The 53,109-nt window shown below is 58.4% G+C and carries 43 protein-coding genes and 1 tRNA gene; 16 read left to right on the forward strand and 28 right to left on the reverse strand.

The features are described from left to right. The first annotated feature begins 527 nt into the window (after positions 1 to 527). Positions 528 to 950, forward strand: coding sequence for an NUDIX domain-containing protein (locus KP699_RS10390; RefSeq protein ID WP_215762556.1), 423 nt, complete (start codon positions 528 to 530; stop codon positions 948 to 950). Between the two features lie 71 nt (positions 951 to 1,021). On the opposite strand, the gene KP699_RS10395 is transcribed toward KP699_RS10390, so the two are convergent. Next, positions 1,022 to 3,499 (reverse strand): excinuclease ABC subunit UvrA, encoded by a 2,478-nt coding sequence (locus KP699_RS10395; RefSeq protein WP_252346956.1) that lies wholly within the window; start codon positions 3,497 to 3,499, stop codon positions 1,022 to 1,024. A 212-nt stretch (positions 3,500 to 3,711) separates the two neighbouring features. Between KP699_RS10395 and mobB the strand changes: the two genes are divergently transcribed. Continuing rightward, complete coding sequence (mobB, locus tag KP699_RS10400) at positions 3,712 to 4,239, forward strand: molybdopterin-guanine dinucleotide biosynthesis protein B (RefSeq protein WP_212362966.1); 528 nt, start codon at positions 3,712 to 3,714, stop codon at positions 4,237 to 4,239. Here mobB and KP699_RS10405 read toward each other — a convergent pair. From KP699_RS10405 to fdnG, 5 genes are all read right to left on the reverse strand, one after another. Then, positions 4,221 to 5,441 (reverse strand): molybdopterin molybdotransferase MoeA, encoded by a 1,221-nt coding sequence (locus KP699_RS10405; RefSeq protein ID WP_215762558.1) that lies wholly within the window; start codon positions 5,439 to 5,441, stop codon positions 4,221 to 4,223. The two genes, mobB and KP699_RS10405, sit on opposite strands and share 19 nt — an antisense overlap. Positions 5,442 to 5,505: 64 nt before the next feature. Beyond that, positions 5,506 to 6,486: a formate dehydrogenase accessory protein FdhE gene (gene fdhE / locus KP699_RS10410; protein WP_252346957.1), complete on the reverse strand. Its 981-nt coding sequence runs from the start codon at positions 6,484 to 6,486 to the stop codon at positions 5,506 to 5,508. Then, complete coding sequence (locus tag KP699_RS10415; RefSeq protein ID WP_212362976.1) at positions 6,483 to 7,136, reverse strand: formate dehydrogenase subunit gamma; 654 nt, start codon at positions 7,134 to 7,136, stop codon at positions 6,483 to 6,485. Before KP699_RS10415 ends, fdhE begins: the two co-directional genes overlap by 4 nt. 2 nt (positions 7,137 to 7,138) lie before the next feature. Further along, on the reverse strand, positions 7,139 to 8,092 hold the full coding sequence (gene fdxH / locus KP699_RS10420; RefSeq protein ID WP_252346961.1) for a formate dehydrogenase subunit beta: 954 nt from the start codon (positions 8,090 to 8,092) through the stop codon (positions 7,139 to 7,141). A 9-nt stretch (positions 8,093 to 8,101) separates the two neighbouring features. After that, a complete protein-coding gene (gene fdnG / locus KP699_RS10425) occupies positions 8,102 to 11,152 on the reverse strand; it encodes a formate dehydrogenase-N subunit alpha (RefSeq protein ID WP_212362979.1) in 3,051 nt (1,016 codons plus the stop codon). Between the two features lie 610 nt (positions 11,153 to 11,762). Here fdnG and KP699_RS10430 point away from each other — a divergent pair. Together KP699_RS10430 and hpxZ are read left to right on the forward strand one after the other, a co-directional pair. Further along, complete coding sequence (locus tag KP699_RS10430) at positions 11,763 to 14,066, forward strand: TonB-dependent receptor (RefSeq protein ID WP_252346962.1); 2,304 nt, start codon at positions 11,763 to 11,765, stop codon at positions 14,064 to 14,066. 111 nt (positions 14,067 to 14,177) lie between these two features. Then, entirely contained in the window at positions 14,178 to 14,579 is a 402-nt protein-coding gene (hpxZ, locus tag KP699_RS10435; protein ID WP_215762560.1) for an oxalurate catabolism protein HpxZ, read from the forward strand. Between the two features lie 37 nt (positions 14,580 to 14,616). Here hpxZ and KP699_RS10440 read toward each other — a convergent pair whose 3' ends face one another. The 4 genes from KP699_RS10440 to xdhA all read right to left on the reverse strand — a co-directional run bounded on the left by KP699_RS10440 (position 14,617) and on the right by xdhA (position 20,394). Next, positions 14,617 to 15,612, reverse strand: a complete 996-nt coding sequence (locus tag KP699_RS10440) for an IS481 family transposase (protein ID WP_215762585.1) — start codon at positions 15,610 to 15,612, stop codon at positions 14,617 to 14,619. A gap of 128 nt (positions 15,613 to 15,740) precedes the next feature. Then, positions 15,741 to 16,562, reverse strand: a complete 822-nt coding sequence (gene xdhC / locus KP699_RS10445) for a xanthine dehydrogenase accessory protein XdhC (RefSeq protein ID WP_215762561.1) — start codon at positions 16,560 to 16,562, stop codon at positions 15,741 to 15,743. Positions 16,563 to 16,574: 12 nt separating this feature from the next. Beyond that, positions 16,575 to 18,926, reverse strand: a complete 2,352-nt coding sequence (xdhB, locus tag KP699_RS10450) for a xanthine dehydrogenase molybdopterin binding subunit (protein WP_215762562.1) — start codon at positions 18,924 to 18,926, stop codon at positions 16,575 to 16,577. After that, positions 18,919 to 20,394 (reverse strand): xanthine dehydrogenase small subunit, encoded by a 1,476-nt coding sequence (gene xdhA / locus KP699_RS10455; RefSeq protein WP_215762563.1) that lies wholly within the window; start codon positions 20,392 to 20,394, stop codon positions 18,919 to 18,921. The genes xdhB and xdhA overlap by 8 nt, the downstream gene beginning before the upstream one ends. A 282-nt stretch (positions 20,395 to 20,676) precedes the next feature. Here xdhA and KP699_RS10460 point away from each other — a divergent pair, with 282 nt between their 5' ends. Further along, positions 20,677 to 21,621: a LysR family transcriptional regulator gene (locus tag KP699_RS10460; RefSeq protein WP_215762564.1), complete on the forward strand. Its 945-nt coding sequence runs from the start codon at positions 20,677 to 20,679 to the stop codon at positions 21,619 to 21,621. A gap of 13 nt (positions 21,622 to 21,634) precedes the next feature. Here the strand turns inward: KP699_RS10460 and KP699_RS10465 are convergent, their stop codons facing one another. From KP699_RS10465 to KP699_RS10485, 5 genes are all read right to left on the reverse strand, one after another. Then, positions 21,635 to 23,074: a nucleobase:cation symporter-2 family protein gene (locus KP699_RS10465; RefSeq protein ID WP_308164911.1), complete on the reverse strand. Its 1,440-nt coding sequence runs from the start codon at positions 23,072 to 23,074 to the stop codon at positions 21,635 to 21,637. Between the two features lie 4 nt (positions 23,075 to 23,078). Beyond that, positions 23,079 to 23,411: a hydroxyisourate hydrolase gene (gene uraH / locus KP699_RS10470; RefSeq protein WP_215762566.1), complete on the reverse strand. Its 333-nt coding sequence runs from the start codon at positions 23,409 to 23,411 to the stop codon at positions 23,079 to 23,081. Next, complete coding sequence (uraD, locus tag KP699_RS10475) at positions 23,408 to 23,914, reverse strand: 2-oxo-4-hydroxy-4-carboxy-5-ureidoimidazoline decarboxylase (RefSeq protein WP_215762567.1); 507 nt, start codon at positions 23,912 to 23,914, stop codon at positions 23,408 to 23,410. The genes uraH and uraD overlap by 4 nt, the downstream gene beginning before the upstream one ends. Next, positions 23,911 to 24,804, reverse strand: a complete 894-nt coding sequence (puuE, locus tag KP699_RS10480) for an allantoinase PuuE (RefSeq protein ID WP_215762568.1) — start codon at positions 24,802 to 24,804, stop codon at positions 23,911 to 23,913. The genes uraD and puuE overlap by 4 nt, the downstream gene beginning before the upstream one ends. A gap of 63 nt (positions 24,805 to 24,867) precedes the next feature. Next, positions 24,868 to 26,307, reverse strand: a complete 1,440-nt coding sequence (locus KP699_RS10485) for an NAD(P)-binding domain-containing protein (RefSeq protein ID WP_374196925.1) — start codon at positions 26,305 to 26,307, stop codon at positions 24,868 to 24,870. A gap of 120 nt (positions 26,308 to 26,427) precedes the next feature. Between KP699_RS10485 and KP699_RS10490 the strand changes: the two genes are divergently transcribed. After that, on the forward strand, positions 26,428 to 27,330 hold the full coding sequence (locus KP699_RS10490) for a LysR family transcriptional regulator (protein WP_077929738.1): 903 nt from the start codon (positions 26,428 to 26,430) through the stop codon (positions 27,328 to 27,330). Positions 27,331 to 27,355: 25 nt separating this feature from the next. Continuing rightward, the gene (guaD, locus tag KP699_RS10495; protein WP_215762587.1) at positions 27,356 to 28,690 is read left to right on the forward strand and encodes a guanine deaminase; all 1,335 of its coding nucleotides are present in this window, start codon (positions 27,356 to 27,358) and stop codon (positions 28,688 to 28,690) included. A 16-nt stretch (positions 28,691 to 28,706) separates the two neighbouring features. Here guaD and KP699_RS10500 read toward each other — a convergent pair whose 3' ends face one another. The 6 genes from KP699_RS10500 to KP699_RS10525 all read right to left on the reverse strand — a co-directional run bounded on the left by KP699_RS10500 (position 28,707) and on the right by KP699_RS10525 (position 35,266). Continuing rightward, a complete protein-coding gene (locus KP699_RS10500) occupies positions 28,707 to 30,314 on the reverse strand; it encodes a gamma-glutamyltransferase family protein (protein ID WP_215762569.1) in 1,608 nt (535 codons plus the stop codon). Positions 30,315 to 30,319: 5 nt separating this feature from the next. Next, positions 30,320 to 31,684, reverse strand: coding sequence for an AtzE family amidohydrolase (locus KP699_RS10505; protein ID WP_215762570.1), 1,365 nt, complete (start codon positions 31,682 to 31,684; stop codon positions 30,320 to 30,322). Further along, complete coding sequence (locus tag KP699_RS10510) at positions 31,684 to 31,869, reverse strand: DUF4089 domain-containing protein (RefSeq protein WP_025826609.1); 186 nt, start codon at positions 31,867 to 31,869, stop codon at positions 31,684 to 31,686. The genes KP699_RS10505 and KP699_RS10510 overlap by 1 nt, the downstream gene beginning before the upstream one ends. A gap of 34 nt (positions 31,870 to 31,903) precedes the next feature. After that, positions 31,904 to 33,133, reverse strand: a complete 1,230-nt coding sequence (locus KP699_RS10515; RefSeq protein WP_215762571.1) for an alanine--glyoxylate aminotransferase family protein — start codon at positions 33,131 to 33,133, stop codon at positions 31,904 to 31,906. A 24-nt stretch (positions 33,134 to 33,157) separates the two neighbouring features. After that, positions 33,158 to 34,444, reverse strand: a complete 1,287-nt coding sequence (locus KP699_RS10520; RefSeq protein WP_215762572.1) for an allantoate amidohydrolase — start codon at positions 34,442 to 34,444, stop codon at positions 33,158 to 33,160. A gap of 126 nt (positions 34,445 to 34,570) precedes the next feature. Then, positions 34,571 to 35,266, reverse strand: coding sequence for a GntR family transcriptional regulator (locus KP699_RS10525; protein WP_077931573.1), 696 nt, complete (start codon positions 35,264 to 35,266; stop codon positions 34,571 to 34,573). Positions 35,267 to 35,602: 336 nt separating this feature from the next. Between KP699_RS10525 and pgm the strand changes: the two genes are divergently transcribed. Beyond that, positions 35,603 to 37,249, forward strand: coding sequence for a phosphoglucomutase (alpha-D-glucose-1,6-bisphosphate-dependent) (gene pgm / locus KP699_RS10530; protein WP_215762573.1), 1,647 nt, complete (start codon positions 35,603 to 35,605; stop codon positions 37,247 to 37,249). A gap of 163 nt (positions 37,250 to 37,412) precedes the next feature. On the opposite strand, the gene KP699_RS10535 is transcribed toward pgm, so the two are convergent. From KP699_RS10535 to KP699_RS10555, 5 genes are all read right to left on the reverse strand, one after another. Then, positions 37,413 to 38,384, reverse strand: coding sequence for a S41 family peptidase (locus tag KP699_RS10535; RefSeq protein WP_215762574.1), 972 nt, complete (start codon positions 38,382 to 38,384; stop codon positions 37,413 to 37,415). 57 nt (positions 38,385 to 38,441) lie between these two features. Beyond that, on the reverse strand, positions 38,442 to 38,756 hold the full coding sequence (locus tag KP699_RS10540; RefSeq protein ID WP_215762575.1) for a hypothetical protein: 315 nt from the start codon (positions 38,754 to 38,756) through the stop codon (positions 38,442 to 38,444). Between the two features lie 173 nt (positions 38,757 to 38,929). Continuing rightward, positions 38,930 to 42,313: an autotransporter domain-containing protein gene (locus KP699_RS16455; protein WP_252346958.1), complete on the reverse strand. Its 3,384-nt coding sequence runs from the start codon at positions 42,311 to 42,313 to the stop codon at positions 38,930 to 38,932. Between the two features lie 223 nt (positions 42,314 to 42,536). Beyond that, positions 42,537 to 43,400, reverse strand: coding sequence for a neutral zinc metallopeptidase (locus KP699_RS10550; protein WP_215762576.1), 864 nt, complete (start codon positions 43,398 to 43,400; stop codon positions 42,537 to 42,539). Positions 43,401 to 43,500: 100 nt separating this feature from the next. After that, positions 43,501 to 44,286 (reverse strand): ImuA family protein, encoded by a 786-nt coding sequence (locus tag KP699_RS10555; protein ID WP_215762577.1) that lies wholly within the window; start codon positions 44,284 to 44,286, stop codon positions 43,501 to 43,503. A gap of 212 nt (positions 44,287 to 44,498) precedes the next feature. Here KP699_RS10555 and KP699_RS10560 point away from each other — a divergent pair, with 212 nt between their 5' ends. Continuing rightward, on the forward strand, positions 44,499 to 44,960 hold the full coding sequence (locus tag KP699_RS10560) for a DUF2946 family protein (protein WP_252346959.1): 462 nt from the start codon (positions 44,499 to 44,501) through the stop codon (positions 44,958 to 44,960). A gap of 88 nt (positions 44,961 to 45,048) precedes the next feature. After that, entirely contained in the window at positions 45,049 to 47,244 is a 2,196-nt protein-coding gene (locus KP699_RS10565; RefSeq protein WP_215762578.1) for a TonB-dependent siderophore receptor, read from the forward strand. A 177-nt stretch (positions 47,245 to 47,421) separates the two neighbouring features. Here KP699_RS10565 and KP699_RS10570 read toward each other — a convergent pair. Further along, positions 47,422 to 47,495 (reverse strand) — tRNA-Gln (locus KP699_RS10570). Between the two features lie 189 nt (positions 47,496 to 47,684). On the opposite strand from KP699_RS10570, the gene KP699_RS10575 reads away from it, so the two are divergent. Then, positions 47,685 to 48,815, forward strand: coding sequence for a Ppx/GppA phosphatase family protein (locus KP699_RS10575; RefSeq protein ID WP_215762579.1), 1,131 nt, complete (start codon positions 47,685 to 47,687; stop codon positions 48,813 to 48,815). Continuing rightward, positions 48,812 to 49,612, forward strand: coding sequence for an RlmE family RNA methyltransferase (locus KP699_RS10580; protein ID WP_215762580.1), 801 nt, complete (start codon positions 48,812 to 48,814; stop codon positions 49,610 to 49,612). The genes KP699_RS10575 and KP699_RS10580 overlap by 4 nt, the downstream gene beginning before the upstream one ends. 42 nt (positions 49,613 to 49,654) lie before the next feature. Here KP699_RS10580 and KP699_RS10585 read toward each other — a convergent pair whose 3' ends face one another. Next, positions 49,655 to 50,551, reverse strand: a complete 897-nt coding sequence (locus KP699_RS10585; RefSeq protein WP_215762581.1) for an ROK family protein — start codon at positions 50,549 to 50,551, stop codon at positions 49,655 to 49,657. 112 nt (positions 50,552 to 50,663) lie between these two features. On the opposite strand from KP699_RS10585, the gene KP699_RS10590 reads away from it, so the two are divergent. The 4 genes from KP699_RS10590 to KP699_RS10605 form a co-directional block, all read left to right on the forward strand. After that, entirely contained in the window at positions 50,664 to 50,906 is a 243-nt protein-coding gene (locus tag KP699_RS10590; protein ID WP_025826595.1) for a sulfurtransferase TusA family protein, read from the forward strand. A 77-nt stretch (positions 50,907 to 50,983) separates the two neighbouring features. Then, entirely contained in the window at positions 50,984 to 51,238 is a 255-nt protein-coding gene (locus KP699_RS10595) for an exodeoxyribonuclease VII small subunit (protein WP_025826593.1), read from the forward strand. A 7-nt stretch (positions 51,239 to 51,245) separates the two neighbouring features. Continuing rightward, positions 51,246 to 52,184 carry a polyprenyl synthetase family protein gene (locus KP699_RS10600; protein ID WP_215762582.1) on the forward strand — a complete coding sequence of 313 codons (939 nt, stop codon included), beginning with the start codon at positions 51,246 to 51,248 and terminating at the stop codon, positions 52,182 to 52,184. Positions 52,185 to 52,189: 5 nt separating this feature from the next. Further along, a partial coding sequence (locus tag KP699_RS10605; RefSeq protein ID WP_305828570.1) for a 1-deoxy-D-xylulose-5-phosphate synthase N-terminal domain-containing protein occupies positions 52,190 to 53,109 on the forward strand: 920 nt, incomplete at its 3' end.

Below are 53,109 nucleotides of genomic sequence, written 5' to 3' on the forward strand. Positions count from 1 at the left end.
AACGTCTGTCTTAAAAACGCATATGCAAGATATACTAACAAACGTCATGACCAAATCAGAAATTCAGTCAGATCCCCTTAACCTAACAACCTAAAAGGTCATCAGATCAAAAAGATACGCCGTCAGCATATCCCTCTCTCGTATTCTCTTGTCAAAGACCAATTCACCAAATCGAGCCGACTAACCTAGCAGAGCCAGAGGCCGCTGCCAACCGTCATCTCGTCCGGTGAAGCGGTTTCTAAGCGATCAGACACACACTGTCAACAGGCGCCATGGAACGTCCTGTAAGGCCCGGAAAACTGCGGGAAACGGACTCTGTGAGGGGCATATTTAGCCCCTTTAACCTCATTAACATTCGTTTATTTTTCATTTTCTCTGAAAAAAGTTCCTTTTTCTCAGTCCCTTCCCGGTGTTTCCTCACACGGAGCGACAGAAAGCATCGCTCCCCTCCCCGGATCTTATGGTGGGAAGGGAATGTGTGTGCTGATATGTCCAGCCCCCTCATGTTTTCTGGAGCAAAGTTCCTGATGTCGTCTGCCAGCCAGCGTACCATTATCCGTATTGCAACTGCTCTGATTTTTAATCAGGACGGTCAGACGCTTCTGGTCCGGAAGCACGGCTCCCGGTTCTTCATGCAGGCAGGCGGCAAGATTGATGCTGGAGAAACGTCCGCTCAGGCCGTTATCAGAGAACTGAGCGAAGAGCTGGGTATTACAGTCTCCCCAGACCAGAACGATTTTCTGGGGACGTTCACGGCAGAGGCGGCGAATGAACCGGGCCATCTTATTCAGGCCGATGTGTTCCGGATTATGCTGGCCGAACCCGTCACCGCACAGGCAGAGATTGCGGAAGTCCTCTGGGTTGATCCGGCGCACGCCCCGGTGGCCCTGCTGGCCCCCCTCACCCGTGATACGCTCATGCCGTTAGCGAGGCAGCTTATTGCCGTGTAATCGGAGGATGGGCGGTTAAAGCATTCCGCCTCCCCCAGAGGCATAAAGGCCTCAATCCGGAAAGCGCCCGATTATAGGTAACGCGCGAGAAATGGCGCTGTTTTGCTCTGAGGCTCGGCCGCGACGTCCTTGGGTGTGCCAGCCGCGACAATCTGGCCGCCGTCTTCACCTGCCCCCGGCCCCATATCAATCACCCAGTCACTCGCTGCCGCCACGCGCATATCGTGCTCGGCCAGCACCACGCTGTTATCCTGATCAACAAGGGTTTGTAACTGACGCATCAGACGGTCCACGTCTGACGGATGCAGACCGGTTGTTGGTTCATCCAGCACGTACAGCACGTGTCCGGAACGGCGCTTCTGCAATTCTGTCGCCAGCTTGATGCGTTGCGCCTCCCCGCCAGACAGCTCGGTTGCGGGCTGACCAAGCCGCAGATACCCCAGACCGCCCTGCTGTAAGGTATCAAACCCATGCGCAATCGCGGGTTCGGGTGCAAAGAAGTCATGTGCTTCATCAACGCTCATCCCGAGCACATCGGCAATGGTCTTGCCGCGCAAGGTTACCTCCAACACCTCAGGTTTATAGCGCGTGCCATGACATTCCGGACAGGGCGCATACACACTCGGCAGGAAGAGCAGTTCCACCATGACTGACCCGACGCCCTCACATTTGGGGCAGCGGCCCTTGGCGACGTTGAAAGAGAACCAGCCAGCGTCAAACCGCTTCTTTCTGGCTTCCGGTGTTGCCGCGAAAGCCTGCCGGATCTGATCAAACAGCCCGGTATAGGTTGCCAGATTGGAGCGCGGGGTGCGCCCGATGGGTTTCTGGTCAATCACCACCAGTCGTTTGATCCGGCTCAGGCCAGACGCCACTGTACCCGCAGGCTGGCCGGGTTCAGCCTCCAGCAGAGGAGCATCCGTGCCATCATCTGTCTGCGTGTCTGTTGTGACTGGCTGCCCGAGCGCTTTTGCGACCACCGAGACGAGTGCCTGCCCGACAAGACTGGACTTCCCGGAACCAGATACCCCTGTAACAGACACCAGCACGCCGAGCGGCAGGGACAGGCGGACATTATCGAGGTTGTTCCAGCACAGGCCGGACAGTTCCAGCCAGCCAGCAGGCTTGCGTGGAGGCGCATCCCGATGCGTGGGCGGATTAAACAAATAAGGCCGTGTGCGGGAGTTCTGAACAGCCTTTAACCCCTCAGGCGGCCCGCTATAGAGAACGCGGCCACCTCGCTCCCCGGCATCTGGCCCAACATCTACCAGCCAGTCCGCACGCCGAATGACATCCGGATTATGCTCAACCACCAGAAGCGAATTGCCCGCCGCAAGCAGGCCATCCAGTGCCCGCAGCAGCGCCTGCGTGTCTACCGGGTGCAGGCCGGAACTCGGTTCATCCAGCACATATACAACACCGAACAGATTGGAGCGGATCTGTGTGCCAAGCCGTAAACGCTGATATTCACCGGGAGACAGGGTCTGAACCGGGCGGCTGAGTTGCAGATAGCCCAGGCCAAGATCAAGCAGCACATCAATCCGCTCGATCAGCGCCCCGACAATGCCACGCGCGGCAAGACTTGTGGCATCCTGCTGCGTCAGTCCGGCCAGAGCAGACCGCAGGGCCTGCTGAATATGCTTGAGCGGAAGCTCTGAAAGCTCTGCAATATTACGCCCTTCAAACGTGACCCGCAGCGCATCCGGGTTAAGGCGTTGCCCATGACAGACCGGGCACGGCGCGCTGACCATAAAAGACGCCGCCCGAGCCCGCATTTTCGCGCTCTGGGACTTTGTAAAAGTTTGCAGCACATACTGCCGTGCGCCGGTAAACGTGCCGTTATAGGCTGGCGGCTCACCCCGCCGGATTGCCTCCTGCACCTCAGCATGGGTCAGGCCGGGATAAACCGGCTCGGTTGGAGTCTCTTCCGTATACAGGATCCAGTCCCGGGTCTTCTGCGGCAGATCACGCCATGGCGTATCAACATTGACGCCGCGCGTAATGAGGATATCCCGCAGGTTCTGCCCCTGCCATGCCGTTGGCCATGCAGCGACGGCCCGCTGGCGGATGGTGAGGCTGCCATCCGGCACAAGCGTCTGCTCCGTCACATCATAAATCTGCCCCATACCGTGGCAGCGGGGGCAGGCCCCCATGGGCGTATTGGGGGAAAAGGATTCCGCTTCCAACCGCGCCAGACCAGCAGGATAATGCCCTGCGCGGGAGTAAAGCATCCGCAGAAGATTGGAGAGGGTTGTCACACTCCCGACGGACGAGCGCCCGCTGCTCCCGCCGCGCTGCTGCTGCAAGGCCACCGCCGGGGGGAGGCCATCAATAGCGTCCACGGCAGGAACCGTCATCTGGTTGAACAGACGCCGCGCATAGGGCGAGACAGAGTCCAGATAACGCCGCTGCGCCTCGGCATAAATCGTGCCAAACGCCAGCGAGGATTTACCGGACCCGGAAACCCCGGTGAACACCACAAGCCTGTCACGCGGCAAGGCGACATCGACATTTTTGAGGTTGTGCTCACGCGCACCACGAACGTGGATCATGCTGCGCGGTTCAGGCGGGGAGGTTTTTATCTGCTCATCCATGCAGAGCATTATACAGCTTCTGGCCCGTACGACACCGCGCCTCTCTCCCGCAATCCGTCAGACTTGCCATGCACATTTTCATGACATGCCTGATACCGCATGTGTGCAGCCTCCCCTTCCCCGCTCTGATGCATATGGTAAAGCGAGGCGAGACAGGCGGGAGAAACAGGGTGACCAATACGATCCGGCATCAGGCCATTTTTGGCATTACAGGCCGGAGCGGATCTGGCAAAACGCATCTGGTGGCACGACTGCTCCCTGCCCTGAGTGCAAAAGGGCTGCGGGTATCCACAATCAAACACACACACCACAGCATTGATATCGACAAACCGGGAAAAGATTCCTTTGTGCATCGGGAAGCTGGGGCATCAGAAGTCATGCTGGCCACGCCTGACCGCTGGGTTTTACAACATCACCAGCCGGAAAATCTTTTCACTCTCACGGATCTTGTCTCCCGTATGGCCCCGGTTGATCTGATCCTGATTGAAGGCTTTCACACCACTGTGCCAGCCTGCCTTGAAATCTACCGGCCCTGCGTGGGGAAAGACCCTCTCTTCAAGACACAAAACAACATTATTGCCGTGGCAACAGATACGCCCGAGGCCGTTCCCGCCCCATTACGTGCACTGGACCTGAATAATACGGATGCACTGGCCGATTTTATTATCGAACGCGCCGTTCAGATCCCGTTAGGCTGAAGCGGCAGAACCCAGCGTGTCTGACCGGGCTGGACCGGCCTGTCCGGGTCCACACGCAGCAAGGCATTTGCACGGGAAAAGACGATAATATCGGACGCGCCGACAGTCGGCAGCAGAGAAAGACGGACCCCGTTCGCCCCCGGCACGCACGAGACCGGCAGAAAATGTGTTGTGCTGACAACCGGCGTGAAAGCGAAATCCGCAACACCCGGCAGCAGGGCCGCCTGAGGCTGCTGCCCCATGATTGCGCGCAGACAGGGCAACAAAAACACCAGCGCACAGATGGCGGACGCACCCGGATTGCCGGGCAGACAGAACGCCAGACGCGGCCCCTGTGCCATGACGGTTAACGGCTTGCCGGGACGAATGGCTACCCCCCGGAAGACCGTTTCAGCGCCAAGACCATGCAGCGCATCCAGAACATGATCTGTCTGGCCGACGGAAATACCGCCAGTGGTCACCAGAATATCTACCCCCGTCCATGCCTGAGCCAGTGTCGCGCTGAGCTTTGCCTCGTTATCTGTGGGAACGGAATAAAGCGTAACCTCAGTTCCGGCCTCCCGCAGCAAGGCCGCAAGCATGGGAGAATTTGAATCTGCCCGGGCGTCTGACGCATCAGCCGCCAGTTCCGCCCCGTTTGAGACCACAGCAACCCGCACGGGCCGGATAACCTGCACCTCTGAAATACCCTGACAGGCCAGAAGTGCGACATGCCGCCAGTCCAGACGTGTGCCTTTGCTCAGCAAAACAGCACCGCTGGAAAACTCTTCTCCCGCCCGGCGGATATTAGCGCCCTGATCCGCCAGCACTTTGGCTGGCGAGACATATCCGGTGCTGCTCAGAGACATCCGCTCCGCAGCCATAACGCAATCCGCCCCGGCCGGAAGCCGCGCACCCGTCAGAATACCCAGCGCCTGCCCGTCCGGCAGAGGAACGGGGAGGGCCCCGGCGGCAATCTGGCCAGCAACAGGGAGGCCCGCTGGAGCCGCCTGCATGGCCGCGTGGTTAAACGCATACCCATCCATGGCAGAAATATCGGCTTCCGGGCGCGGGGTCAGTGCACGGATATCTTCCGCGGCAACACAGCCTGCGGCCTCCACCAGCGGAACACTGACAGCAGGCACAGAGACGTGCTCCGCACAGGCGGCGATCAGCCCCAATGCGGTGTCACACGCCACTATGTCCCTAAAACTGTTCCGCATTGTTCAGAAAAAATCCTGTTCTGATAGCATCCCCTGCCCGTGACGCGCGCGTTCCGCGCACATCTCAGGCCGGGAAGGAAAACGGGTTCAGCGCCGCCCGGATAAAGCCCTGCTCTTCCAGCGCGGCATCCAGCACCACGGTTGCAAGATCATCCGCGAGAATTTCCAGTGCCGGGTCCCGGTCCAGCCGGAAGAGCTTCACGTAGCTCTTACAGTCCCCACAAGTTTCGGCCTGTATCGGCGCGTTTGTGTCCTCAAAGGACCAGTAATCAATATGGCCTGTCTCATCACACACGCTGCATGTGGCCCGCACTTTATGCCAGCGGGTTTCACACAGGCTGCACTGGAGATAACGCAGCCCTTCACGATCCCCTGTCAGCACCAGTGAGCCAGAAGGAGGTGCGCCGCAGCACGGGCACGCGCCCCCTTCGGAACGGCGCTGGTGGAGAGTCGCATCGTCCTGTGCAAGCAAAGCGATTGCCTGCGCCCAGAACACAGAGAGTGCGGCCCATAAAAAGACTGCGGCCCCGGCGTTAACCTGATCATACTGGCCGGATAGCAGCGCATAGGCCTGCGCCGCGAGCACCTGCGGTGGTTCTGCTGCCAGAGCCTGCAAGCCGTCCTGCGTTTCGGCCGGAAGATGATCCCCGGCGTCCCCCACAAGGGCCGCGAAGGCTTTCTGCCAGTACTGCGTGTTTTCCAGCATCTCCTGTGAGGGGATTTCAGGCGATGTATTGCCCCCACGCAGCAGAGCCCGAATGGGGGCAGTTTCTGTAAGGCTCAGAGGGCTGTGCGCCAGTATGCGGCCCTGTGCCGCAACAAGGGTCGCGAGGAACCCAAAATACCCGGCATTGACTTCATCCGCCGGAGCGGAAGAGGCCTCGTTCTGAACGGCCTCTTTAACCAGTTCGAACGCCAGTTCTTCCAGCCGGGACGAGCGGCGGGCGTAAAGCGCATCCAGCTTGGGGAACAGAACAGGCTCAATATCGGGAACTCCCGGCACCCGTTTATCGAGTGCCGGGATATCTGTGCGGTCTTTGATCATGAATGATGCTTTGCCGGAGTATCCTTGGAGGGTGCAACCTCTTCTTCATACCAGCGGTCATGATGCTGTTTGGCCCATGCACGGGAAACATAGCCTGTGAGCATCCCCGTAACGGACCCGCGCACCCAGATGCCCATATAGATATGACCAATAACCAGCAGGATAAGCCCAAGACCTGCCAAAGAATGCGCCAGCAGGGCAAGGCGAATGGCCGGAATGGGGAAATACCCGGCAAAATAAGGCCGCCACGCCACAATACCGGTGGCGAACAGAGCGCTGATCAGCAGCATAATGCACCAGAACAGGATTTTCTGACCGGCGTTATATTTGCCAATTTTCAGCGGTTTTGTGTGTCTGTTCATCAGAACATCCACAATATTCCGAAACCACGTCACGTCTGTTCTGACAGGCATGTTGTGATGCACAAAGCGGAAGAACATGCAGATCAGCAGCACAAACACCACAGTGCCAAGAAACGGGTGCAGCATCCGCGCAAGCTGCGGTGTGCCCAGCACCCCGTTCATCCAGCTCAGGCTAGGGAAAAACCATGAAAGCCCGGACATGGCGACCAGAAAGAAGCAGGCCACCATGGTCCAGTGGCACATGCGGTCTATGAACTTTGTCCGCAGGATAAGATTTTTGGTGTCCATGGTTATTCTCTCCCTGCCGGGTGATCGCCCTGAGCCGTCTCTGATGCCTCCACAGTCTCTTTTTCTTCCGGCGGCCTGACAGGTTCAGGCTCCGGACTATCGACCGTATTCGGGCCAACCCCGACGTAATGCGCAAAGGCCCCGGCCAGAGTGGCAATGAAGCCAATAGCCCCTACCGGCTTCAGCCATTCTTTCCAGCCGCGCACAAACGGGCTGATATGCGGGTCTTTGGGCAGGCGATGATACATCTCCGGCTTGTCCGCATGGGTCAGCACATACATCACATGTGTGCCGCCAACGCCCTGCGGGTCATACAGGCCAGCGCCTTCATGCCCACGGCTTTTCAGCTCGGCCACACGGGTTGCGGCCAGATCCTTCATGTCGGCCTTGGAACCAAAAGAGATCGCGCCGGTCGGGCAGGTTTTAACGCAGGCGGGCTCCTGCCCAACGCTCACACGGTCCGCACACAGGGTGCATTTGTAAGCCTTGTTATCTTTCTTATTGATACGCGGCACATCAAACGGGCAACCAGCGATGCAGTAGCCACAACCAATGCACTGGTCAGACTGGAAATCCACAATACCGTTTGCAAACTGCACAATCGCGCCGGGGCTGGGGCACGCTTTCAGGCATCCCGGCTCCTCGCAATGCATGCAGCCTTCCTTACGCAGAAGCCACTCCAGCCTGCCGCTTTCATCTTCCACTTCATCAAAGCGGATGACGGTCCATGTTTCCGCCGTCAGGTCCGCCGGGTTATCATAAACACCGACGTTATGGCCGACTTCATCCCGCAGATCATTCCATTCTGAACATGCGACCTGACAGCCTTTGCAGCCGGTGCAAATGGAAACGTCGATCAGCTTGGCGACTTCCTGCTGATGGTCGCGCGCCTGCGGAGCCGGTGTCAGACCGTTTGTGGCGGACCGCCTGATGATGTCCTGTGATTGCATTCCCATCATTCCACCTCAGGCTTTTTCAACATTGACAAGGAAGGCCTTGAATTCGGGCGTCTGGGTGTTTGCATCCCCCACCGCCGGGCTCAGGGTATTGGCAAGGAAGCCCTTACGGGTTGCCCCTTCAAACCCCCAGTGACAGGGGATGCCGATCTGGTCGAGATCATGCCCCATCACGTTCAGGGTGCGCAGGCGTTTGGTCACCACCGCCTTGGCCTCAATATAGCCGCGCTTGGAGGAGACTTTGACTTTATCCCCTGCGGCAATATTCAGGCGTCCGGCCAGCTTTTCCCCAATTTCAACAAACTGCTCCGGCTGCGCGATGGCATTCAGGCGGGAATGCTTTGTCCAGTGGCGGAACAGCTCGGTGATGGAATAGGTCGTTGCCACGTAAGGGAAATCTTTCTGTTCCCCCATCCGCGCACGATCGTCCTTCAGCACACGCGCCGTCGGGTTATACGTCACCTTCGGGTGCAGCGGGTTACTGGCAAGAGGCGTTTCTGTCGGCTCATACTGCTCCGGGAACGGGCCATCAGACATGCCGCCACAGGCAAACAGACGCCCCAGACCTTCCGGCAGCATGATAAAGGGGCTGACCCCGCTGCCCGGCGGAGATGTAGGCGGATAATCCGGCACATCTGAGCCACCCCAGCGTTTGCCATCCCATTCCAGAATCTGACGTTTGGGGTCCCACGGGCGGCCATCCGGGTCCATGGAGGCACGATTATACAGAATACGCCGGTTGGCAGGCCATGCCCATGCCCAGCCGGGCGTGCTGCCAAGGCCGGTATCTGTATTGTCGCGGCGGGCCATCTGGTTGCCTGCTTCCGTCCAGGATCCCGCAAACACCCAGCAGAAGCTGGAGGTTGTACCATCATCTTTCATAACAGAGAAGTCAGGCAGGAGGTGGCCTTTGGGGACCACAACCTTCCCCTGATCATCCGTAATATCCGCCAGCGCGTATCCGTTGCACTCACGCGCCACTTCTTCCGGCGTCGGGTCTTCCGCGTCTTTATAGTTCCACTGCATGTTCAGGACAGGCTCAGGGCAGACGCCGCCTTCCTTTTTATACAGGTCACGGATTTTGGTAAAAATCGTCCCGATAACGCGGCTGTCCTGCCAGGCTTCTCCCGGGGGTGCCGCACCCGCAAAGTGCCATTGCAGCCAGCGCCCGGAATTGACAATAGACCCGTTTTCTTCAGCAAAGCAGCTTGCGGGCAGACGAAAGACTTCTGTCTGGATGTCTTCTGTCTTCACATCATTAAACTGGCCCTCATTCTGCCAGAACGAGGCCGTTTCCGTGCTGAGCGGATCAATAGAGACAAGGAATTTCAGTTTAGACAGCGCCGCAATGGTCTTGTTCTTGTCCGGCATAGCCGCCAGAGGGTTGAACCCCTGCGCAATATAGCCGTTCACCTTGCCCTGATACATCATGTCAAAATAGGCCAGCATATCGTAGCTGCGGTCCCATTTTGGCAGCCAGTTAAAGCCCCAGTTGTTGTCAGAGGTAGCGTGCTCGCCCCACAGAGTCTTCATCATGCTGACAAAGAACTTTGGGGTATTATGGTAATAATTCACCTGTCCCGGCAGATCAGCCGCAGGTGTGGTTTCCTTCAGGTAAGTTGCCATATCCTGCTGTTTGTCAGACGGCAGGTTGAGATACCCCGGCAGACGTAGGGAAAGCAGACCAAGGTCCGTATAGCCCTGAATATTGGAATGCCCGCGCAGGGCGTTCATGCCGCCCCCGGCCATGCCAATATTCCCCAGCAGCAACTGCACCATGGCTGCTGAGCGGATCACCTGAGAGCCACTGGTATGGTGTGTCCAGCCGAGTGCGAACAGGAAGGTGGACGTCAGATCTGGCACGCTGGTGGATGCCAGCGTTTCACACACATATAAGAAGTCTTTTACCGGGGTGCCGCACATCTGCGTCACCATGTCCGGCGTGTAGCGTTCCACATGCTTACGCAGGAGATTGATCACGCAACGCGGGTTCTGGAACGTGGGGTCCTGAAGGGCAAAGCCTTTTTCATCCCGTTCATACGTCCAGGACGATTTGTCATATGTGCGCTTTTCGGCGTTGTAACCGCTGAAAAGCCCTTCATCAAACGTATAGTCTTCCCGCACAATCAGAGCGGCGTTGGTGTAGGCCTTAACATAGTCATGCTGGATTTTATCATGCGTGAGCAGGTAGTTCACAACGCCCAGCATGAACGCCGCATCCGCCCCGGCCCGGATGGGAGTGTAAAAATCCGCAACCGCCGCGCTGCGGTTAAAGCGCGGGTCCACCACCAGCACCTTGGCGCCGTTACGGATTTTGGCTTCCATCACCCATTTAAAGCCGACCGGATGCGCTTCCGCCGGGTTGCCGCCCATAATGAGCACAACATTGGCGTTCTTGATATCAACCCAGTTGTTGGTCATTGCGCCGCGCCCGAAGGACGGCGCCAGAGCGGCAACGGTCGGCGCGTGACACAGGCGGGCCTGACAATCCAGCCCTAACATGCCCAGCGCGCGTGCGAATTTGAAATCCAGCACCCCGGTTTCATTACTCGCGGCAGAAGAGGCTAGCATGCCCGAACTCAACCAGCGGTTGACGAGCTCACCTTTTTCATTGCGTTCGATGAAATTTTTGTCACGATCATCCTTCAGCAGGCGGGCAATGCGGTCTGTCGCCTCTTCCCAGCTGATCCGTTTCCATTCCTTCGCCCCCGGCGCGCGATATTCCGGATAATGCAGGCGCCCGGCACTGTGGATGAAGTCAACCAGCCCCGCCCCCTTGGGGCAAAGGGAGCCACGGCTGACGGGATGGTCCGGGTCCCCTTCAATATGGAAAATGCTTGGCTTGGCATTCTTTGCGCCATCACCAAGGCTGTACATCAGAATACCGCACCCCACGGAACAGTATGTGCAGTTGTTGCGGGTTTCCTTCGCCCGCACCAGCTTATACTGCCGGGAATCCCCTGCGTAAGCTTTAGGCGGTGCAAAACCCAGCGCGAGGGCACTGGCCCCGGCAACACATGTACCGCCAGCTTTCAGAAATTGCCGTCTTCCCAGAGTCATTGCACTACGCCTTCAGTTACGCATCGATAAACCGCATAACGGATATTTAGAGTATTTCGCCAAAATCTGAATTGATACAGATCACTTAAATAGTCGCGCAGCAAATCACTTTTCTTTCAAAATAAAGAGTTTATGGCAGTTGTCTGTATTTATTTGAATACAGATGTTGCAACTATAGGTTGATATTTATGCTTTATCCTGAAAAGCGGCGTTTCCACGTTCCCGCGCGGCGCAAAGCTGGAACATAGCTGCTCTGATATTGGCAACGCTAAAGTGCTTTTTTTTATTTTGTGCGAACGCCTCCGGTCTTTTATATATCGGTCACGGATCATTCCACAGACATACCGGACAGAGAAATGCGGCTTTATTCCTCCTCTCCTGCGCCCTTTCTGCAGCGAGGCTGGCACTTCGGTTTTTCCCCTGAACGTAACATTTCTCCGTTTTTTACCCGCACTGTTCCCTTCTCTTTTCCCGCCTGCTGCGCCTCCTGACAGGAAAATTCCGCATGCCTTCACAATGCTTTCCCCCACGCCTGTCCGCTACAACGCCGGTCCGTCGTCCGCCCCGTTTTTTTCTGACAAGTCTGGCCGGGGCTGTAAGCGCATGGGCAATGCTGGCATACGCGCAGGCTGCTACCGCTACCTCACACAGCAGCACGGCGCATCACCGGGCAAGCAAAGCAGCGCCTGCCAGAGCAGTGCAGCCCCACAGTGCTCCCCGCCGTGCCACCGGCCCTATGCTCGCACATGGGGAGGAAGAAATTTCCGTCGCGTCCCGCCGTCAGGCGCTGAATGGTGGCGGTGGCATGATGCGGCAGGAAACAGCGCCGCATGCCGTGCAGACAGTGACAAAAGCCTACATCAATATGCGCAGCCCGACATCCACAGCGCTTGATCTGGTTAAAAACCTGCCAAGCCTGAACGTCATGACGCCCGATAGCTCCGGCATGGAAGGCGGACAGATTCAGTCTCGCGGCCTGACTGATCTGGATATGGCGCTGATGGTGGACGGCGCACCGGCTGCTGCGGCCAAATATATGTCGGAAGATATTGATTCCGAAAACCTTGAGGAAGTCAGCGTCACTCCCGGCAGTGCCGCGCGTGATATGCCCGTTATGTCCGCCGCGGGGGGTGTGATGAACTCGCGCACGCACCGGGCGGCTGAAAAAGCGGGCGGCATGGTCGATTTCTCTTACGGCACCAATAACCTCTCACGCGAATTTATCCGTCTGGAGTCTGGTGAGATCGGCAAAAGCGGCGTGAAAAGCTATTTCTCCTTTTCCAACGCGCATGCCCGGAGTTGGATGGGAGCAGGCATCAATCAGCGGAAACATATTGATTTCGGCCTCCAGAAAGACTGGCAGAACGGCTCTAACGCGCGCCTTTTCCTGTCATGGAACTCCGCTGATTTCACGATCGACAATTACCCGACGGCGCAGGAATTTTTTGAATATAAACATACCGGCAACGGCTATGGTCGCTCGGCTGACCCCAAGAACGTCAATTACTGGAAGAACAATAACGACCACTGGAACCAGATCTTCCTGACAGCTCCCATCCACATCGTTCTGCCCAAGAAATTCAATTTCGACCTCCAGCCTTATTTCAGCATGGGTCAGGGCTGGGACGCCTCTCCCGGAGGCGTGGCGACGGAAGGCCAGTATACGCATAATAGCGGGGGCGCTGCGGTGCCCGCAGGCACCAACATGACCAGCTTCTTTTTGGAAAATGAAGCCCGGCAGGTGGGGGCTGTGGCCAAGCTGAGCTACGAGATTGACAGCCATAACCACCTGACGCTTGGCTACTGGTATGAAAATAACCAGACCATTCAGGGCTACCCCAAAAGCGTTACGATGGATAACGGTGCCGCGGCCAGCCCGAACTGGGCAAAATATGCGGTGGGCGGCGCCATGTACGGGCAGAATGCCGGGTATGAGCTCCATTCCCTGTTCATCCAGAACCAGTCCCGCTACCTGAACAACAAGCTGCTGATCAATGCCGGTTTCAAGTTCGTCATGTCCAACGCATGGAACAGGGGCTGGAGCGGCCAGAATAAAAACTGGATCCCCGGCAACAGCTCCGGGGCCAATACCACAGCTCCCCTGCCCCAGCTTTCCATCAGCTATCAGATTGACCCTAACAGCCAGATTTACATCAATGCGGAAGGGGATTACCGCCAGCCGAGTGCCACGGATATGGGCTGGCTTTCCGCCAGCGCACCGATGCTGAAAAACCAGTATTCCATCAAGGAAGAACTGGGTTACCGGTATCACAACAAATACATGCTGCTTGACCTGTCCTTCTTTAACTACAACGTGACGAACCGCATTGTGGACCAGTATCTGGGCATGAACAGCTTCAAGCCGTTTTCCATCGGCAACCAGACCATGCGCGGGTTTGACTTCATGATTGCCGGGCGGGAAATCCACGGCTTCAGCCCCTATGCCTCTGTGGAGTATCTGCACGCCACTCAGGACAGCAATGTTTTTGACCCGTATCAGAACATCATGCTGCGTTCCAAAGGGACACAGGCCGTCATGGCGCCACGGATCATGGCTAACTTCGGTCTGACCTATACGTATAAAGGATTTTTTGCCAACGGTGCCGTGCATTACACCGGTCCGCAATCTGTCTCCATTGCCAATGACCAGCGTATCCCCGGCTACGTGACGGACTCCCTCTCTCTCGGCTATCATTTCAAACCCGTCGGGTTCCTGAAATCCCCAACTTTCAAGCTGAATTTTACCAACCTGACAGGCTCTGTTGTCCGCTCCGGGGCTATGGGAGCCGTCTACAGCGCGCATGATACCAGCACCGTCTATAGCGGCAGCAAAGCCGCTTACACCGGCTATGGAAATGCCTTTATGCTGGAACCACGCTTTACCATGACGGGCACAATTTCCACGTCCTTCTGACCGCCCTCTTTACGAAAGTCGGTCCAGTCTTCAAAAAAGGTGCCGGATATCTCCGTAGGGGATATCCGGCACCTTTTCTCATTCCGCACCCCACACTGAAAGCCTCTGATCATGTTCAATGCGCCCGCTCTGGTGGCTGAAATCACGGCACTGTCTGATGCCTATGAAAAAGCTCTGGGCGAGAATGACCTCTCCGCGCTGGATGCCTTTTTTTACGACGGAGCAGAAACAGTGCGTTACGGTGTGGGAGAAAACCTCTATGGCGCGGAGGAAATTGCCGCCTTCCGCCGGGCACGGAGCGTCGGCTCTCCGCCACGCAGGGTCTTGCGCCGTGCCATTACAACATGGGGAGAAACCTCCGCTGTTGTCAGTCTGGAATTCCAGCGCGAGGGATCATCCCGCATCGGGCGGCAGATGCAGACATGGGTGCTGACAGAGCAGGGCTGGAAAATTATTGCCGCCCATGTCTCGCTCATGGCCGAGCGTCCGGAAACCAGCAGCCCAGCAGGGTAAGCGGGCAGCAACTCGTGAGTGACTGGCAACTATAGACTTACGTGTCAGGTTGTGAGACGTCATTGGCATAATCGAGGATTTCGTCGATCTGCTTCATGATGTCACGATTGGCTGGTTTGACGTAATCAGGATTACGAGACGCGGGATGTTTTTCAAGCCACGACATGATGCATTGGGCGGGAGTTATGCCGCCCAGAACACGCTGCGGGCGATGATTGTAAGCGAAACAGAAGCCTCTGAGCAGAATTTCCAGATTCTTATGGCTTGAGACACAGACCGGTAACACCTCTGTCGCGACACGGCCATTGAAGCGTTCGACCATTCCGTTGGTCTGAGGGGAGTAAGCTTTGGTCCGGCGTCGGTCGATTCCCATGTCATGACAGGCTTTTTCGAAGGCATCCGCCGTAAAGCAGGAGCCACGATCGGTCAGAATATGGGTGATCCGGAAAGGAAAGGTGGTTTTGACAGCTTTGAGGAAATCGACGGAATTATCGGCATTCTCCGCGTCATAGACGGCCAGATGGACCGAGCGGGAGCATCTATCGATGGCGACATAGAGAAAACGTTTCCGCCGTTCTCCATCTTCTGTCTGCAATTTAGGCAGATGTTTTACATCGATATGGACATAACCGGGATCGTAATCCCGGAATATTCCCTGTCCACGCACAGGCCCGGCCTTTGAAGCGGGAGGTAACCTGTTCAGTCCAGCATCTTTCAGGATACGCCAGATAGTGTCCCGTTTCAGATGCGGCAGGAAATGCCGCACGACAAAGGTCAGATCATCCAGGCCAAAACCGGTCGAACGCCGGAGTTGACAGACAATGGCACGCTCTTCCTCCGAGGCTTTCCAGGCCAGTTTCAGGGGGCGGCTGCTGCGGTCCTGGCAGGCGTCTGAACCACGCCTGCGCCACTTGCGGACCGTTTCATCGCTGATCCCGTAGCGTCTGGCGAGCACGGATGTCGGTTCTGACGAACGCGCTATGTCAGCCCGGACGGCTGGTGTCGTGCGTGCCTGTGGATGGATCTGAAGCATCATTCGCTCTCCTTGCAGACGGAAGAAAACCATGGAGCGTAACGCGGTATCGCCCACGCTACACCATCCCAATGACGTCTCACAACCTGACACTTACGCGCCAGACAGATGCGCCGGAGATAAGCGCTTCAGGCGACCTGCTGAGGGTGAGGCAGAAAGCGTTCAATCAGTTCCGCCGCCACCAGCGCCGCAATAATTTCCGGGCGTTTATCCCGCACCCCCCGATCCCCGATCGGGCAGATCAGCGCGGCAATACGCTCTTCAGGTAAGCCGATTTCCCGAAAACCGGCTTCAAACCGGCGGCGCTTGGTGCGTGAGCCTATCAGCCCGACGTAAGACAGATCCCCCCGCTCCAGAGCGGCCGCCACAATCAGCGCATCCAGAGAATGGTTAGGGGTCAACACGAGAACGCCCGACCCGGCAGGAATCTCCGCCAGAACCTGCTCCCATGCTCCGGTCATTCGTGCCTCAACGCCTTCCGGCACCACACCAAATTCCTCCGGGCGCGGATCAACCCAGATCAGCCGCAGGGGAAGAGGTGACAGCGCCCGCGCAAGAGCACGCCCGACATGCCCAGCCCCGAACAGCACCAGCACAGGCCACGCCTGCTCCTGCCCGGCCAGATGCTGCTGGAGGCGTATGGCAAGCGCGGCATCCAGCCGGGAGATGCGCACATCTACCCGTCCCCCGCAGCACTGCCCGGTTTCCGGCCCCAGCACAAAACTATGGGTCCATTCAGCATCCCCTGCGTCAAGCAGGGTTCTGGCCCGGTGCACGCAGTCCCATTCCAGACACCCGCCGCCAATCGTCCCGGCCTGCCAGTGTTCTCCAATCAGCATAAAGGCCCCGCTCTCACGCGGGGTAGAGCCGCGCGCTTCCACCACCTGCACACAGGCAACCGGGCCAGTATGCCGGTGCCAGTCTGACAGTCTTGTGGAAAGCTCCTTCATGCCGCGGCCGCCTCAGGGCTGGCACTGACTGCGCATCCGCTCAGCGGTACGCAAAATCTGTTCCGGTGTGGCGGGCGCATTAAGCTGGGGGCAGGTTTTGTAAGCATTCAGGCTGGCCAGCGCGTCAGACATCGCCTGCAACACCGCAACACCATGCACAAAAGGAGGCTCGCCCACGGCTTTGGAGCGGAAAATCGTTGCTTCCTGATTAGGGGAATTTTCCAGCAGGGCCACGTTGAAAATACGGGGCCGGTCAGAACAGGCGGGGATTTTATACGTGCTTGGGGCATGCGTCCGCAGCCGCCCGGACTCATCCCACACCAGCTCTTCCATTGTCAGCCAGCCGGCGCCCTGCACAAACCCGCCTTCAATCTGCCCGATATCAATCGCCGGGTTCAGAGACTGTCCGGCGTCATGCAGGATATCGACGCGCTCAATCCGGTTTTCGCCAGTCAGCAAATCAACAGCAACCTCGGCACAGGCCGCACCGTACGCAAAATAGTAAAAAGGCCGCCCGCGCCCTGTAGCGGCATTCCATGAGATTTTGGGCGTTTTGTAAAACCCGTTTGCCGAGAGGGAAACACGCGCAAAATACGCGGCCTTTGTCAGTTCGGGAAAAGGAATAACCTCCTCACCAACCCGAACGCCCTCAGGCAGAAACCGCACGTTTTCTTCCGCCACACTCCAGTGTTCAGCCGCAAAACTGACCAGCCGCGCCTTGATTTTCTGCACCGCATCCAGCACGGCCATCCCGTTCAGGTCCGCGCCGCTTGAGGCGGCTGTGGCGGAGGTATTGGGCACCTTGCCTGTTGTGGTTGCCGTTATCCGCACCCGGTCTTCCGTCAGACCGAATTCCCGCATGGCAATCTGCACCATTTTGGTGTGCAGGCCCTGCCCCATTTCCGTGCCGCCATGATTCACCTGCACGGACCCATCCGTATAGACATGCACCAGCGCACCAGCCTGATTGTAATGGGTTGCGGTGAAGGAAATACCAAACTTAACGGGCGTCAGCGCAATGCCGCGTTTGATAAAGGGGCTGCTCTTATTGGCCTCCCGCAACGCCTGACGGCGCTCACGGTAATCACAACGCTCTGCTAGCTGTGTCATGACCTCCGCGGCAATCGAATCTTCCACCGTCATATGATACGGCGTGATGTTACGTGTGCCCGTGCCGTAGACATTGCGCACCCGCACATCCAGCGGATCCAGCCCGGTTGCGATCGCAATTTCCTCAATTACCCGCTCTGCTGCCACAATACCCTGCGGGCCGCCAAAGCCGCGATAGGCCGTGTTGGACTGCGTGTTGGTTTTCAACGGCTCCGAGCGGAAGCTTACATCCGGGTAGAAATAGGCGTTATCGGCATGAAACAGGGCACGGTCCACCACCGGACCGGAAAGGTCCGCCGCCCAGCCACATCGCGCCGCCAGCACCATATCGACCGCAAGGATGTTGCCTTCATCATCAAACCCGACATCGTAATCAATCACGAAATCATGGCGTTTGCCGGTCATCATCATATCATCATCACGGTCGAGCCGCATTTTGGCGGCACGGCCGGTCGCATGGGCCGCAATGGCCGCCAGACAGGCGGGCGTATTGGCCTGAGATTCCTTGCCGCCAAACGCCCCGCCCATACGGCGCACTTCCACCGTGACCAGATTACTCGGCACATGCAGGCAATGCGCCACCATATGCTGTGTTTCCGTCGGGTGCTGGGTGGAGGACCAGACGCGCATCTCCCCTTCTTCACCCGGCTGGGCAAGTGCTGCCTGCCCTTCCAGATAGAAATGCTCCTGCCCGCCAATGGTCACCTGCCCGGAAAGCCTCCGGGGAGCCGCCACCAGGCCAGCCTCCACATCCCCGCGGCTCATCACCAGCGGGCGCCAGACCAGTTCACCGCCAGCCTCGCGCGCCTGCGCGATATTCAGCACGGCGGGACGGTCTTCATACTCAATTTTTGCCAGTTTAGCGGCCCGCCGCGCGACGCCCCGACTTTCCGCCACCACAACAAAAACAGGCTGGCCGTAAAAACAGACTTCTCCCTCAGCCAGCAGAGGCTCATCACCTTTCCCCACGGCGCTGATCTGATTTTCTCCGGGGATATCCGCCGCTGTCAGCACACAGACCACACCGGACACAGCCCGCACGGCCTCAAGATCCATCGAGACAATCCGCGCATGCGCTTTTGTGCTCAGACCCGGCACAACATGCAGCAGCCCCTGCGGCTCTGGCAGATCATCAATATAGGCCGCACTCCCGGACACATGCATCCGGGCACTTTCATGACGCAGACTTGTGGACGCACCACCGGGGACGATGGGCGCGACCGGCATCTGCTCAAGTTTAAGAGCTTCAGACATAGGCCTGCTCCTTCCACCCGGCCAGCCGGGTTTCTGCGCCTGCATAGTCCGGCGCGGTTTCCGCAAACAGGCGTGTCAGCAAATTCCCCGCAACCGTCTGGCGATACCATGCGCTGGAGCGCATATCGGAAATTGGTTCAAAATCCGCCTTCATCGCGTCCTGCGCCGCCCTGAGCGTGGCCTCTGTCCAGAATTGCCCCTGCAAGGCGGCTTCCGTCGCGGCGGCCCGTTTGGGTGTAGCGGCCATCCCGCCGAAAGCGATACGGGCCGACGCAATCCGCCCATCTGTCTCAAACGTCAGAGCAAACGCCCCAAGAACGGCGGAAATATCCTGATCAAACCGTTTGGAAATCTTATAAGCCCGGAAAACCATGCCGGGCTGGGGCTGAGGGATTACAACAGCCTCAATAAACTCGCCCGGCTTCCGGTCCTGTTTGCCATAGGCCAGAAAATACTCTTCCAGCGGCAGGCTCCGATGCGCCTCTCCGCATCGCAGCTTCAGCACGGCTCCGGCGGCAAGCAGAACGGGAGGCCCGTCTCCAATAGGGGAGCCGTTGCCGATATTCCCGCAGACCGTGCCGGCATTCCGCACCTGAGTGGAGCCAATGCGCCGGATAACCTCCCCCGCATCTGGCAGCATGGCGGCAATGGCCTCCTTCGCCTGCGTATAGGTTACGGCAGCACCGACCCTCAGCCCGTCTGGCGTGTGTTCAATCGTGCGCAAATCCGGCACCAGCCCGACGCTGATCACATGCGGCAGGGTGCGCAGCCCCTTGGTGACCCATAATCCAACATCCGTCGCGCCCGCCACTAATGTTGCCTGTGGGTCTGCCAGATAAGCCGTGGCCAGCGCATCCGCATTGCCGGGCAGCGTGAGCCGCCCTTCCGGTCCGCTGATCTCCACGGTCTGCCCGTCAGCCAGAGCCTTGAGCCGCGTTTTGATGGCTTCTGTCTGCGTATCCAGCACATCCCCCGGCAGACTGAGGGCCCGCTTCATGGCCCGCACGATGGGCGCATAGCCGGTGCAGCGGCACAGATTACCAGCGAGTGCCGTGTTAATGGCGTCTTCTTCCATCGAAGCACCCGGCGTCTTGCAATACGCAACCATCGACATGACAAAACCCGGTGTGCAGAACCCGCACTGTGCGCCGTGCAGTTCCACCATAGCCTGCTGCACCGGATGCAGCGCGCCTTCCGGGCTCCGCAAGTCTTCCACCGTGAAAAGCTGCGCCCCATCCAGCATCCACAAAAACTGGATACAGGCATTGACGGCCCGCCAGACGAGTGTGTCCCCTTCCAGCCGCACCACCAGAACCGTACAGGCTCCGCAATCGCCTTCATTGCAGCCTTCCTTGGTGCCAGTGCGCCGCTTGTCTTCACGCAGCCAGTCCAGCACGGTCCGCGTCGGGCTGAACGCCGCGATCTCGTGACGCACATTTCCAAGATAAAACCGGATAGACTGCCGCATAAACTGCGCTCTCCTGCTGGAACATTTTCCCGGATTTCTGCACCATAAAAGCCTTATCATGCCGGGTGACCGGGGCCTCTTGCGCGGGGCGTAACGCTGACGGACCGAGGGGCGGCCCCTTCGCCTTCGTCATACTGTATATCGTTTCAGAATCATCTCATTTTCAGCGTTCGTCCACCACAAAGAATGCGACGCCCTGTTGCGTTTTTATCGACACCCCGCCAACAGTCTTACAGCAGGATTTTTGATACCGCTGCCTGCTGCATTGTCTGGAGATACGCCGTGCGAAACCCCGGTCGCATTTTTACACTCTCGCGGTTTTCCATCTATTTTGAGATGGTGGCACAGACAGGCTCCATCCGGCAGGCGGCCTCTGCTCTCAATGTGTCTCCCTCCGCAGTAAACCGGCAAATTCTGGCAGTGGAAGAGGACATGCAAACCCCGCTCTTCCACCGGCACAGTTCCGGCCTCAGCCTGACGACCGCCGGGGAGTTGCTGCTGGCGGCCATTATCTCCGGCAAGCGGGATTTTGAGCAGTTCCAGTCCCGGCTGGACGGACTTTCAGGCCTGCATGGCGGTGTGGTTGAAATTGCCGCGATTGAAGCCGTGAGTGACAGGTTAATCCCCGACATCCTCTCTGACGTAACCAAGCGGCACCCCCGCGTGGAGTTCAGGCTTCAGACACTGGATTTCAAAGCCATCTGGCAGGCCGTCAGCCGGAATGATGTTGATTTCGGGATTTCCCTCGCGGGGAAATCTTCACGGCAGGTCCGCATTGTCAGCACACTTCAGGCTGCCATCGGGTTTGTTGTCCGACCCGACCACCCTCTCGCCCAACGAGAAGACGCCCGGCTGAACCATGCCACCGGCAGCAAGCTTATTTTGCCGGATAGCACGCTCGCCGTGGGTGCGGCCATTCAGGACGGGCTGGCTCAGCACAGTCTGAGCCTGAACCCCACCTTTACCAGCAACCGCATTGCCAGCATCAAGGCGCTGATCCGTAGCGGATTAGGCGTTGGCATGCTGACCCAGATGGATGTGATGAATGAGGTCAAAGCCGGGGAACTCTGCTTTGTGCCGATAACAGAGTCCGGTATCCGGCCTCTTGGCTTCTCCCTGTTCTATAATACGCAACGGCGGCTGAGTGCCGCCGCCCAGACCACGCTGGATCTGATTACAGAAAGCTTTAACGCACTGGCGGAGCAGAGCGGGACAACCCCGCCCTGAAGCACAGGCGCGCTTACCCTTCCTGCACGCGCCCTTCATCGGTCAGGACCGTCTGAGCAGTCTCGTCTGAAGAGATTTTAGAGGGCTGATCCCCAATGACCACACCATGCTTGTTGGCGGGCATGAAGTGGTTGAACACCAGATGCAGGCCCATTGCCGCCATGGAGCCGAGCGTAATCCCGCTGCCAAAAATGATCTGCGCCCAGCTGGGGAAGTTATCCGCAATATGCGGCTGGGCTGTGGCCAGCATGCCCAGACCGATGCTGGTCCCGACAATGATCATATTATTCTGATCTTCAAAATCCACCTGTGCGAGCGTCTGGATACCGACCACGGCAACCGCCGCAAACATGGCCAGAGCCGCCCCTCCCAGAACAGGCAGCGGGACACTCGCCATAATGGCGGCCAGTTTGGGGATACAGCCCAGCACCATCATGATCACAGCAGCAGAGGCCACAACCCACCGGCTTTTAACCTGCGTCAGCCGGACCAGCCCGACATTTTCTGCAAAGCAGGTGTAGGGAAAGGAATTGAAAACACCGCCGATAAACGTCGCAAGCCCATCCGCGCGGATGGCAGAGGCGATATCATCCGAGGTAATCGGCTTTTTAACGATAGCCCCTGTTGCAAACACATCGCCCGTTGTTTCCAGCATGGAAATAATCATGACGATAATCAGCGACAGAATGGGTACGACGTGGAAGGTCGGCATCCCAAAGAAAAACGGCCGGGAAATTGTCAGCAACGGCGCGGCGCCAACATCCCCAAAATGCGCATCTCCCAGCGCCCAGGCCACCAGCGTCATGAGAACAAGGCCGATCAGCACGGCAATCGTGCCAATAAACCCGCGAAAGAATTTCTGGATCGCCAGAATGCAAAACAATGTGCCCAGACCATAGGCCACGTTCCGCAATTCCACGGGATTTTGCATGACGTTCGTGCCGTGGCCGGACACAATATCATTCGCGGCAACCGGCAGCAGCGCCAGCCCGATCACCAGAATGACGGACCCTGTCACAACTGGTGGGAAAAACCGGATAAGGCGGGAAAAATACGGGGCTACAACGTAAGAAAACAGTCCGGCAACAATCACCGCGCCAAAAATCTGGTGCAGCCCTTCCACACCGCCACCGGCCGATACGCCAATCGCGATCATGGGCATCACCGCCACAAAGGTCACCCCTTGCAGGAGCGGCAGCCGCACCCCGATCTTGCCAATGCCGACAGCCTGAATGAAGGAGGCAATCCCGCAGGTAAACAGGTCAGCCTCAATCAGATGTTCCAGCATGTCATGCGAAAGGCCAAGCGCGCTGGCAAGCAGAATGGGAACAATGACCGCCGCCGCATAGAATGTCAGAACATGCTGGAAGCCGTAAATTGCCAGTTCCCACAGCGGGAGAACCTGATCAACCGGATGGACGGCTTCTGTCGTTTTACGTTTGTCGAGGGTCACGCACTCAACTCCCTCGATAAGTGGAATATCCGTATGGGGCGGCAAGCAGCGGCACATGCGCGTGCCCTTCCGCACTCAGCCCGAACACGAGGGGAACAACGTCCAGAAATGGCGGTTCCGCCAGTTCATGCCCCTGTGCACGGAAATAGGCGGCAATTTCAAATTCCAGCCGGTATTGCCCGCCTTCAAGCGTCAACGCGCGTAAGGCAGGGCAACGTCCATCAGCATCCGTCACGCCATCAAACAGGACGGCAGCACCTGAAAACAGACGCAACCGCACCCCGGCGGCAGGACGGCCAGACACCGTATCCAGAACATGTGTTGATAGAGAACTCATGCGGTCAGTTTATCCTGCAAGCGTAAAGAGGCAATAGCATCAATCTGCCTGAGCGCCTCTGCCAGTTCGGCCTCCGGCGTGCTGAGCAGACGCTCCGCCATGGCATTCAGAATGACCGCTTTCCCTGCCTTACGGACGCAGATGACAAACGGCATGCCAAACTTGTCCCGGTATGCGGTGTTCAGGCTCTGGAAATGCGCATATTCGGCAGGGCTCAGCCGGTCCAGCCCGGCACTTCCCTGCTCCTGTGCGGAGGCCTCCGTCAAAGCTGGGTCAATCCCCGCACGATGCCCAAGCTCCGGATGCGCCCGGACCAATGCGATCTGGCGGTCATGTCCGGCCTGATGCACCACGTCAGAAAAAGCCTTCAGCATCCCCTCCCTGCTGGCAAAGGGGCGCTGCTGCGCAGCCCCTTCCGCAACCCAGGGAGAGTGTTCATACAAACCGCCAAATTCTACCACGAAGGCATCTGGCGGCAGGGTATTCACATCATCAAACTTCATGCCGGATGCACCGCAAGCCAGTGCTGCGCGATCTCAAGCCGGGTCGCGACCCAGACTTTCTCATGCGCCTGCACATGCTCCAGAAAACGCGCCACAGCCAGCGCACGGGCCGGTTTTCCGGCAAGCCTGCAATGCAGGCCAATGGACATCATCCGCCCGCCTTCCCGGTACAGCATATCAAACGTGTCACGCAGATACCGGAAGAACTGTTCGCCCTCCGTAAAGCCATTCAGCGCCGCGAACTTCATGTCATTCACGTCCAGCGTGTAGGGAACGATCAGTTGAGGGCGTCCGTATCGCCGGTCATAGTAAGGCAGATCATCCGCGTATGAGTCCGCGTCATACACAAAGCCGCCTTCTTCCACGACCAGACGCGCGGTGTTGGGGCTTGTCCGGCCCTGATACCAGCCGAGGGGGCGGGAGCCGGTAATCTGCGTATGCAGCGCAATGGCCTCGCGGATATGCGCGCGTTCCACCTCTTCCGGGATATCCTGATAATCAATCCAGCGCAGGCCATGCGTGGCGATTTCCCAGTTCCCGTCCTTCATGGCCGCAACCGCTTCCGGGTTGCGCGCCATTGCCAGAGCCACACCAAACACTGTCGGGCGCATCCCGGCAGACTGGAACAGCCGATACAGCCGCCAGAACCCGGCGCGGCTGCCATATTCATACAGGCTTTCCATCTGCATGGACCGGGCATCCGGAATGGAGCGGGTGCCAACCATTTCTGACAGGAAAGCCTCCGACCCCTTATCCCCGTGCAGGACGCAGTTTTCAGCCCCTTCCTCGTAATTAATGACAAACTGCACGGCAATGCGCGCCCCGCCCGGCCACTGAGGGTCGGGCGGTGTCGGGCCATATCCGGTCATATCCCGCGGATAATCAGTCATGCTCTCTCCGGCTGTGCCTGATGGTCGTGTGTCTTGCACATATTCTTGCTTTGGGGACGTCTCTTACACAGGTGGGGCAAGGCTGACGAGTTCGTCCGTATCGTAATCCAGCAGGCTTTGCAGATGCGTCTCGCCATCCTGCACAAACAGTTCACGCCCGATGGCCTGCACCAGCCGCTCCACCCCAAAACGCATCCCGCTGATGGACGCTCCTGAAAGCCCCATGCTGGGCATCGCGGCAAACGTGAAGTTATGAATGGCCTTGAGCATTGGCGCCATCGGGTCCGCCGCATTCAGAGGCTGGAACTGGAAGTTGCCGCTCAGATAAGGGTGGCTGGCCAGAACCTCGCTTTCCTCGCCCGCAGGGGCAGTAAAGCGGTCCCGCCAGAGCGTGACGTTCCGGGCAAAACGGTGCATTTCCGGGCGGCGGGTGAGGTCAATCACAAACCCGGTGCCAATAATCAGGAAATCAAACGTCATTTCGCCCTGTGACGTCGTGACGACAACGCCTTCCGGTGTTTCTTTTACTGCAAGCCAGGGCGCGCCAGTGTGGAACGCAAAATTCTCATGCTTGCGGCAACGCCAGAACGTATCCTGCGGCGGCGGCTGATTGAGGTCATAAATGCGGTGCATAAAGCGCCAGCGCACCTGATCAGGCAGATCAGCAAAATATCCGAGGAAGCCCGCATTCTCCATCCAGCGATATGGGTTCACACTCGGAATTTTCTGCCGACGCAGGCACAGATCGACGCGCCCTGCCCCCAGTTCCAGCGCTGTCGCGGCGTTATCAAACGCCGAAGCCCCGGCCCCCAGCACACCAATCCGCTTGCCTTTGAGTGCGGCAAAATCAATCTGCTGGCTGGTGTGCGCATAGCGCGAGGCCGGAAGTGCCTGCTTGATAAAGTCTGGCACATGCCAGGCCCCGCCCCCTTCAATCCCGGTGGCCAGAACCATTTTACGCGCCCAGACATGAGACTGCGCACCACTGGCCTGCTGGAACGTGAGGCGCAGAAGACCATCCTGCCAGTCAATATCAACCAGTTTACGGTCATTCTGTACGGGCAGGCCCAGCACATCGCGCAGCCAGTCCAGATAGGCCTGCCAGTCCTGCCGGGAAATTTTATCCAGCGCCTTCCACGCTTCCGCACCATAACGTGCTTCAAACCAGGATTGTGGCGTCAGGCTCGGGATACCCAGATCAGGCCCGGTGACGTGCTTGGGCGTGCGCAGGGTGATCATCCGGGCGAAGGTGACCCACGGACCTTCCCCGCCACGGGCGGCCTGATCAAAAATGCAAGCGTTACTCAGGCCACGCCGACGGAGTGCAAACGCCGTTGCAAGCCCTCCCTGCCCGCCGCCGATAATAGCAACATCCAGAACACGCTCTCCATCCCGCTCCAGAGGCACGCACCAGTCACCCGTTGCGTAGCGGATTTTGGCCAGATCATCCCGAACACGCTGTTCAAGCTGGTCCAGCCCTGTGGTGGAAGAAACCTGTTCCATCTGCACGTCTAACCTTATCTTTATCCCGGCCTATCGCCATCTGAAACAATTTCACACCCGGACCATTCTTGTATATGACTTAAATCAGTCTAATCCGTTCGCAAAATGAGATCACCTCACATGCCGGTTTTTTCTCGCTTCCTTCGCTACTTCATTGCCGTGGCGCAGCAGGGCTCAATCCGCAAAGCGTCTGATGAGCTGAATATCGCGGCCTCGGCGATCGACCGGCAGATCCTGCAAGGCGAAAAACTGCTCGGCACCCAGCTCTTCGAGCGCCTGCCAACCGGGTTGCGGCTGACCACGGCGGGTGAACTCCTGCTCTCTTCGGGCATCCGCTGGACGCGGGACCTCCGCGCGCTCACCACGCAGATTGATAACCTGAAAGGCCTGCGGCAGGGCTCGGCGGATATTCTGATCCCTGATGCGCTGACAAAGGGCTTCCTGCCCGCCGTGCTGGGCCGTCTGCGAAAAACACATCCCGGCATTGTCGTGAACGTGCATGTGCGCGCCAGCAAGGATATGGGGGAAATTCTGGTAGATGGTCAGGCCGATTTTGCCCTGATGTTCAACCCCGGCCACATGCGGGAACTGTTTGTGCGGGCCCATAAAGAAATTCCGCTTGGCTTTATCACCCCGCCTGACCACCCCGTCGGCGCGCTGGAATCCGCCCCGTTCAGTCTGTGCGCGGAATATCCGGTTGTCATTCCCGCACCCCCGCTGGCGTTATGGCGGCCACTGGAACTACTGGAAGCAGAAACCGGCCTGAAAATTCAGGCGGTAGGCCGGGCTGACAATATTCAGATGATCAAATCGCTCGTCAGTGCCGGAGTGGGCATCGGCGTTCTCTCCTATCTGGATGTGTATGATGAAGTGCAGAAAAATCAGCTTGCGTTCACCCCCATCCTGCATAAAAAACTGTCCCCGGTTACGCTGGCGCTGTGTGTTGACAGGTCACGCCAGCTTTCCATGGCAGCAAGACTGATTATTTCTGAAATTGAACAGTTTTTTGCCGATCAGCTTTAACTCCGGCCCCTGTCTGCGAGGTTCCATGCCCTCCCCGTCCCGCACCGCTGCTCTGAGAGGGCGTTATGTCACGTTCAAAGGCAATCCCTTCACCATGCCACCGGAAGAGGCTTTGCATGTTGAAGAAGACGGACTGATCCTGATTGAAAACGGGAAGATTAGCCTGTGCGGCGCTTATGATGCGCTACGCACACAGGTGCCTGAAGGCGTGCAGGTTACACACTATCCAAACAGCCTGATCAGCGCGGGATTTATTGATACACACGTCCACTACCCGCAGCTCCCTGTTATTGCCTCATGGGGTGAGCAGTTGCTGGAATGGCTGCAACAGTATGTGTTTCCCACCGAGGCAAAATTTTCCAGCCCGGAGGTTGCACAGACCGTCGCCCGCGCCTTTTTGCAGGAACTGCTGCGTAACGGCACGACAACAGCGGCTGTATACTGCACCGTACATCCTGAATCCGTGACAGCCTTTTTTCAGGAATCAGAAAAGCTTGGCACCCGGATGATTGCAGGCAAAGTCCTGATGGACCGCAATGCGCCGGATAATCTCAGGGATACCACCAGACAGGGCTATGATGAGTCCCAGAAACTGATTGAGGCATGGCACGGCAAAGGGCGGCAGCTTTACGCCATTACACCACGCTTTGCGATCACCAGCACACCGGAACAACTGGAATGTGCCGGGGCTCTCTTCCGGAGCCGGGATGATCTGTTCATGCAGACGCATCTTGCTGAAAACGAGGATGAGATTGCGTTTGTCAAAACGCTGTTCCCGGACCGGACGTCCTATCTGGATGTGTATGACAAAGCGGGGCTGGCAGGCCCGCGCGCCATTTTTGGCCACGCCATCCATATGCACGAGCATGATTTCCAGCACTGCCATGACACACGCTGTACACTGGCCCATTGCCCGACTTCCAACCTGTTTTTAGGGAGCGGCGTCTTCCGGCTGTTTGATGCGCTGGACCCGCGCCGTCCGGTCCATGTTGGTCTGGGTACGGATATCGGAGCGGGCACAAGCTTTTCTCTGCTCAGCACGATGGGGGAAGCGTACAAGGTCTCGCTGATGGCCGGAAAGCAGCGCCTGCACGCCATTCAGGCATTCTGGCTGGCTACGGCCGGAGCCGCACAGTCCCTGCATCTGGAGCGTAAAATCGGGACCATTGCGCCGGGCATGGAGGCGGATCTGTGCGTGCTGGACCCGGCGGCCACACCCCTGCTGGCCCTGCGCACCGGCGAATGTACCAGCATCGCGGATCTGCTCTTTGTTCTGATGACGCTGGGGGATGACCGCTGCGTCAAAGCCACTTGGGTAGATGGGCGGCCTGTCCATATCCGGCAGGACACCGCCTCATAACGCTCTTAATTCTGCGCTACCATGCGGCAACACCCCCGTCACTCCGGGGGTCCGTAGCACCTTCCAGCATCCCGTCAGGGTGACGGACAAGTGCGCCTGCGTGCCCCATCAGAGAGGTAAAGGGCGCAACACGTTCCATCTTGTGCCCTGCCGCGACCATCTGCGCCACGAGGTCCGGCGCAAACCTGTCCTCATATTTCAGGGTCACGCTTTCATCCCCCCATGTGCGCCCCAGTAGCCAGCGCGGTGCGGTAACGGCCTGCTGCAATCCCATGCCATACTGCGCATAGCGGGTAAAAACCGCCGCCTGCGTCTGCGGCTGGCCCTCGCCGCCCATGGTGCCATAAACCATCACCCGACCGTCCTCAAACCGGGCCGCCGCAGGGTTCAGCGTGTGGAACGGCTTGCGGCCGGGGCGGAGCACATTCCACCCCTCCTCTGCCAGCCGGAAGCTGGAACCCCGATTTTGCCAGACAATCCCTGTCTGGGGCAGCACCACGCCTGATCCAAATTCAAAATAGGTGCTCTGGATCATACTGACAGCCACACCGTCCGCATCAATAGCCCCCATCCAGACCGTATCCCCGGCCTGTGACGGATAAGGCCACAGGGCCGCTTTCTGCGGATCAATTGCTGCGGCCATCCGGTCCAGCGCGGCAGCATCATTCAGCGTCTGCTGGGCTTCGACTGTCATATAAACGGGATCTCCCACATGGGTGTCCCGATACCGGAAAGCCTGCTTCGTCGCTTCAACAAGCCCATGCCAGTAGGCAAAGCTTTCCGGAGCCTCCGCCTTGAGCCGGTCAAACACGGCGAGAATGAGAAGAGATGCAACACCCTGCGTTGGCGGGGCCATATTATACAGCGTTGCGCCGCTCACTCCGACAGACAACGGTGCACGAAGGCTTGCCGCATGAGCGGCCAGATCCTCAGCAGAGAGAGGGCTACCCGCTCGCGCCAGATCCGCCGCCACGCTCTGCGCCAGAGACCCGGTATAAAAACTGGCCACACCCTCAGCAGCCAGTTTGCGCAAGGTTTCTCCCAGTGCGGGGTTTTTTAGAATATCGCCAGTCTGTAACGGGCGGCCTTCTGGTTCAAAAACCGCCGCATATCCTGACACTGCGCGCAGTTCAGCACTTTTCTGCGCGGCAACCTCAGCCCCGCCCGCCGTAACCGGCACACCCTGCTCCGCATACCAGATTGCATCCCGCAAAAGCCGCTCCAGCGGCAACGCCTGCGTCTGCCGTTGCCTGTGATAAGCTCCGGAAAGCCGGTGCGCCTCACCCCAGCCAGACACCGTCCCGGCAACCGTATTGGCCGCAGCCCCGCCGCGCCAGGGAATGGTTGCGTGCCCGGCATTGCGGTAAAATGTGAGATCGGCTCTGCCTGCGGCAGCGCCGCAGGCATCAATGGTGTCTACCCGCCCATTTGGCCACTGGATCAGCCAGAACGCATCCCCGCCAATGGAGGTCATGTGCGGATAGACCACTGCCAGTGCCGCAGCCGTGGCAATCACGGCGTCCAGCGCCGTTCCGCCTTCTTTCAAAACATCCAGCCCGGCCTGACTGGCCAGATGATGCGGGGACGTTACCATCCCCCGGGTAGAGCGCGGCGTGTGCAGCATGGATGTCAGGCCTGTTTGCTTGCGTCTGCACTGGCGGAGGGAAAACCCAGAAGACCAGCTTTTTCCATTGTCTGCGCAAATGCCAGCAATGTTGCTTCCCGCCCCGGTGCGGCAATCAGTTGCACACCAAGCGGCAGCCCCACAGGTTTTCCCGGTACGGGAGCCAGTGGTGCGGCCACAACCGGCATCCCCGCCAGACTGAGAGGCTGGGTAAACAGGCCCAGATTAGCCCGCGCGGACACCTGCCTGCCGCCCAGAGTGATGGTCGGCTGATCCAGCCGGGGTGCCACGCCGGGCGTGGCCGGGGCTACCAGAATATCAACATCCCGGAAGGTCTCATGCAGCACATCCCGGAACCATGCACGCAGTCTCTGCGCCTGTATGACTGGCAGGGATGGCAGAAGAGCGCCAGCAATCAGCCTGTCCCGCGTTGCCGGGTCATACGCCATGGGCTGCGTCCGCAACCGGCCGGAATGCAGCGCGCCGCCCTCTGCTGCGGTGATCACAAAAGACGCTGCCCGCGCCCGCGCGACGTCCGGCAGAGTTACGCTGCGCACATCCGCGCATACAGCCAGAAGCCGGTTAACCCCGGCCACAAGGTCCGGGTCCAGATCCTGCGCAAACCAGCCATCCAGACGCCCGATTTTCAGGCCGGAAACATCCTGAACTGTTGCGCTATTTTCACCACTCAGGGCTTCAAATGCGCAGGCAATATCTGCGCTGGTACGTGTAAATGGCCCCACCACATCCAGACTTGCGGCAAACGGGTAAACCCCGTCCAGAGGCAGCACGCCCTGCGTTGGCCTCAGCCCCCAGACACCGCATAAAGAAGCCGGAACACGGATGGACCCGTTGGTATCAGACCCAAGCGTGAGCGGCAGCAATCCAGCCGCTACGGCCGCAGCGGAGCCACCGGAAGAGCCACCGGCCAGACAGGCCGTATCATGCGGATTTTTTGTTGTACCGTAATGCGCGTTTTCCGTCGCGAACCCGTACGCAAACTCATCCATATTGAGGGTCGCCACGGGAATAGCCCCTGCGGCGCACAGGCGGCGCACCACCTCCGCATCCTGCCTGGCCGGAGGCTGATCCTTCAAAACAACTGACCCGGCAGTTGTCACCAGACCAGCCAGATCAAACAGATCCTTCACGCCAAATGGCACACCCGCCAGCGGCCCGACCGGCTCCCCGCGTGCAATACGTGCATCAATGTCAGCCGCAGCTTTCAGGGCACGCTCGTCCAGCAACCGGGTGGCGGTATGATACGCCGCGTCACGCTGCCGGAATGCCTCAAGCGTCTGCTGAACGGTGTGGACAGCCGACACCGCTCCTGTGCGGATGCGGTGTGCATGGTCAGTTATCGCGATCATCAGGGCTGATACTCATAAGCAGGCAGGCAGGTATCAGGCAGGCTCATACCGCAAATCAGATCCACATAGCCCTGCAAGAGCTGCGTGTTGGCAAGAACGCCCGGCAGACAGTCATCCGGGATGGCCAGGCCAAGAGACTCAGCCGTCGCCTCCAGTCTGGTGAGTGTTTTATCCTGTTCGCGCATATCACCCTCCCGTTATTATATTTTTCTCTGTGTCTCAGGTCCGGCAGGTTGCAAGTGCGGCATCCACCCCGGCACCCCGCTTTACGGCATATCCCTGTGTGGCCAGACAGGTTTCCAAAGCACCCAGTGTCAGCAACACATTATGCTTTTTGGCGTTATAGCCCATCGCACCAATACGCCAGATCTTCCCGGCCAGCGGGCCAAAGGCCGTGCCAATTTCAATCCCGAAATCATCCCGCATCTGCTGACGTACAGGCTCACCCTCCACACCGTCGGGGATCCACACGCCGGTTACGTTCGTCATGCGGTATGCATCCTGCCCGAACACCTTTAGCCCCATGGCCCGCAGACCGGCGACCATCGCCGCCCCTGCGGCCTTGTGCCGGGCAAACCGGGCGTCCAGCCCTTCTTCCAGCATCACGCGCGCAGCTTCCCGCGCGCCGTAGAGCATGGTGGTAGCTTCCGTATGGTGGTTCAGCCGTTTTTCAGACCAGTAATCCATCACCATCGCCAGATCGAAATAGTTGGATGGAATACGGGCGCGACTGCCATCAGCCATATCCCCGCTCCTGATCCCGGCCTCCACATGGCGGCGCGCCATGATATGCTCTGCCGCACGGTCAGAAATGGTAATGGGGGCGGAACCCGGAGGCCCCCCCATACATTTCTGCAAGCCCCCGGTAATAACGTCCACGCCCCACGCATCTGTGGCAACCGGCATCCCGCCAAGTGTTGCCGTGGCATCTACGTAGGACAGTACATCATATTTGCGGCATAGCGCACCAACACCGTCAAGCGGCTGCGCCATGGTGGTGGAGGTGTCACCATGGATACAGGCAAACACCTGCGGACGATGCGCAATCAGAGCGTCTTCAATCTGTTCAAGTGTTGCCACCTCGCCCCAGGGCAGGTCCAGCGTGCAGATTTCCGCGCCAATCCGTTCAGCAATTTCAGACAGCAGCAGGCCAAACCGCCCGGCCCGCACAATCAGAATCTTGCTCCCCGGCTCCACAAGAGAAACCAGAGCGGCCTCAATCCCTGCCCGCGCCGTGCCGTCCACCAGAAAGGTCCAGCGGTTCTGCGTCATGAAAACCTGACGATACAGCGCCATGGTTTCATTCATGTAGGTTGTCATTTCCGGGTCAAACTGCCCGAGCATATCCGCTGCCATGGCGCGCAGGACGCGCGGATGCACATTAACCGGCCCCGGCCCCATCAGGAGCCGCTGCGGCGGGTCAATCTGACCAAAAAAATCGTTTGCCATTCAACAGGCCTTTCGTTGCTTGCTTTACGGACAGCGTCCGGCAAAATCTTCAATAAAGCGGGTCATGACCTGAAAGGCCTGATCAACATCCGCCGGGTCCACAGCCTCTGCCGGATTGTGGCTAATGCCACCTTCACAGCGGATAAACAGCATGCAGACTGGTGCCAGTGCGGCAATCACCATCGCATCATGCCCGGCCCCGCTCACCATTCTGCGGGGTTCCGCGCCGGTTACAGTCCGTGCGGCTTCACCCAGCAGGTCCGTCAGAGCGGCATCACACGGCGTAGCAGGCAGATCCTGCTGTAAGCTCATGTCCAGCGTCACTTTGCGCCGCGCTGCCAGCGCTTCCAGTGCTTTACGGATCTCTTCTGCTGCGGCATTGCGCACGGCGGCCTCTCCGGCCCGCACATCAATGCTGAACACAACAGAGCCCGGCACCACATTGGGCACACCGGGAGCCACCGTAAGCTGACCGACCGTTGCCACCAGATCAGATGGTCCGGACTGCGCAATTGTCTCAATCGCCAGAATAGCCTCAGCCGCTGCCGCCAATGCATCCTGCCGCAAGGTCATGGGCATGGTGCCCGCATGGCCTGCCACACCCTGAAGATGCACCCGGAAACGATACTGCGCGGCAATGGCCGTCACCACGCCCACAGCGCGGTTTTCGGCCTCCAGCACCGGACCCTGCTCAATGTGCGCTTCCAGATAAGCAAGGATTTCGTCAGGTCTGCGCGCCGCGTCTGGCATCTGCTCCAGCGCCAGACCTTCTCCGGCCAGTGCGGCCTGCAAGGACAGACCTGCTGCATCCTGCATGCCAGTTGGCGGCTCCCCGAGCAGACCAGCCACAGCACGGGACGTCAGCATAGAGACCGGAAAGCGCGACCCTTCCTCATCCCCAAACCCGATCACCTCCAGCGCGAAGGGAAAACGCCTGCCCTGAGCAGCATAATGCGCCACAAGCTCCACGCCCAGCAGAACCCCCAACATGCCATCATACCGCCCGGCATCCCGCACGCTATCAATATGGGAACCAATCAGCAGGGCGGGAGCGCCAGGCGCCAGACCTTCATACCGCCCGATCAGATTCCCGGCCGCATCAATCCGGGTCTGCATGCCCGCTGCCTGCATCCATTCGGCAATCTGTGTGCTGGTGGCACGATAGGCGGCACTAAGATACGGACGAAACAACTGGTCCGGCTCTTCAGAAAACGGGGCCTGTCCCAGCACATCACAGCGCGTCACGGCACGCACGCCACCGGGCACAGAGGCTGACAGGCCAGCACTATCCGAACAGTCTGAAGGCATCATTAAAAGCCGCTCCTGCCTGCGTCACCACAGGTCGTTGCAATACAAATACAATCTTGCATACAAGAAAAAGGTCTTGCAACCCCCCTTCTGGCCTCTGCCGTGATGCGCGCGCGCTGATCGCGCTTTTTAGTCGGGGTGACTGAGGGCTGCTTTCAGGTTTTTCAGCCGGCTGCGGACGTGCCGCTCATTCAGCGCGTTCTCAACATGCCGCAAATGTGTGTCCATCAGACGCGCGGCTTCCGGCACATCACCTGCTTCCAGCGCATCAATAATCAGTTCATGCTCGGCGCTGGATTCACAGGCATCATGAGAAGACTGATACAGGGCCGCAATCAGCACCGTCCGCGTTGTCAGATCCTGCAACAGCGCGGCCAGAACCGGGCTGCCCAGCGTTTCCGCAAGACAGACATGGAAATGCCCCAGCAGATAGCTCCGCTCCGCTCTATCATTCTTCTCAATAGCGGCCTGTTCGGCCTGAACATGAGCACGGAGTGCCTGAATGGTGGGGGCATCCACCTTCCCCAGCGTGACCAGCATACCCACTTCCAGCGCCCGGCGGGCATCCAGCGTATGCCGGGCCTCCTCCTCCGTGGGTTCAATCACAAACCAGCCACGCCGGGAGGAAACCTGCACAATGCCCCGTGCCTGCAGGCGCATCATGGCCTCACGCACCAGCGTGCGGGAAACCCCGAAAATCTCTGCCAGATCTTTCTCGCCCAGCCGCTCTCCGGGGGCAATCCGCCCGCACAGCGCCGCATAAACAATTCGGTCCTCAATCCGGGCAGACGGTGAGTCGATTTCGGGGCTGGGCGTCAGAGGCATGCGGGATGTGTCCGTTATCATCGCTCAAGGCATCGTCCAGCTTACCAGACGCTTCTTCTTATACATAATGCCGTGAGCGGAGGAGACAGCATTCTGTTTTTTACGGCCGCTATCCCGCCAGCAAGGCATATCGGGTCCTTTTCTCTGCTCTTTCGGTCCTCCGGGACAGTCTTTTTTGTCAGACGAGGACGCATTTCAGCATGTTTTTTTAGTCTTACATTCTGCTGAAACACCCCGTCCGCTCTGGACATCGCTCCACACACAGGGTTTCCTCCTGACAGAAAGCGTATTGGCAGACCGTTGATACCCTCAAGATCGACAAGGATTTCTGAAGCGATGGCCTCACTCAGCCCGTTAGCTGGCAAGACACTTGATCCGTCCCGGCTTACTGATATTCCAGCTCTGATTGCCGCTTATTACGACCGCAAGCCTGATGTTTCCATCCCCGCGCAGCGCGTCTCCTTTGGCACATCCGGGCATCGCGGCTCTTCCTTTCATACCAGCTTTAACGAAGGCCATATTCTGGCAATCTGTGAGGCCATCTGCCGCCACCGCAAGGCAGAAGGCATTGATGGACCGCTGTTTATTGGTATAGACACCCACGCTCTGTCCGGCCCGGCCCAGCGTTCTGCCATTGAAGTTTTTGCAGCCCACGGGCTGGATGTGCGGATTGATGAGCATGAGGGCTTTACGCCCACGCCCGTGATCTCCCACGCTATTCTGGTCTATAATAAAGGCCGCACCACGGGGCTGGCGGATGGTGTTGTGATCACCCCCTCCCACAACCCGCCGTCAGATGGCGGTTTTAAATATAACCCGCCCAATGGCGGCCCGGCAGATACCGCCATTACAAAAGCCATTCAGGACATGGCAAACGGCTTTCTGGCCGACGGCCTGAAGGCCGTAAAGCGCCTGCCCTATGACGAAGCCCGCAAAGCGGCCTGCATCAAGGGGTATGACTATATCACCCCCTATGTGGCCGATCTGGACTCTGTGATCGACATGAAGGCCATCCGGGATGCAGGCGTTAAAATCGGCATCGACCCGCTGGGGGGGGCCGCGGTGCGTTACTGGAAGCCCATTATTGAACAGTATGGCCTGAACGCTACGGTGGTGAATGAGGCCGTTGATCCGACCTTCTCTTTCATGACTGCCGACTGGGATGGCCAGATCCGGATGGACTGCTCCTCCCCTTACGCCATGCAGAGCCTGATTGGCATGGCGGACCAGTTTGACGTAGCCTTCGCGAATGACACTGACGCCGACCGCCACGGCATTGTGGCCAAACCGGACGGCCTTCTGAACCCCAACCATTATCTTGCCGTTGCCATTTCCTACCTGTTCCGCAACCGGCCGGACTGGAGCCCGGAACTGGGCGTGGGCAAAACGCTGGTCAGCAGCGGGCTGATTGACCGGGTTGCCAAAGACCTTGGCCGCAAGCTGGTTGAAGTGCCGGTTGGCCTGAAATGGTTTGTACCGGGCCTGATGGACGGGTCACTTGGCTTTGGCGGTGAGGAAAGTGCCGGAGCCACCTTCCTGCGACGTGATGGCACCGTCTGGACCACGGATAAGGATGGCATCATTCTGGGCCTGCTGGCGGCTGAAATTACGGCAAAAACCGGCAAAAACCCAAGCGTGCACTATCATGAACTCAGCGCCCGTCTGGGCACGCCGTTCTATGCGCGGATTGATGCGCCCGCCAATGCGGAACAGAAAGCCAAACTGAGCAAGCTCTCCCCGGAACAGTTCCCGCTGGAAACACTTGCGGGTGACAAGATCATCAGCAAACTGACCCGCGCTCCGGGCAACGATGCCCCGATTGGCGGCCTGAAAGTTGTGACGGAAAACGGCTGGTTTGCCGCCCGCCCCTCTGGCACGGAAGATGTTTACAAAATCTACGCTGAAAGCTTTAAAAGCGAGGAACACCTGCACGCGATCCAGACGGAAGCGCAGGAAGCTATCTCCAAAGTTTTTGCAGCCTGAAAAAGAGGCCTGCTTTCCTCTGCCCTGAGATAAGGCAGGCCCTTTCCTGACCGGTTTTTACAGCATAGGGCGCAGCAATTTTTCCACATGCTGCGCCCTATACTATTTTCCGGCAAACGCCTCCCCGCGGCCAATGCGGCCCTTAATGGTCAGGAAGCGTTTTTTAAAACCCCAAAGCATGGATAGCGGCCTCAAGAGCGGCATCTTTACCGGAACGAACGTCTTCTGGAGCCGGATAGACCTCAACGTCAGGTCTGACGCCTTTCCCCTCGAGATGGCTCCCGTCCAGCATCTCAATGTCCTCTACAGCAACTTCAGCCACACCACCGTCCGGTAAAGGAAAGAAACCTGCACCTAAAACCGCGCCACCGGTAGGTCTGCCGACCAGAAGGGCCTTGCCAGCATGCTGCAAGACCCAGGGCACGACTTCAGCAGCGCTTTTTGAGGCTGGGCCAATGAGGACAACAATTTTTCCAGTATATCGATGTGTCCAGTAATCCGCCCGCACCATCTTGGGGCCAGAAGACCGCTTTTCACGATACAGTTCTGCCCCTCTGGGCATGATCTGATTGAGAAGCAGCGCAGGCTTACCCCCGGCATTAAACCGGAGATCAATAATAACACCACGCTGATCCGCAGCGCGGAACGCCGCCGCAACTTTATTGGTCTCCAGCGCATCGAATTTATCAAAACGAATGTAAAGTGGACCATCCGGCAGTCGACGACTTTCAAACAAAGACTGCGGCGCATGACAGGTCGAGCGGAATGTAATCGTCAGAGACGGTGGCGATATTTTGTGCTCTTGCCTGATATTATCGCGAGAAGCAGGCACAGTCGCTCCTTCTCCCGTTACGCCAAAATCATGCTGCTGCACTGAGTTCAGAGGGCGCACAGTTATCGTATTCTTCAAAGAGTTCCCATCGTGCTGAACGGAATAAACCTGCACGGGCCAGCCGGGCACGACGCCTGCCTGCGCAGCAGGAGACTCTGGCGTAACTTCAGCAACCATCAGAAAGCGTCCGGTTTTACGCTGGATGGATGTAAGTGTTACTCCCCCCGCATCAAACTCACACTCAGGAGTTGTTTCAGTCTTTCCGTTCCGGGGTGACGCAACAACCGGAGCGGAAGCGGGCATCGTAAAACCCATATGTGATGCGGGAAATGCCATGGCGAGTGGGACTAAGACATCCCATTACAGATGAAAATCGTCTTCTGCCTGCTCTGCCCTGACACGGGATTGCGACCGTAATAACGGCCAGTTTAGCCCGGTAAAGCTGTGATCATAATACTGCGCTTCAATAATCCGGGTTGCCGCATCAAAAATTGCCACTCTGCGGGCTGGCCCTTTTAACGTAAGAAAGAGGGCCGCCTGCTGCTGAGCGGCCTGATTGCGCGGCGCAACCACACTAAAGAAATAACCGACAACAATAGAAAGCAGTATAATAAAAAGAGCGGCGCAAGCGCTTATAAAACGAAACATCACTCTAAATACTTTATTTTTTATCATAATGCCGCCTCACATGACTTTCATCTTCCGCACCATCGAACGTTTTATCCCGGCCTCCGCTTCAGGTTATGCGCCACCAAAACACCTGAGATGTATGACAGAGTAAAAAAATACCCCCGAAATGCTTCGGGGGTATCGTCGTGTTTATATTTTTACTGATCACAGGCGAAAAACTAGAAAATCCAGGAAACAGAGCCTTTCAGGCCGCTTTCTGAGTAATGGACGCCATACTGGCCGGTATAAGAGATGCCGACACGCAGACGATGCGTCACCTCAGCCTGAACGCCGACTTTTACCAGCGCAGCATCCTGCACCAGCGGCACACCGCCGACCTCAAAGTCAGAACTACCGGAAATCAGGGCTTCACGCGTTGTGGGCGTAAGCGCACCGAAGGCATGGCGGTAACCAACCGTCATACCGGGGATCAGCACGGCTTTGCCAACCTGCATGCGGGATGCCAGACGTGTGCCGAAGGTTGCGTATGTCACGCCGGTATCCTGCCCGTGGCCATACAGGCTGGCAGCTCCACCATGCTCACGGTAGGATTTGGTCTGCTGGTTGATGTAGGCCACATCCCCAAACGGCTCTGCCGTCACACGCCCCAGATCAAACCGGTAACCCAGATCACCAAAGGCCTGCGCTGTGCCGCCGTTATAATCGCTGTTCTGCCGATCATAAAATCCGGGAAATGCCACGGTGCGGCGTGTGGAGAGCATATTCCACGTATACGTCGCCCCCATCCGCAGGCCCAGACGTTTCCAGTGTGTGCTGGCATACCCACCCAGTGTGACGTTATCGCTGCGCCCGGAGGCTGCGCGACCAGACGTGGAGAAGCTGGAATGGCCATACCCGACCAGACCACCCACATGCCAGCCCTGAATGGCAGACGTATCCGCCCCCATGACAAAGCCGCCGGTGGAATTGCTCATTCCCGCAGCGTTGTCGGTGTGGCCGTTCCGGCTCCAGCTTCCATAAGCCTGCATCCACAATGTCTGCCCGGCATCGGCATGGCACTGGCTCCCTTCCTGCACACGGCCATGCACGGCAGTTTTAGCCGTGCCGCTCTGCGCACCCGGCAGGCAGTCCGCCGCGCGCATGCGGTCAATGGCAACATCGCGGATTTCATAAGCATCCTGAATCAGCGCGGTGCGGGCCGAAGCGTGAATCTCGCCAGACAGCGCATTAAACGCGCCACGAGCACCGGAGAAATCCAGAGAAGTCACCGGACGGCTGACGTCAGACGTCGGCGCAAGACCGTCCAGTGCCGTAGCAACGCTCTGTTCATTACGGGTCTGGGCCGCATCCGCAAATACGGTATTGCTGCGGGCAATTTCCAGCGCCACCAGATCAGGCTGGTAAGAAACACCGGTCGTCAGGAACGGGTAAAGTGCGGTATCGCCACTCAGATTGCTGACAACCTTGCCAAACTGACCCTGCACGCCATCCGTCGCCGTCAGGATGGTATAGTGCTGCCCGAGGGAGGGTGCGGGCGTGTTGGCAGACGCCATCGCCATAACCGTGCCACCCTGCAAAACAGCCTGACCGTTGACCGTGATCGTGCTGGCTGCCGTATCCCCCACGCGCACAAGATAGGTGGACGCCTGCCCCAGTGTGAGCGTGCGGTCCACCGTCATGGTATCCGGTGTCACGCTGTCCGCGCGACCAGGCGAGACATATCCGTTCTCGACGGACAGACCTCCTGCAAACGCCCCGGTGCCGGTCACAAATCCTGTTGAATTGACGGCGCCTGTCGTGACGCCATCATTTTCAAAATGCCCGGCATTTTCAACCTGCGTTTTTTCCAGACGCCCCGTCAGAATCAGTTCMCCCGCCTGCGCAATGCCGGTTTTGCCTGTGTATGCACTGGTTCCGGTTAATGTTTCCTGCCCGGAGGCAATAATCAGGCCCCCATGGGTCCGCGTATCCACCTCTGAGGGCAACGGGACGGACAGCGAAAACGGGGCCGACAGGAACGCTGGAACAGCATCCGGGAGTGTTGTCCCGGTGGCATAATAGTTTCCAAGAGACCCGCTAAATGTTCCGGAAGCCTGAGAAAGCACCAGCGTATTATCCCCCAGCACCACCTGCCCGCTTCCAGCCAGAGAGCGAATGCTCTGCCCGCCATCAGACCGCGTGATATCCAGCGTGCCATCCACCCGCACCACGGAGGACTGCGCAATGCTGCCGGGGCCACCAACCCCCATCCAGCTTTTCTGGCTGAGAGTGGTTGCGCCGGTATAGGTGTTCGTGCCTGTCAGATACGCAACACTCCCCGTCTCAAGCGTGAGGCCATTTGTGCCGGAGACAACACCCGCCAGCCCGACTGGCCCCATATCCTGCGTAATCGTCAGACCGTTGGTGAAGTTGGATGCCGTCACATAAAAAGGCGTATAGCCCGTAACGGCCCGCTCCAGATCATACATGACAGCATTATGCTGGAAGAAGGAGAGGCCATAGAGGGCATAGTTATCATACGTATAGGGGTTGCTCCCTACCGTGAGCTGATTGCTCTGGTCTCCGCCGCTCCCGTCGCCCGTAGTAATGCTGACAGGCTGCGCGCCCGCCACCTGCCCTGTTACGGTCAGTGTCTGGCCGGGATTGACGTCGGAGTCATAACCGTCACTGCCGGTCAGCCCTGCCGCCGTTGCCTGCTGCTGGAGGCTGGGGCTACCCAGAATAATGCTCGGCGTACCGGAATCCAGCAATGTCGGCATCGGGCCGGTGCTCAGACTATGGTTCAGGGTATAATTAAACAGCACATCAAACTGATGTCCGGCATTCGCACCCGAAAGCGGGAAGCTGCCGATCACACCGCGCCAGGGGATCTGTGTAAAAAACTGCGCTCGCAGCGCGGGCGTGAGGTCCATAATCAGGCAGGCCTGCCCGCAGTCTCCGGGGGCTGTGGGCGTGCCGTTGGACTCAACAATATAGCCGGTCTTGGTCAACTGGCCCGGAACGCCGCCATTATCGCCCGGAAAAACAAAATCCCCGGCCCCGACAATCCCGTAAAAATGCCCTTCATCCGGCGCTTTACCCTGATCCAGCGCCTGCTGCCACCCCAGATCCTGATAATATGTCTGCCCCGGCAAAAGGCCCGGGGTGTTGTCCGGAATCTGCTGGCCGGGGTCACCGCTCAGCCTGTCCGGTGTGGCAATAGACGCCTGAATCAGGGCAACACCGAGCCCCGCTGACGTATCATACGTCGCGACGGATTTGCCGGTAGCGCTATTATAAAACTGCACGTTTGAGACTGTTGTATCGGATTGCAGATACCCATAGGTGCCATCCCCATACATATAACCGTAAGGGGAGCTGATTGCGGTGCCCGCCTGAGTAGGAAACCAGGCAGGTCCGTTCTGGCTGCTGCTCATACCCACAGCGATATTGAAGGAATCTGACCCGGTATCGAACAGATATTCTTCCGGCTGAGCGTTATTCACCCCAACTTTGATGCCAAGCCGCCCGAAAGAATATCCGTCCTCATTTTCAGTAATAATATCCAGCGGAATTTCTGCGGCTCTGGCCTGATGTTCGTAACAGGCAAAAACGCAACTCATTAAAAATAACCGGCAGGACACCACACGAAATGACTGCATCAGAACTCTCGGCCACAGGATTGGTTTAAAACATTACCTGACCGTTATAATGTGTCTGAATTGACAAAAAAGATCTTTTTAGGAAATTCGTTATAAAACCGTCATGATGTTGTAAAAAAGCCTCACACCAGACTCTTCCTGCTGGAAAGCCTGATGGAATAGCAGGATTTTGTGAGATCTTTTTTTAGAGAGCCGGTGCGTTAAACGTGTCACACTGCCGGATATCACCCGTTTGCAACCCACGGCTGAACCAGTTGACGCGCTGGGCCGATGTGCCGTGCGTAAAGCTGTCTGGCACGACATAGCCCTGCCCCTGCTTCTCAAGACGATCATCCCCCACAGCGGAGGCCGCGTTCAGGCCTTCCTGCACATCGCCTGATTGCAGAATACTGCGCGCGTCATTCGCCCGCTTTGCCCATACCCCGGCAAAACAGTCTGCCTGAAGCTCGGTGCGGACAGACGCTCCTGTCGCACCGCGCTCACTCATGCCGCCCCCCTGCCTGTCGAGCCGTTCCATAATCCCCAGTTCGTTCTGCACATGATGCCCGACCTCATGCGCCACGACGTACGCCCGCGCGAAGTCCCCTCCGGCCCCCAGACGGTTCTTCAGCTCCTGAAAGAAAGCGAGATCCAGATAAACTTTATGGTCAGCAGGGCAGTAGAACGGGCCAACAGACGTCTGCGCGTATCCGCAGGCAGACTGCGTTCCGCCGGTAAACAGCACCAGACGCGGCTGATGATAGGTACGGCCCATCTGCTGGAAATAAGATGTCCAGACGTCCTCAGTTGAGGCGAGAATACGGGCGATAAACTGCTTTTGCGGGTCCGGGCCCTGCGCAGGCTGCTGGGCCACAACCGTTGTCTGACTACCAGACGATGCACTGCCTTCCAAAAGGCTGAAGACAATTTTCGGGTCTACCCCAAAATACAAAGCACCTAGCGCCAGAAGAATTCCGCCAATACCAACCTTCAGCGGGCCGCGCCCGCCTCCGCCACTTCCGCGCTCATCATCAATATTCGTGCTTTCCCGTTCATCATCCAGACGCATGGTTTTTCCTTTTTATGCCTGCGGTTCTGATCATGCGGTGTTTCTTACCACAAATCAGCAGCAGGCACGGCAAGAAGAACTGATGCGCCGTGCAGGACAATCAGGCGCGCAAGGCGCTCCGCCACCATGAACGCCGTGTTGTCTCGCGACGATCATTGTGAGACGCATATTGGGGCGTAACGGAAAAGGGATGCGTTTCATACCGGGCGGGGTCAACAACCCATCCGGCAACACCCCCGTGATGGTGGCTGAGCATTTCAATGGACCACCGCTCTTCCGCCTTATATGGCCCGGCTGCCGTATTATCGCGGAGGCTGAAAGTGGTGCTTGGGGCAATTTTCCAGCGCGTCGCACTCAGGCAACGGGACGCTCCGCTCCCCAGAAAAGTGGACCGATAGAGCAGGAATCCGGTCGCGCCCCGCTCATGCGCGGCCAGTTGCAGGCGACGCGTTGCATTCAGGTCTGGCGCGGCGCGGCTGTCAGCCACCACAGCAGCCACCCCCGGCTCCCGCAGAACAGCTTCACACAACTCCACAAAGGACGCCTGCGTGGCTGTCACACAGATCAGCCTTCCGGGGTTCAGGCCAGCCTGTTCAACGCCTGCCACGCACAGATCAAGGTGCTCCTCCCCAATCCAGATAACAGCGCCTGTTGTGCGTGCCAGCACCGACGCCACGAAACGCGAGGGCTTGGCGGAAACCTGCCTGTCACTGCCGGCTCCAAAAAACTCGTGCACTGTGCCTTTTTCCAGCCCCCCGCCAAGACGGGCATCAATTTCCGCAACGCCCGTGGAAAGTCGCTGCGCCACGGATCTGGGAGGCTCGCTCCCCATCCGCGCAATACGGTCCCGCAGCAAATCCAGTGTATCCGAGTGTGATGACGCCATGAGTGCAGTCCTCCTGTTCCGGTTTTTATAATAAGAACAAAACAAGAACACAAGGATTTTTTAAGCACACGCTCTCCCGCCCGAACCATCCCATACCGCACCTATACCCCACCGGGGTTCAGGAAAGAGCCTGAGTATGATTATACTCTTTACAACTGCCTCCGGGTGCTTTCTTTAGGGGCATTCCCCGAATGGAGGCGGACTCTCTCATCATGCGCCGTTCAGACACACACACCCGGATACTGGCGGCCCTGTGCCGCTGGCTGATGGTGTGCTGCGTTCTGCTAGGCCTTGGCGGGCAGCTTCTTCTGCAAAGCAACGCCCTGCCGGATGAAGCACCGCGCGTGACGTTCGAAAGGCTGACGGGTCTGCATATCGGGCCGGAACAGTCACCACCTATGTCCCAGCACATGCACATGCATATGGCTACCGGACACAACCACACCATGATGCATGCCGGTGCGCCGCACCCATCCGGACACCATCATGACGGGTCCTGCCCGCTCTGCCCCCTGCTGCATCTTCCGGCTTTTATCTTCAGTGTCGCGTTCCTCGCGGCCCTGATTCTGATTGCGTGGTCCCAGACAGCCTACGGGGTTCTGCTGCCGCGTGCGCCGCCGCTCCGCGCCCTCGCCCTCCGGCCACCCCCGACAGGGCCGCCCGCTTTCCTCTGAAAACGATACGCGCTGACACATAACCCTCCAGACATACCGGGAGGCGAAGGGTGTCGGCTGTTTCCGTTTCAAGGAAAGTTTCAGCACAATGTCCCATCTTTTTACAAGGCACGTCCTGCGCGCCCGCCTGCTTGCAGGCTGCTGTGCGCTGGCCTGCACCGTCTCTCTTTCTTCTTTGGCAGATGCACAGAGCAGCCTGCCGGCAACACCGGTATCCGCACAGTCTCTGGCCCCGCCTCTGTCCCCAACCGCTTCTGCGGACACGACAGAACAAAACACTCCCGGCTCTACTGAGCAGATTACCGTCAACGGAACGCGGCATCCGGTTTCAACCAGCCCCGATACAGCCAGCCTGTTCCGGCAAAGTCTGGGCTACAGCGCCTATTCCGGCGGGGGTGTTTCCTCCCTCCCCGTGCTCAACGGCATGGCGGATGAACGTGTCGCAACGTTTGTGGATGGCATGCGCATCCCCTCCGCCTGCCCCAACCACATGAACCCGGCCATGTCCTATATTGACCCGGACGCCGTTTCCTCCGCCGTTGCCATTGCTGGCATTACCTCTGTCAGTCAGGGGGGAGACAGCACGGGGGGCACGCTGGAGGTCAACCGGAAAGACCCAGTTTTTTCCAGCACGGCCAGACTGCTCGTCACCGGGCATGTCCGTGGAGATTACCGTAGCAATGGCGGCGGATCAGGCGCGTCCGGCTCCGTCACCGCCGCCAATGACTGGCTGAGCCTGCGCTATACCGGCTCCTACAGCCACGCCAGTGATTACCATACAGGTGGTAAAGGGCAGCGCGTTCTGTCCACCAGCTACCTCAGCTTTAATCACGCGGTCACGCTGGGAGTAAAAAAAGATAATCATCTGCTCGCCATCACCGCCGGGCAGCAGGACATTCCGTATGAGGGCTTCCCGAACCAGTATATGGACATGACCAACAACCGCTCCACGTTTGTAAACGGTAAATATAAAGGCGATTTCAACTGGGGCACGCTGGAGGCGCGTGGCTTCTGGCAGCGGGTCAGCCACGTCATGAACATGCTGGCGGACAAAGGGGGCCATACGGCCACAACCGGCATGCCGATGAATACAGACACCCGCACCGCCGGATACTCCATCAAGGCGACCATTCCGCTTGGCCATAAGCATATGCTCGGGCTTGGCAGCTCCTTTGACCATAACGGCCTGAACGACTGGTGGCCGCCGCTCCAGGGCAGCATGATGATGGGGCCGGATACCTTCCATAATATCAATCAGGGGCACAGAGACCGGCTCGGCCATTATATTGAATGGAAAGCCCAGTGGCTGCCGCGCTTTGCCACAGAGCTGGGGCTGCGGAATGATCTGGTGATGATGAATACCGGCCCGGTCGCCCCGTATTCATGGACCGGCATGATGAATATGGCGGACGCCATGGCCGCGCGGCGCTTTAACGCAGCCTCCCGCGGCCGGACGGATACCAATTTTGACGTCACGGCGATTGGCCGGTGGACACCGCTGGACAGCCTGACGATTGAAGGAGGCTACGCCCGTAAAAGCCGCGCCCCAAGCCTGTATGAACGCTACGCCTGGGGCGAAGGCGCCATGAGTTCCACCATGATTGGCTGGTTTGGTGACGGAAATGGCTATGTGGGCAACCTCAACCTGAAATCGGAAATTGCCAACACCCTCAGCACCACCCTGACATGGCATGACCCGGTTCATCATAACTGGGAACTTAAGATACAGCCCTACTACACCTACACACATGACTATATAAATGTGATCCGGATTGGGGCGCTCTCAAACGGGCTTTCCAAGCTCCAGTTCGTCAATCACAATGCCCGGAGTTACGGCATTAACAGCTCAGGCTTCCTCAAACTCTGGGACAGTCCGGCGTTCGGGATGGGTGAGCTGAAAGCCAGCCTGAACTGGGTACGGGGGCAGGATCTGGTTACCCATTCCGGCCTGTACCATCAGATGCCGGCCAATGGCCTTATCAGCCTGCATGAAACCTATGGAAACTGGACAGGGCGCGTAGAGGTCACCCTCGTTAAAGCCAAGACCACAGTGGACTGGCTGCGTAATGAACCCCGCACTCCCGGTTATGCTCTTCTGGGGCTTGGGGGGAGTTATCGCTGGCGGATGCTGACACTTGATGCCAGCATTGAGAACGTGATGAACCAGAGATACGATCTGCCTCTTGGCGGGCTGTCTCTGGGAGATTACCGCGCGACCGGGGTTCTCAGCCCCCTTGCTGGCCTCGGGCGTTCCTTCAACCTGAGCCTGACCGCGACATTCTGAACGCGGATCATGCCCTGCCTTGCGGTAAGTCCGACGGGATATCGCAAGGCAGGGCAAACGAGGCCCCGCCAATCTGGACAGCACCCACCACCACACACCACGCAAAAGGTATCATGCGCGTTATTGACACAGGAGATCCTGCACCCAATATGTAAATTTTAGCTTTTTGGGGAAAATTGGCTGGGAGACCTGGATTCGAACCAGGGCTGACCGGGTCAGAGCCGGTAGTTCTACCGCTAAACTATCTCCCAGCAAGGAGAACCGGGAGGCTTAAAAGGCCGCCTCCGCTGCGGTGACGCCTTCCTAGCACCGTGAATTAGGCCGTGCAAGTGCCTAAACGAAAAGAAATGTCGGTTTGTCACATAATTGTCTTGCTCCTTTGGCCGCCCTCCCCAAAAATAGCGTCAACATGAGTCAACCTCTAACTAAGGACCGGACAGATGGATCGTATTCCCCCCTGGGCCGGCCGCCCGGACAGACCAGCTTATCCTTCTCTCTACCCCCGTAACTCTGAAGATGAGCTGTTTGCGGCGCTCGACCTGGGAACAAACAACTGCCGCCTGATGGTTGCCGCGCAGACTGCCGGTGGCTTCCGCGTGATTGACAGCTACAGCCGTATGGTGCGTCTGGGTGAAGGCCTGCACCACACAGGCCGGCTGGGTGAACCTGCTATGGAACGCACACTGGACGCCTTGCGCGCCTGTGCAGACCGTGTCGGGCGCAGGCCCATCAAGGATATCCGGGCTGTTGCAACGGAAGCCTGCCGCCGGGCAGCCAATGGTTCGGACTTCATCAATCGTGTCCGCACGGAAACCGGCTTTAATATCAGCATCATCTCCGCGCGGGAGGAAGCCTCTCTGGCCGTGGAAAGCTGTGCCAATCTGGTGCATAATCCGCGCTTCGGACCGGTGCGCAACCGCGCGCTGCTATTTGATATCGGCGGCGGCTCGACGGAAATTGCATGGGTGCGGGTCGATGCGCCCCGCCAGACGCATGAACTGATTGGCTATCTCAGCCTGCCCGTTGGGGTTATCACGCTGTCCGAGCAGTTTGGCAGCATCGGCCGGGATGATCCGTCCCGCTATCAGCAGATGGTGGCCTACACAAAAGCGGCCTTGCAGGATTTTGAGAGCGTGCATCGCATTGGCCCGGAAATCCGCCGCCAGCAGACCCGCTTTATTGGCACCAGCGGCACCGTCACCACGCTGGCCAGTATGGTCCTTAACCTGCCCCGTTATGTGCGGGCGGCTGTAGATGGCTCTCAGCTTCCTGCCAGCAGTGCGCGCAAGGCCGTACGGACATTGCAGGAAATGGGCCATGCAGGCATAGAACAGCATCCGTGCATCGGGCCGGATCGTGCCCCCTTTGTTTTACCGGGATGCGCCATTTTTGAGGCTATTCACGAAACATGGCCGGTGGAAGATATCATTGTAGCCGACCGTGGCCTGCGTGACGGGATGGTTCTGCGGATGATCCGCAAGACAGGATCAGCCGCCAGACGCTTCCATAAAACGCACATGATCAACGGCCCCATCCCTTTTCTGCACCCTATTCAAGCAACAGGTTCATGAGCGACAAAAAATCCGGACCTCCCCGGAAAGCAACTTCTCTTCGCGTTCCGGGGCGGGCCCGCACCAGCAGCGCCACCCCCGGCGCAAGCCATTCTCTGGATGACTCGTCTGCCGCGCGTACCATGCGCACCAAATCCGTCAGCCTCCGCACAGCGCGGGGGCGGACAACCGCCCAGCAACGCTGGCTGGCCCGCCAGTTGAATGACCCATATGTGCAGGCCGCCCATAAACAGGGCTGGCGGTCCCGGGCGGCCTTTAAACTGATTGAACTGGATGATCGCTTTCACCTGATCCAGCCGGGCATGCGCGTGGTGGATCTGGGTGCGGCGCCGGGCGGCTGGACGCAGGTTATCGTCAAGCGCGGCGCGAATCGCGTTGTAGGTGTGGACCTTCTGCCCGTGGACCCTGTGGCTGGCGCGGAAATTATTGAAGGGGATTTTACGGACCCGGACATGCCGGACCGGCTGATCAGCCTGCTGGACGGCAAGGCGGATCTGGTACTGTCTGACATGGCCCCCAACACAACAGGCCACGCCCCGACGGACCATATGCGCATTATCGGGCTTGCCGAAGAAGCCCTGCATTTTGCTTTTGAAATTCTGGCGGAAGGCGGCGGCTTCGTCGCCAAGGTGTTTCAGGGCGGGTCAGAAAAAGCCATGCTGGAAACCATGAAGCAGGCCTTTTCAGAAGTCCGGCATGCCAAACCCCCTGCAAGCCGCAAAGATTCAAGTGAACTCTATGTCGTGGCCACAGGCTTCCGTCCTGAACGCCTCAGAGAGGCTCAGGCCACCGCCTGAGCCTTACTGGTCGAAAGTCACAGGCGGCTCAATGCCCGTCTGTTATTTTCCCCACAACCACGCGGCTCCACGCACACCGGAACTGTCACCATGCTGATTTTTCAGCAATTCGGTGCGGCATTCCGGCGTGATGGCATATTTTTTCATAACATCCGGCACGCGGGAATAAAGCGTCTTCAGGTTGGAAACGCCGCCGCCAAGCACAATCGCGTCCGGGTCCACCATATTGATCACCAGAGCGCAGGCCCGGCCCAGACGGTCCACATACGTATCCAGCGCATGAATGGCTGCGGCATCCCCTGCGGCCGCGGCTTCTTCAATGCCGTCCGCACAGCGCTGCCCGTCCCCTTTCCATGAGGCCGCCAGCGCCGGGCCACACAGGAATCGTTCCAGACAGCCCTCATTCCCGCAGAAACATTTGGGCATAGGGAATTCTTCGGCGCGCACCCAGGGAAGCGGAATATGCCCCCACTCCCCGGCAATGTGATGCAGGCCCGTGACCGGCTCACCATTAATAATGAAGCCGCCACCAACGCCAGACCCAAGAATGACCCCAAACACAATCTTGCGCCCCGCAGCAGCCCCATCAACCGCTTCGGACAGCGCAAAACAGTTGGCGTCATTTTCCACTTTCACGGGACAGCCAAGCACCTGCTCAAGATCCTTGCCGAAGGTCTGACCATTCAGCCATGTGGCATTTGCATTCTTGACCCGCATGCTGCGTGAATCAATCGCGCCGGGAATACCAACACCGACAGTGGCATCGCGGGACGTGCGGGCGCGCCCTTCCTCAACCAGATCCCGCAGCGTCAGCAGCAGAGCATCGTAGGTACCGGGATTTGCAACACGATGCCGCAGGAGAATTTCTCCTTTAGAATCAAGGGCTGCTATTTCGAGTTTGGTTCCACCAACATCGATTCCTAGGCGATAATCTGACATACAGCGACCTTACGTCTTCTTCCGGCAAGCGTTTCATGTGCCATGCGGCATGGGATAAAATGGTAAACTATGCAATCACACACATTCCTCTCTCTATACAAGGCTCTGTGTCATGAATGAGGCTGTTCTTGATGCACGGGGGCTGGGCTGCCCTCTTCCGGTTTTAAAGGCCAACCGCCTGCTGCGTGGCATGCAGGCGGGTGAAAAGCTCCGCGTTCTGGCAACAGACCGCGCCTCCATTGTCGATTTTCAGGTCTTCTGCCGGGAAACAGGGCATGCTCTGGTGGCATTTGCAGATGAAAATGGCTCCCTGTCCTTCACCATCCGGCGTCGTGCGGATATACCCTCACCGTGAGGGCGGTATGTTTTATTGGCCATTCTGCCCCGCAAGGCTTGGCAGACGCACGCTTATCGGAGTAATGCCTGCCCCTCATGACGGATAGGAAGACCTGCGCCATGGCGGATAACATCAACTCACTGTCGTTTGAGGACGCGCTCTCCGAACTGGAGAAGATTGTACGCGGCCTTGAAGGCGGCCAGCTCAAGCTGGAAGAGGCCATTGCATCCTACGAGCGCGGGGCAGCCTTACGCCAGCATTGTGAAACCAAGCTGAGCGAGGCCGAGGCCCGCGTTCAGGCGATCGTGCAACGGTCTGACGGATCGTTGACCATGAAACCTATGGATTGAGACGTCGATGACTGACCCGACAACCATCGCCCCTTCCCAGACGCAGTCCTCAGCCAATGGTCCGCTGCTCAAGCAGGCCATGGCGGCCCGCGCCAAAGTGATTGAAGGCACGATCGACCAGCTTCTGCCCCCCACCACCGGGGGTGACGCACGTCTGGTTGACGCCATGCGCTACGCAACACTGGGGGGTGGCAAGCGCCTGCGCGGCTATCTGGCCATGGCAACTGCCAGCCTGTTTGATGTGCCGGACTGCCAGTCCGCCCGCGTTGCGGCATCTGTTGAAATGCTCCACGCCTATTCTCTGGTGCATGATGATCTGCCCGCCATGGATGATGATGATCTGCGCCGCGGTCAGCCCTCAACCCATCGCAAGTTTGATGAAGCCACGGCCATTCTGGCCGGTGATGCACTTCAGACCAAAGCGTTCGAGATTCTGGCAGAAGCCGAAACGCATGAAAATGCCGTCGTACGCATCGCCCTGATTACGGCTTTTGCGCAGGCCTCCGGCGCGGCTGGCATGGTCGGTGGTCAGATGATCGACATGGAAGGTGAAGGGCGCGCCCTGCCGCTGGAAGAAGTACGCCATTTGCATGCCCTCAAAACAGGCTGCCTGATCCGCTATTCAGCAGAAGCTGGTGCCATCCTCGGGCAGGCCAAACCGGAACTTCAGCAGCGTCTGCGCTCTTACGGCGCCAATATCGGCGCAGCCTTCCAGATTGCGGATGATGTGCTGGACGCTACCGCCACAGCGGAAGAGCTGGGTAAGACGGCTGGCAAGGATGAAGCCTCCGGCAAATCTACCTATGTTGCCCTTCTGGGCATTGATGGCGCACGCGCCGAAGCTGATCGTATGGCCAAAAGCGCCATTGAAGATCTGGCTCCGTTTGGAGCACAGGCAGACCGCCTGAGAGATCTCGCTTATTACGTGATTGAACGCAGGAACTGAGAACGATGCCGGACAAGACCCAGATTCCCACCCTTGGCCGTTTTCCTGCGCTGGACCGGGTGAGCACCCCGTCTGACATGCGGAACCTTTCGGTTGAGCAACTCAAACAGGTTGCGGATGAACTGCGGGCCGAAACCATTGACGCCGTGTCCACCACCGGCGGCCATCTGGGCGCCTCTCTGGGCGTTGTGGAACTGACCGTCGCCCTCCATGCCGTGTTCGACACCCCGGCTGACAAGGTGATCTGGGATGTGGGCCATCAGGCCTATCCGCACAAGATCCTCACCGGCCGCCGTGACCGGATCCGCACCCTGCGCCAGCCGGGTGGGCTGTCCGGCTTCACCCGCCGGTCCGAGAGTGAGTATGACCCGTTCGGCGCGGCGCACTCCTCCACCTCCATCTCCGCCGGTCTGGGCATGGCCGTGGCGCACCGCCTGCGCGCGGAGGAAGACCCCTCCTACCACGAACGCAGCGTGATCGCCGTGATCGGCGATGGCTCCATTTCCGCCGGGATGGCGTATGAGGCCATGAACAACGCCGCCGTGGCTGGGCCCGGCGCGGAACGTCTGATCGTCATTCTCAACGATAACGAGATGTCCATCGCCCCGCCTGTGGGCGCGATGTCCAACTATCTCTCCCGCCTGATGTCCTCCCGCAAGTTCATGGGCCTGCGCGAACTGGCCGGAAAAGTCGTCAAAAAGCTCCCGGCTCCAGTGGAACGCACCGCCCGCAAGGCGGATGAATATGCCCGCGGCATGATTACCGGCGGCACGCTGTTTGAAGAGCTGGGCTTTTACTATGTCGGCCCCGTGGACGGGCATGACCTGCCGCAGCTCGTCGCGATCCTGCGCAACCTGCGCGATACGGATAACGGCCCCATCCTGCTGCATGTGATGACCAAGAAGGGCCACGGCTATAACCCGGC

Source organism: Acetobacter sp. P1H12_c, from assembly GCF_018811975.1.
Taxonomy (GTDB): domain Bacteria; phylum Pseudomonadota; class Alphaproteobacteria; order Acetobacterales; family Acetobacteraceae; genus Acetobacter; species Acetobacter persici.

Bases quoted from the DNA above. Each gene is read 5' to 3' on its own strand.
- KP699_RS10390 (WP_215762556.1), top strand. From the start codon at position 528: ATGTCGTCTGCCAGCCAGCGTACCATTATCCGTATTGCAACTGCTCTG.
- KP699_RS10395 (WP_252346956.1), bottom strand. From the start codon at position 3,499: ATGATCCACGTTCGTGGTGCGCGTGAGCACAACCTCAAAAATGTCGAT.
- KP699_RS10405 (WP_215762558.1), bottom strand. From the start codon at position 5,441: ATGCGGAACAGTTTTAGGGACATAGTGGCGTGTGACACCGCATTGGGG.
- fdhE (WP_252346957.1), bottom strand. From the start codon at position 6,486: ATGATCAAAGACCGCACAGATATCCCGGCACTCGATAAACGGGTGCCG.
- KP699_RS10415 (WP_212362976.1), bottom strand. From the start codon at position 7,136: ATGGACACCAAAAATCTTATCCTGCGGACAAAGTTCATAGACCGCATG.
- fdxH (WP_252346961.1), bottom strand. From the start codon at position 8,092: ATGGGAATGCAATCACAGGACATCATCAGGCGGTCCGCCACAAACGGT.
- fdnG (WP_212362979.1), bottom strand. From the start codon at position 11,152: ATGACTCTGGGAAGACGGCAATTTCTGAAAGCTGGCGGTACATGTGTT.
- KP699_RS10430 (WP_252346962.1), top strand. From the start codon at position 11,763: ATGCTGGCATACGCGCAGGCTGCTACCGCTACCTCACACAGCAGCACG.
- hpxZ (WP_215762560.1), top strand. From the start codon at position 14,178: ATGTTCAATGCGCCCGCTCTGGTGGCTGAAATCACGGCACTGTCTGAT.
- KP699_RS10440 (WP_215762585.1), bottom strand. From the start codon at position 15,612: ATGCTTCAGATCCATCCACAGGCACGCACGACACCAGCCGTCCGGGCT.
- xdhC (WP_215762561.1), bottom strand. From the start codon at position 16,562: ATGAAGGAGCTTTCCACAAGACTGTCAGACTGGCACCGGCATACTGGC.
- xdhB (WP_215762562.1), bottom strand. From the start codon at position 18,926: ATGTCTGAAGCTCTTAAACTTGAGCAGATGCCGGTCGCGCCCATCGTC.
- xdhA (WP_215762563.1), bottom strand. From the start codon at position 20,394: ATGCGGCAGTCTATCCGGTTTTATCTTGGAAATGTGCGTCACGAGATC.
- uraH (WP_215762566.1), bottom strand. From the start codon at position 23,411: ATGAGTTCTCTATCAACACATGTTCTGGATACGGTGTCTGGCCGTCCT.
- uraD (WP_215762567.1), bottom strand. From the start codon at position 23,914: ATGAAGTTTGATGATGTGAATACCCTGCCGCCAGATGCCTTCGTGGTA.
- puuE (WP_215762568.1), bottom strand. From the start codon at position 24,804: ATGACTGATTATCCGCGGGATATGACCGGATATGGCCCGACACCGCCC.
- KP699_RS10485 (WP_374196925.1), bottom strand. From the start codon at position 26,307: ATGGAACAGGTTTCTTCCACCACAGGGCTGGACCAGCTTGAACAGCGT.
- KP699_RS10490 (WP_077929738.1), top strand. From the start codon at position 26,428: ATGCCGGTTTTTTCTCGCTTCCTTCGCTACTTCATTGCCGTGGCGCAG.
- guaD (WP_215762587.1), top strand. From the start codon at position 27,356: ATGCCCTCCCCGTCCCGCACCGCTGCTCTGAGAGGGCGTTATGTCACG.
- KP699_RS10500 (WP_215762569.1), bottom strand. From the start codon at position 30,314: ATGCTGCACACGCCGCGCTCTACCCGGGGGATGGTAACGTCCCCGCAT.
- KP699_RS10505 (WP_215762570.1), bottom strand. From the start codon at position 31,684: ATGATCGCGATAACTGACCATGCACACCGCATCCGCACAGGAGCGGTG.
- KP699_RS10510 (WP_025826609.1), bottom strand. From the start codon at position 31,869: ATGCGCGAACAGGATAAAACACTCACCAGACTGGAGGCGACGGCTGAG.
- KP699_RS10515 (WP_215762571.1), bottom strand. From the start codon at position 33,133: ATGGCAAACGATTTTTTTGGTCAGATTGACCCGCCGCAGCGGCTCCTG.
- KP699_RS10520 (WP_215762572.1), bottom strand. From the start codon at position 34,444: ATGATGCCTTCAGACTGTTCGGATAGTGCTGGCCTGTCAGCCTCTGTG.
- KP699_RS10525 (WP_077931573.1), bottom strand. From the start codon at position 35,266: ATGCCTCTGACGCCCAGCCCCGAAATCGACTCACCGTCTGCCCGGATT.
- pgm (WP_215762573.1), top strand. From the start codon at position 35,603: ATGGCCTCACTCAGCCCGTTAGCTGGCAAGACACTTGATCCGTCCCGG.
- KP699_RS10535 (WP_215762574.1), bottom strand. From the start codon at position 38,384: ATGCCCGCTTCCGCTCCGGTTGTTGCGTCACCCCGGAACGGAAAGACT.
- KP699_RS10540 (WP_215762575.1), bottom strand. From the start codon at position 38,756: ATGATAAAAAATAAAGTATTTAGAGTGATGTTTCGTTTTATAAGCGCT.
- KP699_RS10550 (WP_215762576.1), bottom strand. From the start codon at position 43,400: ATGCGTCTGGATGATGAACGGGAAAGCACGAATATTGATGATGAGCGC.
- KP699_RS10555 (WP_215762577.1), bottom strand. From the start codon at position 44,286: ATGGCGTCATCACACTCGGATACACTGGATTTGCTGCGGGACCGTATT.
- KP699_RS10560 (WP_252346959.1), top strand. From the start codon at position 44,499: ATGCGCCGTTCAGACACACACACCCGGATACTGGCGGCCCTGTGCCGC.
- KP699_RS10565 (WP_215762578.1), top strand. From the start codon at position 45,049: ATGTCCCATCTTTTTACAAGGCACGTCCTGCGCGCCCGCCTGCTTGCA.
- KP699_RS10575 (WP_215762579.1), top strand. From the start codon at position 47,685: ATGGATCGTATTCCCCCCTGGGCCGGCCGCCCGGACAGACCAGCTTAT.
- KP699_RS10580 (WP_215762580.1), top strand. From the start codon at position 48,812: ATGAGCGACAAAAAATCCGGACCTCCCCGGAAAGCAACTTCTCTTCGC.
- KP699_RS10585 (WP_215762581.1), bottom strand. From the start codon at position 50,551: ATGTCAGATTATCGCCTAGGAATCGATGTTGGTGGAACCAAACTCGAA.
- KP699_RS10590 (WP_025826595.1), top strand. From the start codon at position 50,664: ATGAATGAGGCTGTTCTTGATGCACGGGGGCTGGGCTGCCCTCTTCCG.
- KP699_RS10595 (WP_025826593.1), top strand. From the start codon at position 50,984: ATGACGGATAGGAAGACCTGCGCCATGGCGGATAACATCAACTCACTG.
- KP699_RS10600 (WP_215762582.1), top strand. From the start codon at position 51,246: ATGACTGACCCGACAACCATCGCCCCTTCCCAGACGCAGTCCTCAGCC.